45 protein-coding genes and 2 rRNA genes (1 of these 47 only partly in view) are annotated in these 56,766 nt (G+C 47.8%); 10 read left to right on the forward strand and 37 right to left on the reverse strand.

Annotation, left to right across the window (positions count from 1 at the left end; genetic code table 11):
• The 3 genes from CFF01_RS18840 to ccoG all read right to left on the reverse strand — a co-directional run.
• Positions 1-1,118 (reverse strand): 23S ribosomal RNA (locus CFF01_RS18840) (it extends 1,775 nt beyond the left edge of the window).
• Positions 1,119-1,407: 289 nt separating this feature from the next.
• Positions 1,408-2,952, reverse strand: a 16S ribosomal RNA gene (locus CFF01_RS18845).
• Together the 16S and 23S rRNA genes form the textbook arrangement of a ribosomal RNA operon.
• 628 nt (positions 2,953-3,580) lie before the next feature.
• Positions 3,581-5,008 carry a cytochrome c oxidase accessory protein CcoG gene (gene ccoG, locus CFF01_RS18850; protein WP_033538974.1) on the reverse strand — a complete coding sequence of 476 codons (1,428 nt, stop codon included), beginning with the start codon at positions 5,006-5,008 and terminating at the stop codon, positions 3,581-3,583.
• An 88-nt stretch (positions 5,009-5,096) separates the two neighbouring features.
• Between ccoG and CFF01_RS18855 the strand changes: the two genes are divergently transcribed.
• Both CFF01_RS18855 and CFF01_RS18860 read left to right on the forward strand, forming a co-directional pair.
• The gene (locus CFF01_RS18855) at positions 5,097-5,450 is read left to right on the forward strand and encodes a hypothetical protein (RefSeq protein ID WP_033538973.1); all 354 of its coding nucleotides are present in this window, start codon (positions 5,097-5,099) and stop codon (positions 5,448-5,450) included.
• Positions 5,451-5,572: 122 nt separating this feature from the next.
• On the forward strand, positions 5,573-6,475 hold the full coding sequence (locus CFF01_RS18860) for a 1,4-dihydroxy-2-naphthoyl-CoA synthase (protein ID WP_088905808.1): 903 nt from the start codon (positions 5,573-5,575) through the stop codon (positions 6,473-6,475).
• 58 nt (positions 6,476-6,533) lie between these two features.
• On the opposite strand, the gene CFF01_RS18865 is transcribed toward CFF01_RS18860, so the two are convergent.
• From CFF01_RS18865 to cobA, 5 genes are all read right to left on the reverse strand, one after another.
• Positions 6,534-8,300, reverse strand: coding sequence for a bifunctional protein-serine/threonine kinase/phosphatase (locus CFF01_RS18865; RefSeq protein WP_088905809.1), 1,767 nt, complete (start codon positions 8,298-8,300; stop codon positions 6,534-6,536).
• A gap of 16 nt (positions 8,301-8,316) precedes the next feature.
• A complete protein-coding gene (locus CFF01_RS18870) occupies positions 8,317-9,792 on the reverse strand; it encodes a NarK family nitrate/nitrite MFS transporter (RefSeq protein ID WP_088905810.1) in 1,476 nt (491 codons plus the stop codon).
• A 97-nt stretch (positions 9,793-9,889) separates the two neighbouring features.
• Complete coding sequence (gene nirD, locus CFF01_RS18875; protein ID WP_232479481.1) at positions 9,890-10,246, reverse strand: nitrite reductase small subunit NirD; 357 nt, start codon at positions 10,244-10,246, stop codon at positions 9,890-9,892.
• 11 nt (positions 10,247-10,257) lie between these two features.
• Entirely contained in the window at positions 10,258-12,786 is a 2,529-nt protein-coding gene (gene nirB / locus CFF01_RS18880; RefSeq protein WP_088905811.1) for a nitrite reductase large subunit NirB, read from the reverse strand.
• A gap of 19 nt (positions 12,787-12,805) precedes the next feature.
• The gene (gene cobA / locus CFF01_RS18885; RefSeq protein ID WP_088905812.1) at positions 12,806-13,660 is read right to left on the reverse strand and encodes a uroporphyrinogen-III C-methyltransferase; all 855 of its coding nucleotides are present in this window, start codon (positions 13,658-13,660) and stop codon (positions 12,806-12,808) included.
• A 403-nt stretch (positions 13,661-14,063) separates the two neighbouring features.
• On the opposite strand from cobA, the gene CFF01_RS18890 reads away from it, so the two are divergent.
• The 5 genes from CFF01_RS18890 (at position 14,064) to CFF01_RS18910 (ending at position 23,021) form a co-directional block, all read left to right on the forward strand.
• A complete protein-coding gene (locus tag CFF01_RS18890) occupies positions 14,064-16,733 on the forward strand; it encodes a nitrate reductase (RefSeq protein WP_088905813.1) in 2,670 nt (889 codons plus the stop codon).
• Between the two features lie 131 nt (positions 16,734-16,864).
• Positions 16,865-17,056: a DUF2061 domain-containing protein gene (locus CFF01_RS18895; protein WP_088905814.1), complete on the forward strand. Its 192-nt coding sequence runs from the start codon at positions 16,865-16,867 to the stop codon at positions 17,054-17,056.
• A gap of 198 nt (positions 17,057-17,254) precedes the next feature.
• Positions 17,255-17,785 carry a porin family protein gene (locus tag CFF01_RS18900; protein WP_088905815.1) on the forward strand — a complete coding sequence of 177 codons (531 nt, stop codon included), beginning with the start codon at positions 17,255-17,257 and terminating at the stop codon, positions 17,783-17,785.
• 530 nt (positions 17,786-18,315) lie between these two features.
• Positions 18,316-18,894: an isochorismatase family cysteine hydrolase gene (locus CFF01_RS18905; protein ID WP_088905816.1), complete on the forward strand. Its 579-nt coding sequence runs from the start codon at positions 18,316-18,318 to the stop codon at positions 18,892-18,894.
• A 359-nt stretch (positions 18,895-19,253) separates the two neighbouring features.
• A complete protein-coding gene (locus tag CFF01_RS18910) occupies positions 19,254-23,021 on the forward strand; it encodes a S8 family serine peptidase (RefSeq protein ID WP_157705026.1) in 3,768 nt (1,255 codons plus the stop codon).
• A gap of 162 nt (positions 23,022-23,183) precedes the next feature.
• On the opposite strand, the gene CFF01_RS18915 is transcribed toward CFF01_RS18910, so the two are convergent.
• The 23 genes from CFF01_RS18915 to ubiG form a co-directional block, all read right to left on the reverse strand.
• On the reverse strand, positions 23,184-23,534 hold the full coding sequence (locus tag CFF01_RS18915) for a cupredoxin domain-containing protein (protein WP_088905818.1): 351 nt from the start codon (positions 23,532-23,534) through the stop codon (positions 23,184-23,186).
• A gap of 9 nt (positions 23,535-23,543) precedes the next feature.
• The gene (locus tag CFF01_RS18920) at positions 23,544-25,787 is read right to left on the reverse strand and encodes a heavy metal translocating P-type ATPase (protein WP_088905819.1); all 2,244 of its coding nucleotides are present in this window, start codon (positions 25,785-25,787) and stop codon (positions 23,544-23,546) included.
• Between the two features lie 11 nt (positions 25,788-25,798).
• Positions 25,799-26,260 carry a MerR family transcriptional regulator gene (locus CFF01_RS18925; protein ID WP_232479482.1) on the reverse strand — a complete coding sequence of 154 codons (462 nt, stop codon included), beginning with the start codon at positions 26,258-26,260 and terminating at the stop codon, positions 25,799-25,801.
• Positions 26,261-26,441: 181 nt separating this feature from the next.
• Positions 26,442-28,271: a glutamine--fructose-6-phosphate transaminase (isomerizing) gene (gene glmS, locus CFF01_RS18930; RefSeq protein ID WP_033538966.1), complete on the reverse strand. Its 1,830-nt coding sequence runs from the start codon at positions 28,269-28,271 to the stop codon at positions 26,442-26,444.
• 38 nt (positions 28,272-28,309) lie between these two features.
• Positions 28,310-29,080 carry a DeoR/GlpR family DNA-binding transcription regulator gene (locus tag CFF01_RS18935; RefSeq protein WP_033538995.1) on the reverse strand — a complete coding sequence of 257 codons (771 nt, stop codon included), beginning with the start codon at positions 29,078-29,080 and terminating at the stop codon, positions 28,310-28,312.
• A gap of 149 nt (positions 29,081-29,229) precedes the next feature.
• Complete coding sequence (locus CFF01_RS18940) at positions 29,230-31,371, reverse strand: TonB-dependent receptor (RefSeq protein WP_088906011.1); 2,142 nt, start codon at positions 31,369-31,371, stop codon at positions 29,230-29,232.
• 210 nt (positions 31,372-31,581) lie between these two features.
• Positions 31,582-32,946: a bifunctional UDP-N-acetylglucosamine diphosphorylase/glucosamine-1-phosphate N-acetyltransferase GlmU gene (gene glmU / locus CFF01_RS18945; RefSeq protein ID WP_088906012.1), complete on the reverse strand. Its 1,365-nt coding sequence runs from the start codon at positions 32,944-32,946 to the stop codon at positions 31,582-31,584.
• Positions 32,947-33,057: 111 nt separating this feature from the next.
• Entirely contained in the window at positions 33,058-33,411 is a 354-nt protein-coding gene (locus CFF01_RS18950) for a DsrE/DsrF/TusD sulfur relay family protein (RefSeq protein ID WP_088905820.1), read from the reverse strand.
• Positions 33,412-33,578: 167 nt separating this feature from the next.
• On the reverse strand, positions 33,579-34,007 hold the full coding sequence (locus tag CFF01_RS18955; protein ID WP_011867635.1) for a F0F1 ATP synthase subunit epsilon: 429 nt from the start codon (positions 34,005-34,007) through the stop codon (positions 33,579-33,581).
• Between the two features lie 34 nt (positions 34,008-34,041).
• Positions 34,042-35,418 (reverse strand): F0F1 ATP synthase subunit beta, encoded by a 1,377-nt coding sequence (gene atpD / locus CFF01_RS18960; protein ID WP_033538964.1) that lies wholly within the window; start codon positions 35,416-35,418, stop codon positions 34,042-34,044.
• 35 nt (positions 35,419-35,453) lie between these two features.
• A complete protein-coding gene (atpG, locus tag CFF01_RS18965) occupies positions 35,454-36,314 on the reverse strand; it encodes a F0F1 ATP synthase subunit gamma (protein WP_033538963.1) in 861 nt (286 codons plus the stop codon).
• Positions 36,315-36,363: 49 nt separating this feature from the next.
• The gene (atpA, locus tag CFF01_RS18970; protein ID WP_088905821.1) at positions 36,364-37,905 is read right to left on the reverse strand and encodes a F0F1 ATP synthase subunit alpha; all 1,542 of its coding nucleotides are present in this window, start codon (positions 37,903-37,905) and stop codon (positions 36,364-36,366) included.
• Positions 37,906-37,919: 14 nt separating this feature from the next.
• On the reverse strand, positions 37,920-38,453 hold the full coding sequence (gene atpH / locus CFF01_RS18975) for a F0F1 ATP synthase subunit delta (RefSeq protein ID WP_033538961.1): 534 nt from the start codon (positions 38,451-38,453) through the stop codon (positions 37,920-37,922).
• A 14-nt stretch (positions 38,454-38,467) separates the two neighbouring features.
• Positions 38,468-38,938, reverse strand: coding sequence for a F0F1 ATP synthase subunit B (atpF, locus tag CFF01_RS18980; RefSeq protein ID WP_033538960.1), 471 nt, complete (start codon positions 38,936-38,938; stop codon positions 38,468-38,470).
• Positions 38,939-38,975: 37 nt separating this feature from the next.
• Positions 38,976-39,227: a F0F1 ATP synthase subunit C gene (gene atpE, locus CFF01_RS18985; protein ID WP_011639455.1), complete on the reverse strand. Its 252-nt coding sequence runs from the start codon at positions 39,225-39,227 to the stop codon at positions 38,976-38,978.
• 70 nt (positions 39,228-39,297) lie between these two features.
• Entirely contained in the window at positions 39,298-40,092 is a 795-nt protein-coding gene (atpB, locus tag CFF01_RS18990; RefSeq protein ID WP_033538959.1) for a F0F1 ATP synthase subunit A, read from the reverse strand.
• Between the two features lie 12 nt (positions 40,093-40,104).
• On the reverse strand, positions 40,105-40,488 hold the full coding sequence (locus tag CFF01_RS18995; RefSeq protein ID WP_033538958.1) for an ATP synthase subunit I: 384 nt from the start codon (positions 40,486-40,488) through the stop codon (positions 40,105-40,107).
• Between the two features lie 224 nt (positions 40,489-40,712).
• The gene (locus CFF01_RS19000) at positions 40,713-41,591 is read right to left on the reverse strand and encodes a ParB/RepB/Spo0J family partition protein (RefSeq protein ID WP_033538957.1); all 879 of its coding nucleotides are present in this window, start codon (positions 41,589-41,591) and stop codon (positions 40,713-40,715) included.
• Positions 41,592-41,601: 10 nt separating this feature from the next.
• Positions 41,602-42,390, reverse strand: coding sequence for a ParA family protein (locus tag CFF01_RS19005; protein WP_033538992.1), 789 nt, complete (start codon positions 42,388-42,390; stop codon positions 41,602-41,604).
• 97 nt (positions 42,391-42,487) lie between these two features.
• Positions 42,488-43,111: a 16S rRNA (guanine(527)-N(7))-methyltransferase RsmG gene (gene rsmG, locus CFF01_RS19010; protein WP_033538956.1), complete on the reverse strand. Its 624-nt coding sequence runs from the start codon at positions 43,109-43,111 to the stop codon at positions 42,488-42,490.
• Positions 43,112-43,214: 103 nt separating this feature from the next.
• On the reverse strand, positions 43,215-45,104 hold the full coding sequence (gene mnmG / locus CFF01_RS19015; protein ID WP_088905822.1) for a tRNA uridine-5-carboxymethylaminomethyl(34) synthesis enzyme MnmG: 1,890 nt from the start codon (positions 45,102-45,104) through the stop codon (positions 43,215-43,217).
• 478 nt (positions 45,105-45,582) lie between these two features.
• Positions 45,583-46,023, reverse strand: coding sequence for an FMN-binding protein MioC (gene mioC, locus CFF01_RS19020; RefSeq protein ID WP_088905823.1), 441 nt, complete (start codon positions 46,021-46,023; stop codon positions 45,583-45,585).
• A 161-nt stretch (positions 46,024-46,184) separates the two neighbouring features.
• A complete protein-coding gene (gene ubiG / locus CFF01_RS19025) occupies positions 46,185-46,943 on the reverse strand; it encodes a bifunctional 2-polyprenyl-6-hydroxyphenol methylase/3-demethylubiquinol 3-O-methyltransferase UbiG (RefSeq protein WP_088905824.1) in 759 nt (252 codons plus the stop codon).
• Positions 46,944-47,130: 187 nt separating this feature from the next.
• Here ubiG and CFF01_RS19030 point away from each other — a divergent pair, with 187 nt between their 5' ends.
• Positions 47,131-48,102, forward strand: a complete 972-nt coding sequence (locus CFF01_RS19030; RefSeq protein WP_088905825.1) for a nucleoside hydrolase — start codon at positions 47,131-47,133, stop codon at positions 48,100-48,102.
• Between the two features lie 23 nt (positions 48,103-48,125).
• Here the strand turns inward: CFF01_RS19030 and CFF01_RS19035 are convergent, their stop codons facing one another.
• Positions 48,126-48,767: a LysE family translocator gene (locus CFF01_RS19035; protein WP_198387098.1), complete on the reverse strand. Its 642-nt coding sequence runs from the start codon at positions 48,765-48,767 to the stop codon at positions 48,126-48,128.
• A gap of 212 nt (positions 48,768-48,979) precedes the next feature.
• On the opposite strand from CFF01_RS19035, the gene CFF01_RS19040 reads away from it, so the two are divergent.
• The gene (locus CFF01_RS19040; protein WP_088905826.1) at positions 48,980-49,678 is read left to right on the forward strand and encodes a sulfotransferase family protein; all 699 of its coding nucleotides are present in this window, start codon (positions 48,980-48,982) and stop codon (positions 49,676-49,678) included.
• 93 nt (positions 49,679-49,771) lie between these two features.
• Complete coding sequence (locus CFF01_RS19045) at positions 49,772-52,216, forward strand: helicase-related protein (protein ID WP_088905827.1); 2,445 nt, start codon at positions 49,772-49,774, stop codon at positions 52,214-52,216.
• A gap of 389 nt (positions 52,217-52,605) precedes the next feature.
• On the opposite strand, the gene mnmE is transcribed toward CFF01_RS19045, so the two are convergent.
• From mnmE to rpmH, 5 genes are all read right to left on the reverse strand, one after another.
• Positions 52,606-53,967, reverse strand: a complete 1,362-nt coding sequence (gene mnmE / locus CFF01_RS19050) for a tRNA uridine-5-carboxymethylaminomethyl(34) synthesis GTPase MnmE (protein WP_088905828.1) — start codon at positions 53,965-53,967, stop codon at positions 52,606-52,608.
• Positions 53,968-54,071: 104 nt separating this feature from the next.
• Entirely contained in the window at positions 54,072-55,700 is a 1,629-nt protein-coding gene (gene yidC / locus CFF01_RS19055) for a membrane protein insertase YidC (protein ID WP_088905829.1), read from the reverse strand.
• 3 nt (positions 55,701-55,703) lie between these two features.
• The gene (yidD, locus tag CFF01_RS19060; RefSeq protein ID WP_081953798.1) at positions 55,704-55,958 is read right to left on the reverse strand and encodes a membrane protein insertion efficiency factor YidD; all 255 of its coding nucleotides are present in this window, start codon (positions 55,956-55,958) and stop codon (positions 55,704-55,706) included.
• Complete coding sequence (gene rnpA, locus CFF01_RS19065) at positions 55,925-56,281, reverse strand: ribonuclease P protein component (RefSeq protein WP_088906014.1); 357 nt, start codon at positions 56,279-56,281, stop codon at positions 55,925-55,927. Before rnpA ends, yidD begins: the two co-directional genes overlap by 34 nt.
• A gap of 16 nt (positions 56,282-56,297) precedes the next feature.
• Positions 56,298-56,435, reverse strand: coding sequence for a 50S ribosomal protein L34 (rpmH, locus tag CFF01_RS19070; protein ID WP_011867659.1), 138 nt, complete (start codon positions 56,433-56,435; stop codon positions 56,298-56,300).
• Positions 56,436-56,766: the final 331 nt, after the last annotated feature.

Raw genomic sequence — 56,766 nt, forward strand, 5'->3', positions numbered from 1 at the left:
TCTTCCGCGCAGGCCGACTCGACTAGTGAGCTATTACGCTTTCTTTAAATGATGGCTGCTTCTAAGCCAACATCCTAGCTGTCTAAGCCTTCCCACATCGTTTCCCACTTAGCAATAACTTTGGGACCTTAGCTGATGGTCTGGGTTGTTTCCCTTTTCACGACGGACGTTAGCACCCGCCGTGTGTCTCCCGAGTAGTACTCATTGGTATTCGGAGTTTGCAAAGGGTTGGTAAGTCGGGATGACCCCCTAGCCTTAACAGTGCTCTACCCCCAATGGTATTCGCTCGAGGCGCTACCTAAATAGCTTTCGAGGAGAACCAGATATCTCCCGGTTTGATTGGCCTTTCACCCCCAGCCACAAGTCATCACCGCATTTTTCAACATACGTGTGTTCGGTCCTCCAGTTGATGTTACTCAACCTTCAACCTGCCCATGGCTAGATCACCGGGTTTCGGGTCTACACCTTGCAACTAAACGCGCAGTTAACACTCGGTTTCCCTACGGCTCCGCTATTCGCTTAACCTCGCTACAAAATGTAAGTCGCTGACCCATTATACAAAAGGTACGCAGTCACGGTCTCAAGAACCGCTCCCACTGCTTGTACGTATACGGTTTCAGGTTCTATTTCACTCCCCTCACAGGGGTTCTTTTCGCCTTTCCCTCACGGTACTGGTTCACTATCGGTCAGTCAGGAGTATTTAGCCTTGGAGGATGGTCCCCCCATATTCGAACAAGATATCACGTGTCCCGTCCTACTCGTTTTCACCTAAAGTTAGTTTTCATGTACGGGGCTATCACCCTGTATCGCTGTGCTTTCCAACACATTCCACTAACACCCTCTAGGCTTAAGGGCTAATCCCCGTTCGCTCGCCGCTACTAGGGGAATCTCGGTTGATTTCTTTTCCTAAGGGTACTTAGATGTTTCAGTTCCCCTCGTTCGCCTCATTAAGCTATGTATTCACTTAATGATGACAGCTTATGCTGCCGGGTTTCCCCATTCGGACATCGTTAGCTCAAATGCTTGTTACTAGCTCGCCAACGCTTTTCGCAAGTTACTACGTCCTTCATCGCCTCTGACTGCCAAGGCATCCACCGTATACGCTTAGTCACTTAACCATACAACCCAAATGAGTTTCATCTGAGTCGCATCGCAACTAATGGTTTCAACTTTCGCCAAAAGAATACTCAATGCACTTGATTAAAGTGTGTTTTGAGAACTCAATTATTTTTTCGCGCTAATGCTACAAATAATCACGTACAAGTACGTCACTATCCCTTTCACATTAACACTATCAGCTTTCCAAATTTTTAAAGAACAAGCATCGTCGCTCGGACGTGCCACTCGCTCTAACAAGAACAAGTTATCTGTGTGAACACTCAACAAGCACTAAATCAATCGTATAGGTAAGGAGGTGATCCAGCCCCAGGTTCCCCTAGGGCTACCTTGTTACGACTTCACCCCAGTCATGAACCACACCGTGGTAAACGCCCTCCCGAAGGTTAAGCTATCTACTTCTGGTGCAGCCCACTCCCATGGTGTGACGGGCGGTGTGTACAAGGCCCGGGAACGTATTCACCGTGGCATTCTGATCCACGATTACTAGCGATTCCGACTTCATGGAGTCGAGTTGCAGACTCCAATCCGGACTACGACGAGCTTTCTGAGATTAGCTCCACCTCGCGGCTTCGCAACCCTCTGTACTCGCCATTGTAGCACGTGTGTAGCCCTACTCGTAAGGGCCATGATGACTTGACGTCGTCCCCACCTTCCTCCGGTTTATCACCGGCAGTCTCCCTAAAGTTCCCGGCATGACCCGCTGGCAAGTAAGGATAAGGGTTGCGCTCGTTGCGGGACTTAACCCAACATTTCACAACACGAGCTGACGACAGCCATGCAGCACCTGTCTCAGAGTTCCCGAAGGCACTAAGCTATCTCTAGCGAATTCTCTGGATGTCAAGAGTAGGTAAGGTTCTTCGCGTTGCATCGAATTAAACCACATGCTCCACCGCTTGTGCGGGCCCCCGTCAATTCATTTGAGTTTTAACCTTGCGGCCGTACTCCCCAGGCGGTCTACTTAATGCGTTAGCTTGAGAACCCAGTGTTCAAGACACCAAATTCCGAGTAGACATCGTTTACGGCGTGGACTACCAGGGTATCTAATCCTGTTTGCTCCCCACGCTTTCGTACCTGAGCGTCAGTCTTTGTCCAGGGGGCCGCCTTCGCCACCGGTATTCCTTCAGATCTCTACGCATTTCACCGCTACACCTGAAATTCTACCCCCCTCTACAAGACTCTAGTTTGCCAGTTCGAAATGCAGTTCCCAGGTTGAGCCCGGGGCTTTCACATCTCGCTTAACAAACCGCCTGCGTACGCTTTACGCCCAGTAATTCCGATTAACGCTTGCACCCCTCGTATTACCGCGGCTGCTGGCACGAAGTTAGCCGGTGCTTCTTCTGCGAGTAACGTCACAGCTAAGTGCTATTAACACTTAACCTTTCCTCCTCGCTGAAAGTGCTTTACAACCCGAAGGCCTTCTTCACACACGCGGCATGGCTGCATCAGGCTTGCGCCCATTGTGCAATATTCCCCACTGCTGCCTCCCGTAGGAGTCTGGGCCGTGTCTCAGTCCCAGTGTGGCTGATCATCCTCTCAGAACAGCTAGGGATCGTCGCCTAGGTGAGCCATTACCTCACCTACTAGCTAATCCCACCTAGGTACATCCAATCGCAGAAGGCCCGAAGGTCCCCTCTTTTCCCCCGTAGGGCGTATGCGGTATTAGCAGTCGTTTCCAACTGTTATCCCCCTCGACTGGGCAGTTCCCTAGGCATTACTCACCCGTCCGCCGCTCGTCAGCAAAGAAAGCAAGCTTTCTTCCTGTTACCGCTCGACTTGCATGTGTTAGGCCTGCCGCCAGCGTTCAATCTGAGCCATGATCAAACTCTTCAATTAAAGTTTTGTTGAAGCTGAAAGCTTCGGCTCAATGAATTCTGATTCATTTAAACGACTCGGAAGAATCATCTAAATGTTTGTACATATTGCTATGAACATTCATCGTTGCATTGAGATATAAATCGTTTTCGATTAACTCAACACCTGTGAATGTCCACACAGATTTCTTGTTTCATCTTGTTAAAGAGCATTGCATCTTATTATTCGATGCCGCCTTTGGCGCTGGGCCGTCGGCTTAGGGATGCGTATTCTACACATCCAAATGTTGGCGTCAAGGGCTAATTTTGAGAAGTTTTTCAAGCGTCGATTCTTTAACCAGAAGACGACATTTGAAAGCCTTAAACCACTTTCTGCCAGACTCAATCCAGTGCGTTAAACCGCGTCTAAATCTGAGTCGCTGACTAAGCTGAACTCCGCTATTTATCTGGCTTTCACCAGTTGAAGAAGTTGCTGTGCCGTGTCAGTGGATGCGCATTATAGGGAGACTAAACTTTTACGCAAGGGCTTTTTGAAAGAAAAAGACACTTAGATGATCAAGCGAATATTTATCACGCAATACGTATAAAAAAGGGGCTAAAAAGCCCCTTTTCTGACCATTCACCGTTAGTAGCGAAGTTATTGATTAAGGTTACTGGCTAAAGAAGCGAGATTCTTGCACCGCTTCGACCGTTTCACCATCTAATGCAGTGGTGACCTTAAAGTTAACTTTAGTCATGGCTCGAGACAGGTTTACGGGATCGACGGCCACACTAACTGGCAGAGTCAGTACCTCACCGCCGTCGATAGTGACAGTTTGTGGACCATACCATTGGTAATCGGTTAAGCCTTCGACGCTGAGCTGATATTCATGCTTAGCTTCTGTCTTATTGAGTATCTTCAGGGTAAAGGTATTTTCTATCAGACCCTGATTGTTCACTCTAAAGAGCTGATTACGATCGCGAATAATGTCGACCCGCACAGGTGCGATAGTCACAGTGGCATAAATAAAGACAAAGATCATTAATGCCAATACGGCACCATAACCTAACAGCTTAGGTCGTATCACCTTCTCTTTAACACCTTCAAGCTTATTCTCTGTGGTGTAGGCGATAAGACCTCTATCGTAGCCCATACGATCCATGGTGGTATCACAGGCATCGATACAAGAGCCACAGTTGATACATTCATATTGCAAACCATTACGAATATCGATCCCGGTAGGGCAAACCTGTACGCAAAGGTCACAGTCAATACAATCACCAAGGCCTAACGCCTTAGGATCGGCCTTACGAGAACGGGGACCGCGATTTTCACCACGTTTAGTGTCATAACCCACAATATAAGTGTTCTTGTCGAACATAGCAGACTGGAAACGGGCATAGGGACACATATGGATGCACATGATTTCACGCATCCAGCCGGCATTGCCATAAGTCGCTACGGTAAACAAACTCACCCAAAAGTAGATAGCGCCCGAGGCGTTACCACTAAAGACATCGATATAGACTTCGTTAGTCGGTACAAAATACGAAACGAAGGTCATGGCGGTTAATAAGGAGACCAATATCCAAGAGGCATGCTTTGCCGTCTTTCGCCAAGCCTTATTAAAACTCCATGGCATCTGATCCAATTTAATGCGCTTGTTACGCGCACCTTCAAATTTCTCTTCGAACCAGATGAAGATAAAAGTCCAAACCGTTTGAGGACAGGTATAACCGCACCAGACACGCCCAAGATAGGTTGTCACAAAAAATAGACCAAATGCGGCTATCATTAAGAGTGCAGCGAGTAAGGTAAGATCTTGGGGCCAAATGGTTAAACCGAAGATATGAAATTTTTGTTCACCTAGGTTAAACCAGACGGCTTGTCTGTCACCCCAGGGGATCCAAGGCAAAATCAGGAAAAAGAGCATTGCGACCCAGCCGAGACGGCGACGTAGCTGTGTCCAAAATCCTTCTATTGCTCTAACGTAAATACGATTGCGGGGATTAAAACGATCGGATTTGTTCTCATCGGGCTGATGTATTTTGATCCGCTCAGCCTTGGAATAATCCTTTTTATTTGATTCTGCGTTCATATTTAACAGCCTTACAGCTTTAATATTCCATGAAAACTGGCTTATTATACATTTCTAATACTAATTGTTCACCATGGTTGGATAAATAATGAGAGGCTGGATTATTTTAGGTGCAGGGATAGGATTACTCTATTATCTAGCGACCGAAACAGACAAACTCGATGAACCCATAGCGCAGACTGATGCGCTAATGAAGCGCATCGAGCGTAAACTCGACTCGATGACAGGGACAAAGATCATCCGAGTAGACAAGAACATTGCAATGTTCAAGACGCAAATTGCCGAGCGACTGACTCGAAAGGAGTTGGCTGCACTGGACAATATTCTCGAATCGCCTGAGTCGGTACTTGAGTTTAAAGAGAAGTATTGCGACAACAGCGGTAATCGTTTTGACGAGCTAAGCAAAGACAACCAACAATTTATCTGCGATAAGATCAGATAAACCCCTTTAGGAAGCAGAAACCTTAGCCAAGAGCACGGTTTTCTGCTTCCCAATTGATCTCTTTCCATATTGAGCCTAGCCTTGGCTCATCTTCTCGATGCGACAAATATAGGGTTACGAACATGACAGACAAGGTTTCCGATATCTTCGATCCATCAGCCTGGGATCTGGTGCCTGGATTTACATTTGAAGACATTACCTACCACAGAGCAAAAGATCAGGGCACGGTACGAATCGCCATTAACCGCCCAGATTGTCTCAACTCATTTCGCCCTAAGACAGTCGATGAACTCTACACCGCCCTGGATCATGCCCGCCAATGGTCAGATGTCGGTTGTGTCCTACTGACAGGCAATGGCCCATCAGCCAAGGGGCAGTGGTCTTTCAGTGCCGGCGGCGATCAACGTATTCGCGGTAAAGATGGCTACAAGTATGAGGGCGAGGAAACCGATACACCCGATCTGGCACGCATGGGCCGCCTGCATATCTTAGAGGTACAGCGCCTGATCCGTTTCATGCCTAAGGTGGTGATTGCCGTGGTGCCCGGTTGGGCCGTTGGTGGTGGCCACAGCCTGCATGTGGTCTGCGATCTAACGCTGGCCTCGAAAGAACACGCCGTCTTTAAACAAACCGATCCAGACGTGGGTAGCTTCGACTCAGGATACGGCAGTGCTTATCTTGCCAAAATGATAGGTCAGAAACGTGCCCGGGAAATTTTCTTCCTCGGTTTTAACTACAGCGCCGATGAGGCCTTCGACATGGGTATGGTCAATCGCTCCATTCCCCATGCCGAGTTGGAAACTGAAGCCCTAAAGTGGGCCAAAGAGATCAACTCTAAGTCTCCTACTGCCATGCGTATGTTGAAATATGGTTTCAACCTGCCTGACGATGGCCTTGTGGGTCAGCAACTGTTTGCCGGGGAAGCGACCCGCCTAGCCTATGGCACCGACGAGGCCGTTGAAGGACGTGATGCCTTCCTGGAAAAACGGGATCAGGATTTCTCAAAATTCCCTTGGCACTATTAAGCAGCTATTGAACAATGAATAAGAACAGGCCATAGCCTTGGCCTGTTCACCCCTTTTATCACAATAGCAAAGCTTGCAGCACCACAATCATTAAGAGTAATACGCTTAATCCCTTCCAAAACATAATCGGCTCACGTTCGATGAAAGGCAAAGACTGATGTTTTTGCACCATCTGTTGATTAGGGCTATTCATGTCCAAAAGCATTTCTGACATCGACTGATATCTTACGCGGGTATCTGGATGACACGCCTTCTCAAGTGCTAGGTCAAGCCACAAGGGAACGGACTCTCGATATTGACGACAAGAGATGTAACACCAATCCCTGCGACTATGGTTATTAATCGATAGGGAGCGACCTGTGGTATAGGGTAATTTTCCGGTTAACATCTCATACACCACAACCCCAATTGAGAAAATATCCGCTTGATGAGACGCCACTCCCGTTTGCAAATATTCAGGGGCAATGTATCCCACAGCGCCGAGAGGTAACGCCTCCTGGGTCGCTGGAGTCAACTCTGCCAGGCCATCGGCCTGGGCCGCGCCATAATCGATCAACACCACTTTATCATCAGGGGTAAGCATCAGATTTTCCGGTTTTATATCCCTATGTACCACCCCCATACGTTGCAGTGCTCTGACCGCAATCACAATCCCCTCGAGAATAGCTCTAACCTTACAAAAATCGGCCGCTGGATTGTCATACATCCACTGCCTTAAGGTTTGTCCCGAAATATACTCACATAAATGATATAAGAAAGGTGATTCACTAGGGTAAACCTTCATCAGCGATGGGTGCTGAGTTCTCTGTCCCACCCACTGCTCTCGCACGAAACTAGCCAGGTAATCCCCATCTTCGCTGAAATTAAGTGAGGGAGCCTTGAGTACATATACATCATCTGTTCCCTGCGGTTTAACCAAATAGATGTGACTGCGTGTACCACTGTACAAGACTTTAAGCACTTCAAAGTCATCAATGGTATTGCCGACACTCATCACTGGTGGGATCACTTTCTGTGAAGACAACAATGTTAACTCTGGGGCATCGACATAGGGCAATGAATGCACCTGCAACAATAGACAGCTATTGTTGTCCTGGCTCCCTTCGGCTAGAGCCATCGAAGTCAACTGCCTAGCCAACACTTCTAAATTATCCTTTTGAGCCACGACATCGGTTAACTGGCCCAAGGCAAGATTTTCATGGACGCCATCTGTGGTTAACAGATATCGATCGCCCAGCTGTACTTCATGACATTGATAGTCCACCTCTAAATGGCTGTCCATCCCCAAGGCTCGAGTCAGAAAGCCTTTTTCACCAAATCCCTGATGGCTATGATCCTTAGAAAGAAGGATTAACTCGCCCGCTCTCAGTCGGTAAACCCGGCTATCACCCACATGAAAAAGGTGCAGCCGGTTAGACTTAAAAACTAAAGCGCTGAACGTTGTCACGTAGCCATTGTGCCTTAGCGCCGTCTGCTGACTGTGATGGTTAAGCCAGATGTTCAAGGCGTTCAGCACTTTAGTTGCCGCATGTTTAACCCCCCAACTCTCAGGGGCACTCAAATAGTCTTCGATAAATTGCGTCACGCAAAGCTGACTGGCCAACTGACCATTTTGACTACAGCTAACACCATCGGCAATGCAAGCGACCACCCCTTTATGCAGCAATTGATGGCTATCGACACTATGGTGTACGGCAAATGCATCCTGATTCTGCGGCCTAACGCCAGCGCATGAACTGCCACCGAAATTCAACGCTAATCTCTTGGTCTGCCCAGGAGTCTGCGCTGAATTTACCGCTTCGATAAGCTTAGGATGAGCATTCATCAAGTTAGCCTCTCACTCAACGACTCGACACATCGATCAAGGTGACGCTACCATCTTGGTTTACTTCAGCCATTTGTCCCTTCGGCTCTTCCATCCATGTCAGTACAACAAAACCCAATACCGCCGTGGCCGCAATCACATAAAAGAAAGTGCTGTAATCCACAAAGGATAATACTGTCAGATAGCACACTGCACCCACGTTGCCATAGGCCCCGGTCATACCCGCAATTTGCCCTGTCATTCGACGCTTAATCAGTGGCACTGTGGCAAATACCGCCCCCTCTCCCGACTGCACAAAGAAAGAGCAAGCCATTGCCGCCGCCACAGCAATCCAAACCGGCCATTCACTGTTCACCTGTCCCATCAGGAAATAACCCGCCGCTAATCCTGCCGTTAATATCAACAGGGTTGGCTTGCGACCGAATTTATCAGAAATCCAACCACCACCTGGACGAGACATCAAATTCATAAAGGCATAAGCCGAGGCGACCATGCCGGCCATCACAGGAGTGAGCTCGAAGGTCTCGGCAAAAAACAGTGGCAACATAGACACCACGGCCAGTTCTGAGCCAAATGTCGCGAAATAGAGAATATTTAATACCGCAACCTGCTTAAACTTATATCTATGGATCTCAGGTACCGGCCCTTCAAAAACACTCTTGTTCACTTTCCATACTTGGGAGATTTCATAAAGGTAGAGCAGAAGCAAGCCAAGATAGATGCCATAAACACTCAGATCGCTCAACATAGCCACACCAGCCGGAGACAACTTCCAAGCCAATAGTGCCAGCGCGCCATACATAGGCAGCTTCATAATCAGAAGCAGTAAGAAATCACCTTTAGAGGTCACTTCCATGGCAGTGAGGCTCTTAGGCTTAAAATAAGTCGAGCCTTTAGGTGTATCGGCTACATTAAGGTAAAACACCCAGGAAAAAACCAGACTGATCACCCCGGTCAACCCCATGGCATAACGCCAACCATCTTCACCGCCAAAGAGCACGGCAAGAGTGGGCAAAGTAAATGCTGCAGCAGCGGAACCAAAATTACCCCAACCGCCGTAAATGCCTTCAGCAGTGCCTAGCTCATTATGGGGAAACCATTCTGACACCAGACGTATTCCAACCACAAAACCCGCGCCAATAAACCCTAACAGGAAACGCGCTATCGCGGCTTGTACAAAGCTGTCGGCTAAAGCAAAGGCAAAACAGGGCAGCGCACAAATTGCCAGCAACCCCGAATAGATGATGCGGGGCCCAAAGCGATCGGTAAGCATACCTATGACCACCCGCGCCGGGATGGTAAAGGCGACATTAAGAATTAGCAACGTCTTAATTTCGGCCGTAGTGAGCCCTAAGGAAGCCTTAACCGACTGCAATAACGGTGCAAAGTTAAACCACACCACAAAGGTGATAAAAAACGCCATCCAACTCAGGTGTAACACCTTCATTTTTCCTGTAAAACTCAGTAAATTAAAGCGATTATCTGTACTCATGGGACTCTCCTTAACCGGGGAGTTGGGCTATTTTTAGTTGCACAATCCCCTGCCACACTGGTGTAGCATGCTTTCGCGTTAATAAAATTAATGAAACTTAGTGGTTAATACCTATTTGAACCTCAGCGCCAAAGATGCGCACTGGATAGGTTTTCAATTGATGCTCTGGAGTCTGAATACAACGACCGGTATTTAGATTGAAATAATGTTTATACAGAGGAGAGGCTACTACAGGTTCACCTGCAATTGAGCCCATGATCCCCCGAGATAATACATTGGCCCTGCCGATAGGGTCGAAATTATCGATAGCGTAAAAGGCCTGTGTCTGACGACAGCAAAACAGCGCCACCTGCCGTCCTCCAACCAAGGCACACACCCCAGTGCCGGGAGTAATATCTTGTGGTGAACACACAGATATCCAGAGTTCTTGCATCTTATCGATTGCTACGTTCATCACTTATCTCCCTATTCAACGGTTAATACATCGATGACTTGACTGGACTTGGCCGGCATGCGTTGTGAACGCTTTACCTCATAGGCCAAGTTGCTATCCTCTTTGTCAGCATTAATGAAATGCTTAAAGCGTTTGAGTTTTTCCGGATTCTCCAGCGTGGTTTTCCATTCGCATTGATACTTAGCTATGTTGTCGGCCATCTCGGCTTCAAGCTCGGTAGCCAGCCCCAGCTTGTCGTCAATCACCACAGCTTTTAGATACTCCAGGCCACCTTCGAGGTTCTCTATCCATACAGAAGTGCGCTGAAGCCTTTCGGCACTGCGAATATAAAACATCAGGAATCGGTCGATATAGCGGATCAAGGTCTGGTCATCCAACCCCGTGGCAAACAGCTCGGCGTGTCTGGGACGCATGCCGCCATTGCCGCCAACATAGAGGTTCCAGCCATGTTCGGTGGCAATGATGCCAACATCTTTAGATTGGGCTTCTGCACACTCACGAGTACAACCAGATACTGCAAACTTTAGTTTATGGGGGGAACGCAAGCCCTTGTATCGATTTTCAATATCGATAGCAAAACCTAAGCTGTCGTTAACCCCATATCGGCACCAACTGTCACCAACACAGGACTTCACCGTACGTACCGACTTGCCATAGGCATGGCCGGTCTCAAATCCTGCATCCACCAGCTTGCGCCAGATCAGCGGTAGCTGATGCAGTTGTGCTCCAAAGAGGTCGATTCGCTGGCCACCGGTGATCTTGGTGTAGAGATCAAATTCCTTAGCCACCTCACCTAACACGATCAACTTGTCGGGTGTCACCTCACCACCAGCGATACGAGGCACCACAGAGTAGGTGCCATCTTTTTGCATATTACCCAAATAGATATCATTGGTGTCTTGTAGCCCAATATGAGCATCATCGAGGATATAATCATTCCAAAAGGAAGCCAGAATCGAAGCGATAGCAGGCTTGCAGATGTCACACCCCAACCCGCAGCCGTGACTGGCTAACAGCTCATCGAAACTACGGATCTTTTTAATCCGCACAATATCCACCAGCTCAGGACGGGTATAGGCAAAATGTTCACACAAGCTGTTATCCACTTCATGACCTAAAGCGGCAAGCTCACTGTCCATCACCTGCTTGACCAAGGCACTGCAACCTCCGCAGCCGGTGGAGGCTTTAGTGCAACTTTTAATCGTGGCCATGTCGGTAGCCCCATTAGCCACGGCAGCGGCCACATCCCCTTTGCTGACATCATAGCAAGAGCAAATTTGGGCACTGACAGGCAAGGCTTCGACGCCCATGGCTGCGCTCTCCCCCTCTACTTGAGGTAGGATCAGAGCCGATGGATGATCCGGCAACGGCATATCATTGAGCATCATCTGCAGTAGCTGACCATAGGCGCTGACATCACCCACCAATACCGCACCCAAAACTCTATCTCCCGCCTGATTGACGACCAGACGCTTATACACCTGAGCGACCTCATCATGGAAAGTGTAAGACTGCGCCCCTTCGGTCACCCCATGGGCATCACCGATACTGGCAACATCCAGCCCTAGGAGTTTCAGTTTGGTGCTCATATCGGCCCCCCTGAAGGCGAGGTCGCTGCCACATAAATGCGCCGCAGCGACCGCGGCCATAGTATAGCCAGGCGCCACCAAGCCAAAAATACGGCCCTGCCACAGCGCACACTCGCCCACCGCATAGATGTCGGGATCACTGGTTTGGCAAAAATCGTTAATCACGATACCACCACGCTCACCCACCTCGAGCTGCGCCTGACGGGCCAGCTCATCCTGTGGCCGAATTCCGGCAGAAAACACCACCATATCGGTCTCAAGATGTGTACCATCGGAAAAATTCAAGCGGTAACGACCCTGCTCACCGGCGACGATTTCCGTCGTCGCCTTTTGGGTGTGTACCCGCACACCCAGGGCTTCTATTTGATGACGCAATAAATTCGCACCACCGTCATCAAGCTGAACCGCCATTAGCCTTGGGGCAAACTCCACCACATGGGTTTCCAGACCGAGGTTTTTCAGGGCATTAGCCGCCTCCAGTCCCAGCAGACCACCACCGATCACCACTCCGCTTTTGCTATGGCAACTCGATTCTGTGATCGCCTCAAGATCGGCTATGGTGCGGTAAACTAAGCAGTGAGCTTGGTCATTACCGGGGATAGGTGGTACGAAAGGATAGGACCCCGTTGCCAGCACCAGCTTGTCATAAGTCACTGTATTTCCCTTATCGGTCAATACGGTATGAGCACGAGGATCGATACTGATCACCTTGGTATCCAGCAGAAAATCGACCTTATGCTGGCGATAATAAGCTTCATCGGTTAACGCCAGATCTTGCTCTGTCTTACCACTAAAATAAGCACTCAATTGCACCCTGTCATACGCTAACCTGGGCTCTTCTGAGAAGGTGGTTAGTTGTACATTATCCGCCGCTTCGCTGGCTAAGATATTGTCGATAAACTTGTGGCCAACCATGCCATTGCCCACCACGACTACAGAAATGTTATCCATCTTGGCTCTCCTTAGATCTCTAGGCACTCAAACGGGCCGGTATATACTTATCTTTAATTTGCGCTTGCTGCTCGAACCAACTGAGCTGGGACGCAAGATCCACCACTTTCCCAACCACAATTAAAGTGGGCGATTGCAATTGATGTTCAACCACCAGATTGGGCAGATCCCTTAGCAAGCCGCTGATCACCCTCTGCTCTTTAGAGCAACCACGCTCGATAAGCGCCACCGGCGTGTGGCTAGCCAATCCAGCTTGAATGAGTTCATTGGCAATAAGTGGTGCCTTACTCAGCCCCATGTAAAACACTAAGGTGTGCTGTAACATCGCCAGACTCTGCCAATTAAGTTGCAACTCTGATTCGGCATGAGCGGTAACAAAGGTGGTTCCCTGGGAAACCCCTCTATGGGTTAAAGGAATACCGGCATAAGAGGTACAGCCTGAAGCGGCGGTAATACCTGGCACGACTTCTACAGAAATGTTTTGCGCCTTAAGAGAGATGATCTCCTCTCCTCCACGACCAAAGATGAAACTATCCCCGCCTTTTAGACGGCAGACATGTTTTCCCAGTAAGGCTTGTTCAACTAAGATTTCATTGATGCGATCCTGTTCGACACTGTGCAGATGCTTAGCTTTGCCGACATATAGCGTCGGCGTCTTTACGGGGAATAAGGCGCAAATCTCATCACTAACTAAGCGATCATAAATAATCAGATCAGCCTGCTGAATAATGCGCATGGCCTTCACCGTCAGCAGCTCGGCATCACCCGGCCCTGCGCCCACCAAACTGACACGCCCCTGACATGCAGATTTTCCTGTCTCGCCAAAGCCGATATTAATGACACTGTGGTGAGGGTTTTTCTCATGCTTGTCCATAATTAAGCCTCGATGTTATCGCCAACTGAACAAGCATTGAGCAAACTTAATGCCAACAACTTTAAAAAAACGTTAAATATAAAATTAAAAACTTAAAAATCAGAAACATAAAAAGAAAACGTGAAAATTAAAAAAACAAAACTGACATTTTTAACGGCTTGAAAACAAATTAACTCGCACCGCAATTGTGCAAACAATGACCATTATCGAACATTTAACCTAAACTAATGAATAATATGATTTTAAACACATACCTCTAAATAGGTAGATTGATAAAAATAAAAAACTAATTACTTGTTTTTGTTAAATTTAAAAACAAACAAACAAGATAAAACCATCATGGCCTACCACTTGCTTTAAAAAATAGATTTAAAACCATTCCATCAGGCTGAGAGAGGTTTTTATGAGTCAGAATCCGATAACTCCTTGGATTAAAACAACCTGCGCATATTGTGGTGTCGGTTGCGGTGTAGAAGCAAAACCGCTACGTAACGGTGCACTACTCATTCGTGGCGATAAAAGCCACCCCGCCAACTTAGGAAAACTTTGCTCTAAAGGACTGGCATTAGGCGAGACGCTATCGGAAACCCATCGGCTTAAGTTTCCAATGATCAAACATCAAGGGGTGAGTTGGGATGAAGCGATATCGACAGTAGCAGAACAATTTCAGCAAACCATAGCCAAACATGGCCCTGATTCAGTCGCTTTCTATCTATCTGGCCAACTATTAACAGAAGACTATTATGTGGCCAACAAACTGATGAAAGGCTTCATTGGCAGCGCAAACGTCGACACCAATTCGAGACTGTGCATGTCCTCAAGCGTTGCTGGTCACAAACGCGCCTTTGGCAGCGATTCAATACCCGGCTGTTATCAGGATATCGAAGCCGCCGATCTCATCATTCTTGTGGGCTCAAACCTAGCCTGGTGTCATCCGATCCTATATCAGCGCATTAAAGCGGCAAAAGCCCAAAACCCCAAGTGTAAGTTGGTGGTGATAGATCCCAGGAAAACCGCCTCATGCAATGACGCCGATCTGCATTTGGCCATTGCTAACGGTAAAGATGTACTGTTATTCAATCGCTTATTAAGCTATCTCGCCGACAATCAACTGCTCGACCAGGATTATATTGAGCAACACACTCAGGGTTTTGAAGCCGCATTACACAGTGCACAGCAAGATAAACTCACACTGGAGCTGACTGCGGAGCAACTGCAGATAAGCACCGCAGAGCTTAAACAGTTTTTTGAGCTATTTGGCCACAGCGATAAAGTATTGACCCTCTACTCTCAAGGGGTTAACCAATCCATTCAGGGCACAGATAAAGTCAATAGCATTATTAATTGTCATCTGGCCACGGGAAAAATAGGTAAACCCGGCAGTAGTCCCTTCTCTATTACTGGGCAACCCAATGCCATGGGCGGCCGCGAAGTGGGCGGTTTAGCCAATATGCTTGCATCGCATTTAGACTTTAATGAGCGCAACTGTGAATTGGTAAGCGACTTCTGGCGCGCACCTCAAATAGCAACTCGGCCGGGTCTCAAAGCCGTGGATATGTTCGATGCAATTGCTGAGGGAAAAATTAAAGCCATCTGGATCATGGCAACCAATCCTGCCGTCAGCCTGCCCGATAGCCATAAAATTAAAGCCGCCTTAGCCCAATGTCCTTTTGTGGTGGTATCGGATTGTGTTGCAGATACAGACACTCTGGCATTAGCCGATGTGAAGCTACCGGCTCAGGGCTGGTCAGAAAAGTCGGGAACAGTCACTAACTCTGAGCGGCGCATATCGCGTCAGCGCAGGGTGACGACGACACCTGGCGAGGCTAAACCCGACTGGTGGATCATCAGTGAAGTGGCCAAACGAATGGGATTTAGTCATGGGTTTAACTATCGCCATGAAGCGGAGATATTCAGAGAATATGCCAGCCTAACCAACAAAGCCCATGCATTAAGTCAAAATGCCCTGGTTCTTGGCGACTTAGCTACTATTTCTGATAACGACTACTACCAGTTGGCTCCTCAGCAGTGGCCAGTCAGCCAATTGCAACCTCAAACGCTCCATCAACGTCTGTTTGCAGATGGCCGATTTAATACCGACAACCTCAAAGCCAGACTGATCCCGGTGCGCTATATAGCTTCAGCACAGGCATGTGATCAGCAGTTTCCTCTGAAACTCAGCAGTGGTCGTAGCCGAGATCAATGGCACACTATGACACGCACCGCCTTGGCAGCTCGGCTATGCCAACATCAGCCAGAACCCCAGTTACAGATCCATCCTCAAGATGCCGCGGTTTATCGCCTCAATCAGCATGATATTGCGGAGATTACCAGTGCGACAGGCAAAGCATTATTACGGGTTAACATCAGCAAAGACGTTAAACCCGGCGAGTTGTTTTCAGCGATTCACTGGAGCAACCGTAACTCCAGTGCAGGTAAAATTAGTACGCTTGGGCAATCATTTGTCGACCCTATTTCCGGTCAACCCGAGATGAAAGCAACACCTGTGAGTGTCCGTCGTTTTAAGCCCCTAAGCCAAGCATTAGTCATCTGTCGCCAATCTTTAGAGCTGCTCGAATTCCCCTATTGGGTAAAGCAGACAATCAACGGTGGGTTTTGCTATTTCATTGCCAGCGAATTGTCACCAAGCGCGCTCAATAGTAGGCTAAAAGCCCTGTCACCCTATCAACAAACCACCCAAGTTATGGCCGAGTCGCCCCAACAGGAGTGTTATCGATTAGCCCAGAGTTGGCAGCAACAGCTCCAATTTTCCTACATAGTAAGCAAGCAATTTGACCCGAATCACTATGCCTGGTTTGCAGCACTATTTAATGAGCAAGATGAGCTTTCTACTCTGCTAAGCAGCCTGCTGTCGGCAGAGCCTAAGGGCACACTGACCAAAGGCAGAATCATTTGCGCCTGCAAGCAAGTCGGCGAAAGAGCACTCTCCCGCGCCATAAAGCAACAAGGGGTTAAAGATACTGCTACCCTAATGACGCTAACTGAAGCGGGCAGTGGCTGCGGAAGCTGCATTGCGGAATTAGAGCAATTAATAGAAGCAATCCATGAATAGGAGTAAAACCAACAAAAGCTAGCGGATATGCAAAATTAATCGTTTTTTAAGATTAAAGCCATCTAGCCAATTTCATTTACACCACAAATGATAACGATTATCATTTATTTTAGTTAAAGAGGAGTTGCATCATGGCTAAAACATTTACTTTTGCGATACTACACTTTGGTGTCGCGTTCACCATTACCTACCTGTTAACCGGTAGCATAGTGATTGGCGGCGCGGTGGCACTGATTGAACCGGCGATTAATACTGTCGTGTTCTACTTCCATGATAAGGTGTGGCAGCGCATAGAAAAGCGCTCCCGGCCACTGCTAGCCTGATTGTCGACGATACACAACAAATGGACAGCAAAAGCCATTAACGCTTAAAGACAGACTGGTTTTAGCTTAATAATTGAAAAATAATCAATTAAACAGAGGATAATATCAAAGAAACAAAAACTACCTGTACCTTTTATTGACAGCATCTGCTATAAGTCGGGTTCGATATTTTGTTGTTATCACCTTACAAGGACTGTTATGAAAGCTATTCTTGCTGCAGCTTGCCTACTCGTCACGCCTCTTTCTTTCGCATCGGATTACCAACACGCCCTGTCGGTCGGTGCAGGTTTTGGAGAAACCAACGTCTCAGAAGATGATACTGTTACCGATGATATTCAGTTTCACTACGATCTCGCCTATCGCTACCAATTTTCCCCCGAATGGGGCTTAGAAGTGGGCTATATGGAACAAGACATATTTGTCACCAATTTCCTTATCATTGGCGATCAAATGGATAATGTAGAAAGCTTTCGAGCTGCCGCCCTGTATACCCTTCCCCTGTCGCAAAGAAACCGTTTGGTGTTTAAATTGGGTGCCAATCAATACAAGCTTAAATATCACGATGGCGATGACAGTGATTACGCTAAAGACGGGACTGGCCTCCTAGCAGGGCTAGGCTGGCGGATGGAATTCTTGTCAGGCATGGATCTCGGCCTCACCTATCACTATCAGGCGATGGATCTACTCGATACTCATACTTTTACTTTCAATCTGGGCTATCGCTTCTAACCCCTCAATTCATACCACATGAGTTTGATCTAAAAATCTAAAAGGCTGAGGAATTATTGTTTAGTCCCCAAAACAGTAACCAACTCAGCTTTTTGATATCACAGCTTACCTTTGCTTTGAGCAAGGAAAACTTCGAAGCCTCGCCTAGAGGCTGACCATAGCCATCTATCGACTCACCTCATGGCTCATATGACTATCGCGATATTGAATACTGCTTTTAGCCTTTCCAGGTGTCTTTCACCATATTTCAGCATTAATAGCAGGCTTAGCCATAAGCACAACTCTAAGCGACTCAGTAGTGGGGGCATCACAGCCAGAGACTTCCACCAATCTATTTGAACATACCAAACACTAAAGCAACAAACTCCGGATCGGTCATCAAAAATAATTTCATTGCTATCATGAAGAAAGACAAATCGTTAGCACAGATAAAAGAAAATTCATTAGCTAGAAAAACACAGACAACTCACTCACGTTATACTCGAATGACAACACACTTAAGCATTCGCTATTTATTGTGGGGACCCACTATGACTATTTCCACACTGGATAAAGGCAGTGCACTTATCATTGTCGATCTACAACAAGGCATAGTATGTATGCCAACGGTTCATCCAATATCTAAAGTCGTAGACAGTTCTATTAAGCTCAAGACCGCTTTTAAACAAAAGCAGCTACCTGTATTTCTGATCAACGTGAATGGCAAAGCCCCAGGCAGAAACCAAATAAGCCAGGCAACGCAAAAGCCTGTGGCTAATTGGGCGGAGTTGATCCCAGAGCTAGATGTAAGCTCAGATGATAAATGCATAAGCAAACAAACATGGGGAGCATTTCACAACACTGATTTACATCAGCAATTGCAAGATGCAAACGTTACTCAGGTGGTCATTACCGGCTTAATGACATCAATGGGTGTAGAATCTACCGCCCGTCAGGCACATGAGCATGGCTACAATGTCACCCTGGTGACCGATGCGATAACTGACACCAATCTTGACGCCCATAACAACAGTTGTGAACATATTTTTCCTAAGTTAGCTGAATGCGGAACAACGGAAGCTTTGCTAAAACTGCTTCAGTTGGACGAACATAACAATTCAGCAAAATAGCGCTATAAATACTATTAGATAACCCATCAATTAAGCCATACAAATAGCGGCGTAACAAAGCGACATTGACTACTCTCAATCGTAACTTCCAGCCCAACTCCCGAGTCATAGCCGTCCCTAAATACACCGCATCATCTCCCTCTCAAGAAAACTGGAATGTTACAAATTTGATCAGCTTCACTCTAGATATCCCCTCTCGGCTAATGCTAAATGGAGGATGTGACGAAATAGCATTAGCCAGGAAAGCTAAAACTCGTCCAAATAAACTATAAAAAATAAGGATACTTATGAAAGGAAGAAGACTGATAAAAAGAGGCAGCAGTTTATTTTGGGCCGCAAACCTTTTAAGCATATCAACAATGACTTTTGCTCAAGGCATTACTGATGATAGCCCTAAAGCGTTGGAGTTTACGCTCATTACAGGTGATAAAGTCAGTGCCATGGCAACACCTAATCGTGGACTGTTTGGTGCCAGATTAGTCAGTGATGAAGGCCAGGAGCAGATCACCAGTTTACAACAGTTAGGTAGTGACATTTACCTCATCCCGCCCAAAGCGGCTGAACTTGTCGATAAGGGATTGCTCGACCGTGAACTTTTCAACCTCACCAAGTTATACAAAGCCGGTTTTGATGACGAGAGCATGGCTAACCTGCCTATCATCATTGAATACCGCGATGGTAACCTTCCAGCAACCAATGCTAACCTGAAAATCCCTGGCGCTAAACTCACCGCTAGGTTTGATATCATCGATAGTTTAGCGATGTCCGTCAGTAAGAGTGAGCTACAAGATTTACTGGCAAATTTAGATTATGCCAGCTCGATTCAAGGCGTATGGCTAGATGCCAGCGTAGAAGCCCACGAAGCTTTTGAAAGCCGCAGAAACAAACATTGGTGGAGCCACTCGATAGCCAAAGATGATAGCTATCCAACGGTGCCATTAACCGGAGCCTATGGAAATTACGCAGCGCCTTACAAAGGCAATGGCGTGAAGGTTGCGGTATTAGATACAGGTTATGATACAGATCATCCTGATCTTGCAGGCCAAGTCGTTGCGAGCCAGTCTTTTGTTTGGCCTTACACAGAAGTCGATGACATTAACGGTCATGGTACTCACACAGCCTCAACAGTAGCTGGTAATGGATTTGCCTCTAACGGCAAATATGCGGGCATGGCACCTAAAGCAGAATTACTCATTGCTAAGGTTCTTGGCGACAATGGCAGCGGCTCAACCTCTGGCATTATGCAAGCAATGGAATGGGCTGTCGATAATGGTGCAGATATCATCAACATGTCATTAGGCAGTAGCGGCACTAGTTGCGATGGCCCTATGGTCGACTTAGTCGAAGCGTTAAGTGATAAAGCCTTATTTGTGATTTCGGCAGGTAATAGCTTTACCCGCGAAACCATTGGTATTCCAGGTTGTGCACCAAGCGCATTAACGGTTGCAGCGGTAGATAGAGGCAATGAAACTGCAAACTTTTCTAGCCGTGGCCCAAGCCCTGACGGCCACAGTTTAAAACCTGATATTGCCTCACAAGGGGTTAATGTTATTGCTGCGGCATCCGGTGGTAAAGGCGATCATGCCTATCGCTCACTATCAGGAACCTCAATGGCCGCTCCTCATGTAGCTGGTGGCGCAGCTATCTTGCTTGAAGCAAGACCCGATCTCAGCCCTCGCCAATTAAAAAGTGTCTTAACCTCTTCGGTCACTGCCACGCAAGCGGATGTACTTGAGCAAGGCGCAGGGGCTATGGATGTCAACGCCGCTATCAAGCAAGTATTGGTTGCCAATCCAGGCCAAGAATTGGGGATGTTCACTTATGGTGAAACTCAAACTGCAGTGCAGAGCTTAGTGGCACTAGAAAACTTAAGTGATGAGGATCTCACCCTAAAACTTAAACTGGAATTTACCGGTGAAGATGGCAAAAGTGCGATTCCTAGCAACGCCATTTGGTTAGATGCGCAACAAGTCACTATCCCTGCGAAAAGCGTGGCGCAAGTGCCGGTTTGGATTAACCCTAGCGTAGAGTTAAACGACAGTGCTTATGGCACTATCGGCGGCCGCTTAATCGGTGAGTCTATGGGTAAAGATAAAGCAGGTTTAACGGTTCCTTTGTCTTACTGGATCACGCCACCATTAGTAGATTTAACCGTTAATCTATTCGACCGCTACGGCAAACCAGCGAGTTACCCTTCTAAGTTTTACATCATGAATGGTGAAGATGCTTGGGTAGGCAATGTCAATTTGCAAAACGGCAGCAGAACCATAAGTGTTCCTAAAGGTGATTACTCTTTAGTCTCCTATATCATGACCTATGACCACCAAGGTAATTACGGTGGATTAGTGCAGTCAGTAACTATGATGGCGGAGTTAAGCACTAAGTTAACCCAGAACACTGTGATTGATTTCAATGCTTCTGAGGCCAGCCTGGTGGAGTTTGCAGCGAATAAACCTTTAATGTCACAAGGTTATAGTGCTGGTTTCACTTACGGTCTCAATGATGATCATCTACTTAAAGCAGGCTCAGTCGAAATCGCGCCGGACTATGTCACCCAAGTATATGCGCTGTCTCGTGGTCGCGATGATAGATTCAACAGCTTTATCACAACCCGAGCATTAGCCCCAAAAACCACACTGACCACAGGTAAAGGCACTGAAGTTGACTATACCATCCAATCTGTATCGAAGAACTTCCATGGCGAAGGTAGTGCAGAGGTGGTGGTGATTCAAGATCAAGGCTATCAAACAAATTGGGACGACTACGAGATTCAAGGCAAGGTTGTATTACTTGAGTTCCCGTACTTCTTCTCATCAAGCAGCATAAAAGAGCTGGCTAATCGCGGTGCAGTAGGGGTTATTGGTGCCAGACCAAACTCACCAGGCCGCTTTAAATACAGCACTTACAGCATAGATAGCATTCCTACGGTTGGCTTAGATGCACACACCAGTGCAGTATTATTAGCAGAAGCCGAACAGGGACCGATGATGATTCATTGGTCAGGGGTTGCGCCAGAACGTTCACCCTATGCTTACAACCTAAGAAACATCAGCCAAGGTAAAATTGAAACCGGCAAGCTGCATTTTGAACCGGCAAGCTTAGATCAGGGTCAATCGGATGGTGTTAATGGCAAGCGCAAGCTCGCCCAGCGCACCGCACATTATCATTCGCAAGGTGATACCCGCCCAGTATGGACGGATATGCATTCCCATGTCAGAGGCTTAAATCCTTTCTATGCTGGTGGTACACCTTTGGCATTGATTGCACCTTTGACTCGAACTGAGTATTACTCAACAGGTATTGATGGTGCTTGGACAGATATCGTCATGCCAAGATTTAATGTGTATACCTCTGGCGCATTATTTGAAGGTGCTCGTTATTACAGTCGCGGCGCTAAAAATGATGTTTCTTGGTTCAAAGCAAGTAAAGGAGCGGCATTATTATCCAGTGGTTCTGCCTTAGGTTATCGTGATACTAACTTGCTTGAAATTAGCTTACCTCATTTTGGTGACAGCTTTGGCCATGACGGTGTGGCAGGACGCGATGCATCTGCATTCGGCTTAACCTTAGTTAACGGCCAACCCACCAATACCAAAGGTGGCTTCATTGAACTTCCAGATGAAGATGCCAGAGTCACCTTGATACGTACTTATCAGATGCGTCAAGTAGAGTCAGGCTCCTCAAGCAATGAAAAGTTAGGCACAGAGTACCTAGGTAGTTTTAGTTGGAATACCAACAGCGAACTTCAAGGCGCACAGCCAGTACTGGTACCTGCGATAGATTTGCCAGTTGATATGGAAAATACCATCGCCGCAAATCAGCCGATTCAGGCCAGAGTGTCTGCTAAGGTCGATCTTCGCAACGAAGTTTCACTGTCGCAAGTCTCTGTCCGTTATGCCATAGGTCAAGAGTGCCGCGTTGAAACCTATGTATACAAGTGCACTTCAATGGCTGAAACCCAAAACAGATGGCAAGATGCCAATGTGATGCAGCAAGATGGACAATGGTTTGTCAATTTGCCTAATAACGGCGAAGCAGGCGATTACGTACATTTGCAAATCACGGTACAAGATAACTTAGGTGGCGAATCTGAAGTGACCACAATGCGAGCTTATCTACTTGATTAAATTAGTTATAAATTAAGATTACTCGCAAAACAAAAACGGCTTTCATCATGAAAGCCGTTTTTGTTTTTATATCAGTATCTTTAAAGCTTAAATTGACCGTTCAATGAGTTCCGTTATTTAAGTTAAAGCGGCAGGGCTCAGAATATTAAGCTTATCATTAATCTATTCAACCACCAGCACGCCTTTATACATCTGCATCTGGCAATGGAAGGCATACTCTCCCGCTTCCGTGGCCGGAATATTGATAAGCGTAGGTTTATCAAGTAGCAGCTCCTCACTGATCTCCAGTTCAGGCAGCTGTAGAGTCGCCGAACAGGCCGACTTATCCTCTCTTAAAAAGGTAAGTGTCGTGGCCTGACCCGCTGCAATCTTGATGCGCGACGGCGTATAAACACCATCTTTAACGACTATCTTTATCCCTTCCTGGCTCACCGGAGTCTCTGGCGAATAAAGCCAGAACCACCAGACAATAAAGCCAATTAAAGCGAGACAAAATAAATTGATAAATAACATACCAGCCTCCTAATGCGCTTTGGCTTTAAATAGACGCAGGCGATTGGCGTTACTCACCACAGTCAGTGATGAGAAGGCCATGGCCGCACCAGCAATAACCGGACTGAGCAAAACCCCAAACATGGGATAGAGAATTCCCGCGGCAATAGGGATACCAGCGGCGTTATAGATAAAGGCGCCAAACAGGTTCTGCTTAATATTCCTTAGTGTCGCCTTGCTGACCGCTATCGCATCGGCTAAGCCATGCAAAGAGCCGCGCATCAAAGTAATATCTGCACTCTCGATGGCCACATCCGTCCCCGTACCAATGGCAAAGCCAACATTAGCCAGCGCCAGCGCGGGGGCATCATTGATACCATCTCCAGTCATGCCCACTATCTCACCCGTTTTTTGCAACTCGGCCACCTTGCAGGCTTTATCCTGAGGCATCACCTCGGCAAAAAAGGTTTCTATGCCGACCTTAGCAGCCACAGCCGCAGCCGTAGCCTGATTATCTCCCGTCAACATCACCACCTTGATGCCATTACGCTTAAGCCTGGCGATTGCCTCGACCGAATCTTGTTTAATAGGATCGGCCACTGCAATGATGGCGATGAGCTTATTGTCTCGTGCCAGATACATAGGTGTCTTAGCCTCTGCAGCCAATTGCTGCGCCTTAGCCTGATGTGCCTGAATGTCTACACCTAAGTCCTGCATCAAGGCCTGGTTACCAAACAAAATAGAGTGTCCGTTAACTTTTGCCTCTACGCCGCGTCCAGAGATGGCATTAAAGTCTTCAACAGACTCAAGTTTGATATCTCGGCTATTAGCCGTCTCGACGATGGCCTCGGCGAGGGGATGCTCAGAATGACGCTCTATGCTGGCGGCTAGGGCTAGCACGCCTTGCTCATCTAATTCAGTCTCCTCAGCCAGCAGGATATCTGTTACCTGAGGCGAACCTTGAGTAATAGTGCCCGTCTTATCTAACACCATGACACTGATCTTGGAGGCGGTTTGCAGCGCTTCGCCGTTACGGATTAGCACACCCGACTCGGCGGCCTTACCCACGCCAACCATAACCGACATAGGTGTCGCCAACCCCAAGGCACAGGGACAGGCGATGATCAACACTGTGGTGGCCGAGACGATAGCAAATACTAAAGATGGCTCAGGGCCAAAGTTAAACCATACCATGGCACTAACGATGGCGATGATCATAATTGCCGGTACAAAGTAACTGGCGATCACATCGGCAAGCCTGCCAATTGGCGGTTTTGAATTTTGCGCCCGCTTCACCATGGCGATGATTCTGGCAAGGGCAGTGTCTTTACCCACTCGGGTAGCGCTAAACACGATAGCACCAGACTTATTTAAGGTGCCAGTGACCACCTCGCTGTCGATGGTTTTCTCTACCGGCATAGGCTCACCAGTCAGCATAGATTCATCGACACTAGTATTACCCTCAATGACCACGCCATCGACAGGGATCTTCTCACCTGGGCGGACCCTCACCTTGTCACCTTGCAGCACCTGGGCGATATCGATATCTAGCTCTTTGCCGTCACGAATTACCCTCGCAGTCTTAGCCTGCAAGCCAATGAGACGCTTGATCGCTTCAGAGGTCTTGCCCCTAGCCTTGACCTCTAACGCTAAGCCAAGGTTAATCAAACCTATGATCATCGCTGTGGCTTCAAAATAGACATGGCGCGCCATCTCGGGTAGCAGCGTTGGGAAAGCAACCACCAGCATGGAATAGAGCCAGGCGGTACCCGTACCCAAGGCAATTAGCGTGTCCATGTTAGCGTTGTGGTGCACGAAAGATTTCCATGCCCCCACATAAAAGTGTTTGCCTGACAAAATCATGATACTTAGGGTAACTAAGCCCACCAGCCCCCAGGCCAGCTGCTCGGTCGTGGTAGTGACCGTCATCTCACCGATAAACAGGCCATAGACCATCAAGGGAATACCCACAGATAAGGCGATAAAAGTATGGCGCAGCAGGCTGCGATAATAGTCGAGATCGGCCTGCTCCTTCTCATCCATGGCATCACTACTCGCCTCGCCCTGTAGCTGAGTCGCGTTGTAGCCAGCCGCCTCGACGGCTGCAATTAACTGTTCAGGCGTTGCCGAGCCCGAGACATCGACGATACGCTCGGCAAAATTCATCTCCGCCGAGGTGACTCCGGGTACGGCCTTTAATGCGGTTTCTATCTTACCAACGCAGCTCGCACAGCCAGCGCCAATGATGTTGAGTTGTACTCTCTTACTATCCATCTTCTGTTCTCCTAGCTCGCCATAACGCTTGGCTCATCGACGCCTTCTTCATAGCTGTCTTCAGTGCCTTCTGCGTAAGTGCCTTCGATTAGATGGCAGATCATATTGCCAGTCGGTGCTTTATCTGGCTTGTGGGACCAATCCTTCACCGCGTTCGACAGCTTGCTCCTCAGCTTCACCATCTCTTCAAACTGCTTCTCTGTCTCATCGAGCTTTTGCTGAATCATCTGCCTGACCAAGCCGCAGGCACTCTCCCCCTGATCGGTTCGGGAGAAGATCACCTTAATCTCATCGACGCTAAACCCTAGGCTTCTGGCGCTTAGGATAAACTGCATGCGCGATTGATCCTTATCGCTATAGTCCTTGTAGCCATTGACCGAAGACTTAGTCGGCGTCAGCAGACCGATGCGGGTATAGAAACGCACGGTATCACCCGTGATATTGAGGTTTTTCGCTAATTGATTAACACGCATAACCACTCCAACTAGAGACTTTAGTATCGCTGTTACATTGACTATAAACCTGTGTGTTAGACACAGGTCAAGGAACAGAAGAAGAAAAAGCCGAAAAAGTGAAGAGAATGGAGAAAACATAAAAAAGCAGCCTACTTAGAGGCTGCTTTTGAATCTAGAAATCTAACGGATACCCGCTAAATTATTCTACCGTAACTGATTTTGCCAGGTTACGTGGCTGATCTACGTCGGTACCCTTGATCAAGGCGACGTGATAAGAAAGCAGCTGCAACGGAATGGTGTAGATGAGTGGCGCCATGTAATCGTCACAATGTGGCACAGGGATCACCTTCATGGTGTCATCTGACTCAAACTCGGCATCTTTGTCGGCAAACACATACATCAGACCACCACGGGCGCGAACTTCTTCGACGTTCGACTTGAGTTTCTCAAGCAGTTCGTTGTTTGGTGCGACCACAATAACCGGCATATCGGCATCGATCAGTGCCAGCGGGCCATGCTTAAGCTCACCAGAAGCATAAGCTTCGGCGTGGATGTAGGAGATCTCCTTAAGCTTAAGCGCACCTTCCATCGCGATAGGGTATTGATCTCCACGGCCCAGGAAGAGGGCGTGATGCTTATCGGCAAAGTCTTCAGCCAGCTCGGCAATGGCATCGTCCAAGCCCAGCGCCTGCTCAACTTTAGCCGGCATAGATTGCAGGCTCTGAGTGATCTCGGCCAGCATCTCTGGAGACATGCCGTTGTGGCGACCAATGGCAGCAGTCAGCATCAGAAGACCTGCTAGCTGTACGGTAAAGGCCTTGGTTGAAGCCACACCAATTTCGGCGCCCGCTTTCATCATATAAGCCATATCCGACTCACGCACCAAAGAGGAACCCGGCGCGTTACAGATGGTCATGGTCGCCTTATAGCCCATCTCTTTAGCCAGGCGTAGTGCCGCCAAGGTGTCAGCGGTTTCGCCCGACTGAGAGATAGTCACCAACAGGCTGTTAGGGAATAGGTGCGACTTGCGGTAACGGAACTCAGAAGCGATCTCGACGTTACATGAAACACCGGCCCAATCTTCGAGCCAGTAACGTGCGGCCATGCCCGCATGGTAACTGGTACCACAAGCAATGATCTGTACGTGTTTGATATCTTTTAGAAACTCGGCGGCATTCTCACCGAATGCTGAATCCAGCACATGACCACCGGCAATACGTCCCTCTAGGGTGTGAGCGATGGCGCGAGGCTGCTCGTAGATCTCTTTGAGCATATAGTGGCGGTATTCACCCTTATCACCGGCATCATGAGTCACTTCCGACTCTTTGACTTCACGCTCGACCGGATTACCATCCAGATCATAAATGCTGACGGTGCGGCGTGTGACTTCGGCGACATCACCCTCTTCGAGGAAAGCGAACGAGCGAGTCACAGGCAGCAGGGCTAACTGATCAGAAGCGACAAAGTTTTCGCCCAGGCCAAAACCTATCACTAGTGGGCTACCAGAACGGGCCACAATCATGCGCTCGCTATCGCGGCGGTCGATCACAACAGTACCGTAAGCACCTTCAAGCTGTTTCACCGTGGCTTGTACGGCGCTGAGCAGGGTATCGTGAGACTTAAGCTCATGGTGCACCAGGTGACAGATCACTTCGGTATCGGTATCTGAACTAAAGGTGTAACCCAGGCCCTTAAGCATATCGCGCAGCTTGTTATGGTTTTCGATAATGCCGTTATGTACTACGGCAATATCGCCACTTGACTGATGAGGGTGGGCATTGCGCTCACTCGGCTCACCATGGGTCGCCCAGCGAGTATGGGCGATACCCGTACCGCCAATCAGCGGCGCTTCTTCTAGCGCATTGGATAGCTCCTGCACCTTACCTACACGGCGAGTGCTTTCCAGTTCATTGTTATGGATCACCGCCACACCGGCAGAGTCATAACCACGATATTCGAGGCGGCGTAGCCCCTCGAGTAGAATTTCCGCAACATCCCTTTGCGCCACTGCGCCAACGATTCCGCACATAATTTTTTCCTACTGACTCAATACTAATATTAAAAAATTTACTTTGAGTAGGGGGCGAGTATTACTTCTACCCCCTGCTCGGTGATCTGTTTTACCGTTTGCTCATCGACTCTATCATCGGTCACCAGCACACTTATTTGCTGCCACGCCAGTTCCAAGTTGGGAATGCGCCTGCCTATCTTGTCTGAGTCCACCATAACGATCACTTCTCGGGAGACCTCTGCCATCACCTTGCTAAGACCGGTCAGCTCATTAAAGGTGGTTGTGCCGCGGGTCAGATCTATGCCATCGGCACCGATAAATAACTGATCGAAGTTATAAGAGCGCAGCACTAACTCGGCGACCTGCCCCTGAAAAGACTCAGAATGGGGATCCCATGTACCGCCAGTCATCAACAGAGTTGGCTCATTTTCCAACTCATGGATGGCATTGGCCAGTTGCAGCGAGTTGGTCATCACCACCAAACCCCGCTTAGCGTTAAGCTGCTGCACTAATCCTGACGTGGTGCTGCCGCTATCGATAATGATGCGGTTATGATCTTTAATCAGCCTGGCCGCCGTCTCGGCAATCGACAACTTATTAGGCGCGATTTTGGCACTAAACTGTTGTGTCACCTCATCAGGGATAGCCACCGCACCACCATAACGTCTAAGCAATAGCCCGGTTTTCTCTAGCGCAGCCAGATCTTTACGTATGGTGACCTCAGAAGTTTCGAAACGACTCGCCAACTCATCCACACTCACCTCGCCTGTTTCGTTCAAAACGGCAATGATGCTGTGTCGGCGCTGTTGTGTGTTTCGTTTATTCACAAAGAGTTTCACTTAAGTTTCGTTTCGAAAGATAGATTATAGTGATTCGAAACTTTTTTACCAGTCCCTCAGGTTAAAAAGCCCCCTGAAAAACAAAAAAGCCGCTATATGAGATAGCGGCTTTAGGTTTTACTGTATCGAATAATAAATTAGAACTTGGCTTCCAGTGCAAGACCGAAATGACGTCCCTCACCCACTGTCACATCTGTATTGGTTCCACCAGCTAGATAATCCTGATCGAATAGGTTCTTCACATTAAGGCGAACACTCAGATCAGTACCTTTGATATCCATGGTATAAGCGGCGCCAATATCAAAACGAACATAAGCATCTTTGCTAATCGTATTATCTGTATTAGCGAAACGTTCACCCACATAGACTGCACCAAAGTTAAGTGCCAGCGCTTCAGTCACCTCGTAACGTGTCCAGATGTTAGCCGACCATTCAGGCGCATCCACAGGTGTCTTACCATCTAAACGATCTTCTTCTGGACGAACATATTCAGCATCGAGATACATCATCGACCCCGACATAAACCATTTCTCAGTAAGCTGACCCTGGGCGCCCATTTCAAACCCCTTATGACGCTGCTCACCAGATTGAGTGGTAATAGTCTTGTCGCCACTCGTCGGGGTCACCTCAAGATCTTGAGTCACTGTGACATTCGATACCGTAATATCGAACAGCGCACCGGTTAACAGTAGACTGCCATCGAAAAGCTCCCATTTGGTACCTATCTCATACTGCTCACCATATTCGGGATCCAAATTCATTTTGTCATTCACATCATCAGGATCATTGACCATTCCCTGAGGCGTAAAGCTCTTTGAATAGTTCAAATAGATGCTACCGTTCTCCGCGGGTGAATAGATCACCCCAAACTTAGGTGATACGGCATAACTGTTGTTACCCTCACCGTCCTTCTTCTGCTCGTCGTAGCGCACGCCAGCCAATAGCTGCCAGCTATCATTAAGGGTAATGAGATCTTGAATATAGAAACCGTAATGCTTGTAGTCAGACTCAGACTTAGTCGTGTCGCGATGATAGTCCAAGTCCGGGCGAGGCACTGGCTGCCCCGGCATAACCAACTGATTCTTGTCACCCGCCTCTTTTAGCTGGCCATAGTAGTAGTCCAGCATATTGGCGCCGATCAGCAACTTATGTTCGACATCGCCGGTACTAAAGTCACCGGTAAAGTCGATAAAGCCCGTCTTATGTTGCCAGTCGTCATAACGGTCGAACGGGCTGATGGTGTAGCCATCCGTGAAGGGATCTTCCGAACCATTTACCAGGCTAGGGGAAGAATCTAAACGCTGACGATTAAACTGCTGGTCGTTATAACCCGCCTTGATCTGCCAGTTGTCACTGAGATGATAGGTCAGTTCGGCACCCAGATTTGAGATAGTATTGTCGGTAAAGGCCCAGGGTTGATCCCAAATGATATCACGGCCACCAATGAGCTCGCCTTGACTGTTGAGCCAGCCACCGCGGTCTATGCCCGTCCTATCCTGAGTATGATCATACTTAAGCGACAACATGAGATCGTCAGTGATATCAAACTCCAGGTTCAGATATCCAAGCCAGCGATCCCGCTCCTGATTAGTGCCATCCTGATACTCTCTCCAGTATTGGGTGTCTTGCTTAACCAACACGGTACGATAACGAATGGTTTCCGCTTCATTGAGGCTACCACCGGCATCCAGCTGGAAACGGGTAGAGCCGTGCTCATCGGTATCAAAACCAAATTCAAACAAGTTATCGTAGGTGGGTTTCTTGGTGACCATGTTGATCAAGCCGCCTGGGCCAGACTGGCCATAAAGCATGCTTGATGGTCCCTTTAGCACTTCTACCTGTTGCAGAGTTTCGATTGGCTGCACATAGTGAGACCATTGCTGCTGACCATTGATCAGATACCCCGACCCCGATGACAGCTCAAAACCACGAATATTAAATACTTGGCGGTTCCATTTTTCACTGCCACTGGTCACACTGGAGTCATTCACCAGAACCTCAGACAGATTGGTGGCCAGCTGCTCATCGGTCACAAAGTCTGGAATAACCGCAACAGATTGTGGTGTGTCCATCAGATCGATATCACCTCTCATGGCACCGGATGCAACTCCCACTTTATAGTCGTTAAAGGTGCGGCCTGAAACCGTAATGCGCTCGATATTGGCTTCAACCACACTGCTCTTCTCACCATCTTCAGCCAATACAGGGGTACTGACTAATGCCGCTAACACAGCAAAACCGACAGGAGAATAATTAAACGAATACAGCTTAAATGCCATGGAAACCTCACCACTCAACAACATAGGAAACGAAAGTTGCCGCCAATATAAATGAGAATCGTTTTTATTTAAGCTAATTTACATCCCTTTACATTAGAGAGAGATCTCGCTCACTCTCAGGCGCAATAGCAAAAGCCTGGTTAACTAGATAATTAAGTTAGGGGCATAAAAAAAGCGACCACCTGGGTCGCTTCTTCTACAACAGTAAGCTTATTTCTTCTTTTTCACCGGACGTGTCCAGCCTGTTAGATGGCGCTGTTTCACTCGGGTGATCACCAGCTCATCGGCCGCCACATCACGAGTAATGGTCGAGCCAGCCCCCAAAGTAGCACCTTTACCAATAGTCACTGGCGCCACTAACTGAGTATCGCTACCCACAAACACGTCGTCTTCGATAATGGTCAGATGCTTGTTAGCACCATCATAGTTACAGGTGATGGTGCCGGCTCCGATATTCACACCAGCCCCTACCTGAGCGTCGCCAATATAGGCTAAATGGCCCGCCTTAGAGCCTTCACCCAGCACCGCCTTCTTCATCTCGACGAAGTTACCGATATGGGCATCGCGCTTGAGCTCGGCGCCGGGGCGTAAACGAGCGAATGGCCCTGCACTGGCGGCTTCACCGACAATGGCATTTTCAATAATAGAGTATGGTTTGATCTCGGCATTATCGCCGATCTCACAATCGATCAGGATAGCGCCAGCACCAATAGTGACATTGTTGCCAATAGTAACCTTACCCTGGAATATCACATTCACATCTATCATCACGTCCATACCGACAGTGACCTCGCCACGCACGTCGATACGAGCTGGATCACGCAGGTTAGCCCCATCAAGCATCAGCTTTTCCGCTGCGCGCGCCTGATAGGCACGCTCTAGCTGAGCCAGTTGCACACGATTGTTAGCGCCTTCCACCTCAATAGCAGATTCAGGTTGCGCCGTGGTGATGCTCACACCGTCTCGATGAGCCATGGCTACGATATCGGTGAGATAGTATTCCCCTTGGGCATTGTCCGATGACAACTGACCCAACCAGGCTTTAAGCTGTTTACCTGGCGCAGCCATAATGCCGGTATTGATCTCGTTGATCTTAAGCTGTTCAGCATTAGCATCTTTCTGCTCGACAATACCCACCACCTGTCCCGCTTCACGTACGATGCGACCATAGCCAGTAGGATCAGGTAGATTAACGGTAAGAATAGCCAGGCCATTGTCATCGCGCGCCGCCAACAGGGCTTCCAAGGTTGATGCCTGGATCAGTGGTACATCACCGTAAAGGATCAACACGGTATCATCATCGCCAATATTGTCATTGGCCTGCGCCACGGCGTGACCCGTACCCAACTGCTCAGCTTGCAGCACCCAGTTTAATGCCTGCTCACCCAGGCTGGCCTTAAGCTTGTCGGCGCCATAACCATAAACCAGCTGAACCGTGTCACTTCCTACCTGATGCGCGGTATCTATCACATGCTGAACCATGCTCTTATGGGCGATAGGGTGGAGAACTTTAGGAAGATCTGAACGCATGCGGGTTCCTTTGCCTGCGGCCAAAATAACGACATTCAGTGCCATGAAGATATCCTTGGGTAATTGCTGGTGGTATTGGGTTAAGCTCAAATTGAGTCGGCTGATTTTAATAGATCGCGCCGCCAAAAGCGACACACAGGGACCTCTTTAACCCAGTTAGAAGGTGATCACCTTGTCAGATTCGAGCAGCCACTGTGCCAGTTCGTCCATGGTAGCCTTAACACATCCCTCGATCACATCAAGTTCAATAAGGCCGCGAGCCTGCACACAAGAAGTGCAATACTTAATCTCAGCCCCCTGCGCCAGAATAATCTCCAGCATCTGTTGTAGGTTGTAACCTTCGCCCGGTTGCTGCCTAGGTAACACAGCTGTCACAGCATCGGACAATAGAAACAATTTTACCTTGGGGACTGTAGCCTGCTCATTTAACTGTATTGCCAGACGTAAGGCATTAAAGAGTTTCTCTGACCCGTAAGGCGCGTCATTGACGACGATTAAGACTTGTTGCATGGAATCATCCCTCATTAAAAACAGGAGCATAAGCCTATCATTGCCATTAGGGCGAAACGTCTGACTCGATCACGTAAAAGGAGTCAACAGGGAATTCAGAGATGGGAAAAAGATACAAAAAAGGCGGTCACCTCTCGGTTTCCGCCTTTTATCATCAAACAATAACCTTATCTGGCAATGTTCTTCTTGATGGTCTCTACAACGCGCAATTGAGCGATAGCCTGAGCTAATTCAATCGCTGCAGCGGCATAGTTAAAGTCTGCGCCAGCGTTAGCCATATGGGCTTCTGCACGACGCTTGGCTTCTACGGCTGCCTGCTCATCAATCTCTTCGGCACGCAATACTACGTCAGCCAATACTGATACTGAGAAAGGTTGCACTTCCAGGATACCACCCGAAAGGTAAAACACTTCCTCTTTACCATCTTGTTTGACGATGCGCGCCATGCCAGGTTTGATATGGGTAAGCAAAGGAGCATGACCAGGCATAACACCTAAGTCACCCTCAGCACCTGAGACTTGTAGGTGTGCTACCAGACCCGAAAAGATGCTACTTTCTGCGCTTACAATATCAAGTTGTACTGTCATGGCTGCCATCCGTTCTCCTTAAAATACCAAGCCTAGGGCTCGATTATTTTTTGTTAGCTCGCTCGATAACTTCGTCGATTGAACCTGCCATGTAGAACGCTTGCTCTGGGATGTGGTCGAACTCACCATCCAAAAGTCCCTTAAAGCCACGGATAGTGTCTTTTAGAGATACGTACTTACCTGGAGAACCGGTGAATACTTCTGCTACGAAGAATGGCTGAGAAAGATATTTTTCAATCTTACGCGCACGGGCAACAGTCGTCTTATCTTCATCAGATAGTTCGTCCATACCCAGAATCGCGATGATATCTTTCAGCTCTTTATAGCGCTGTAGTACGTTCTGTACACCACTAGCTACGTCATAGTGCTCTTGGCCAACAACCTGTGGATCTAGCTGACGTGAAGTCGAATCCAGTGGGTCAACCGCTGGGTAAATACCCAGAGAAGCAATGTTACGTGACAATACAACAGTCGCATCCAAGTGAGCGAAGGTTGTTGCTGGTGACGGATCCGTCAAGTCATCCGCAGGTACGTATACCGCTTGAACAGAGGTAATAGACCCTGTCTTAGTCGAAGTAATACGCTCCTGAAGAACACCCATCTCTTCAGCCAGTGTTGGCTGGTAACCTACCGCTGATGGCATACGGCCTAGCAGTGCAGATACTTCGGTACCCGCCAAGGTGTAACGATAGATGTTATCGACGAACAATAGTACGTCTTTACCTTCATCACGGAACTTCTCAGCCATAGTCAGACCGGTCAGTGCTACGCGAAGACGGTTTCCTGGAGGCTCGTTCATCTGACCATAAACCATGGCCACTTTGTCGAGTACGCCAGATTCTTCCATCTCGTAGTAGAAGTCGTTACCCTCACGAGTACGCTCACCTACACCGGCGAATACTGACAAACCAGAGTGTGCTTTAGCGATGTTGTTGATCAGTTCCATCATGTTAACTGTCTTACCAACACCCGCACCACCAAACAGACCTACTTTACCACCCTTAGCGAATGGACATACAAGGTCGATAACCTTGATACCAGTCTCTAACAGTTCAGTCGTGTTTGATTGATCTTCATATGAAGGAGCTTCACGGTGAATCACATAACGCTCATCTTCACCGATAGGACCCGCTTCATCAACTGGCTGACCTAGTACGTTCATGATACGGCCAAGAGTTGCACTCCCAACCGGAACAGTAATAGGTGAACCTGTGTTTACTACCTCGATACCACGACGCAGACCATCTGAAGAACCCATAGCGATGGTACGAACTACACCACCACCAAGCTGCTGCTGAACTTCCAGCACCAAGCCTTCACTTTTGATCTCTAGAGCGTCATAGACCTGAGGTACGGCATCATGTGGAAACTCAACGTCCACAACCGCGCCAATTACTTGGACAACAGTACCTGTGCTCATGATTAATCCTCTAAAACTTGTATTCGTTACCCAGCCTAAACCGCAGCGGCACCAGAAACAATTTCCGACAGTTCCTGCGTAATCGCAGCCTGACGGGCCTTGTTGTAGACCAACTGCAAGTCATCGATAAGTTCACCAGCGTTGTCTGTCGCAGCTTTCATCGCAACCATACGGGCTGCTTGTTCAGATGCGATGTTTTCAACAACACCTTGATACACTTGAGACTCCACATAACGAACCAATAAGGTGTCCAAAAGTTCTTTTGGATCTGGCTCGTATAGGTAGTCCCAGTGATGAGCAATCTCATCATCTTTTGACTTAGGCAAAGGTAGCAGCTGTTCGATCACAGGCGTCTGGCTCATGGTATTTACAAACTTGTTGAATACCACATACAGACGGTCTAGCGTGCCTTCGTTGTAAGCTTGTAGCATTACGCGTACTGTTCCGATCAGGTCGGCGAGTTTTGGTGTATCGCCTAATCCTGAAGCATGAGCAGACACTTTTCCGCCAAAGCTGTTGAAGAATTGTACGCTGCGTGCGCCAATTGGGCAGAATTCAACTTCCGCGCCAGCTTCACGCTGCTTCTTCACGTCCGCGACAACCTTTTTGAATAGGTTGACGTTAAGACCACCACAAAGACCACGGTCGGTTGACACAACAATGTAACCAACTCGCTTGGCTTCTCTCACTTCCAAATATGGATGCTTATATTCGAGAGAACCCTGCGCCACGTGACCGATCACCTTACGCATATTTTCCGCGTATGGACGGCTCGCTGCCATGCGATCCTGCGCCTTGCGCATTTTGCTGGCTGCAACCATTTCCATTGCGGATGTGATCTTCTGAGTGTTCTGAACACTCGCGATCTTGGTTTTAATCTCTTTAGCGCCGGCCATCTTTACTCTCCAATCTGGACCTGAGGTGCCTTAAGACACCTCTGTGTCTTTACCAGGTTTGGGTTTCTACGAACTTGTCGAGGCCAGCCTTCAAACCACCTTCGATGTCGGCATTGTAGTCGCCTGTCTCGTTGATAGTCTTCATTAGGTCAGCATGCTCGCTGTTCATGTAAGAGAGCAAAGAAGCTTCGAAATCACCGATCTTGTTCAGCTCAACGCCTTTTAGGTAACCTTTTTCAGCTGCGAAAATAGACACAGACTGGTCGGCTACGCTCATTGGCGCGTATTGCTTTTGCTTCATGAGTTCGGTAACACGCTCACCATGCTCAAGCTGAGCACGTGTTGCATCGTCAAGATCTGATGCAAACTGAGAGAACGCTGCAAGCTCTCGATACTGTGCAAGTGCAGTACGGATACCGCCAGACAGTTTCTTGATGATCTTAGTCTGAGCCGCACCACCAACACGAGAAACCGAAATACCTGGGTTAACCGCAGGACGTAGGCCTGAGTTAAATAGGTCAGTTTCAAGGAAGATCTGACCATCGGTAATCGAAATTACGTTGGTCGGTACGAATGCAGAAACGTCACCCGCTTGAGTTTCAATAATAGGCAGTGCAGTTAGAGAGCCAGTTGTGCCCTTAACTTCGCCATTAGTGAACTTCTCAACGTACTCAGCGTTAACGCGTGAAGCACGTTCAAGTAGACGAGAGTGAAGATAGAAAACATCACCAGGGTATGCTTCACGTCCAGGAGGACGCTTAAGTAGCAATGAGATCTGACGGTAAGCAACAGCTTGCTTAGACAGGTCATCATAGACGATCAGTGCGTCTTCACCGCGGTCACGGAAGTATTCACCCATAGAGCAACCAGAGTATGGTGCCAGGTATTGCAGTGCAGCAGCTTCAGAAGCGGTTGCAACAACAACGACTGTGTTCGCGAGTGCGCCGTGTTCTTCAAGTTTGCGTACCACGTTAGCGATGGTAGAAGCCTTCTGGCCTACCGCTACGTATACACACTTAATGCCAGAATCTTTTTGGTTGATGATGGCATCAATCGCCAGGGCTGTTTTACCAGTCTGACGGTCACCGATCACCAATTCACGTTGTCCACGACCGATTGGGATCATAGAGTCAACGGCTTTATAACCAGTTTGCACTGGCTGATCAACTGACTTACGTTCAATAACGCCTGGTGCAATCACTTCAACAGGAGAGAAACCATCGTTTTCGATAGGTCCTTTACCGTCGATTGGTTGGCCCAGAGTGTTAACAACGCGGCCTAATAGACCACGGCCAACAGGCACTTCCAAGATACGACCAGTTGTCTTTACTTTTTGACCCTCTGCCAAATCGGCATAAGGACCCATAACTACGGCACCTACAGAATCACGTTCTAAGTTCAACGCGATTGCATAACGGTTACCAGGCAGTTCGATCATCTCACCTTGCATTACATCGGCAAGGCCGTGAACGCGAATAATGCCGTCGCTCACTGCAACGATTGTACCTTCGTTGCGAGCTTCACTAACGACTTCGAACTGCTCGATCCGCTGTTTAATCAGATCGCTGATTTCAGTGGAATTCAGTTGCATGCTCAAACTCCCAATTACGACTGCAGCTTATCAGACAGACGGTTTAGTTTACCGCTGACCGAGCCATCAATGACTAGGTCGCCTGCCGTGATGATTAAACCAGCCACCAGGCTGGCATCTACGCTGCAATTCAGCTTAACTTTGCGTGTGAGACGTTTCTCTAGAGAAGCACTAATTTGCTGCTGTTGCTCTTCGCTAAGCTCAGTGGCAGAAACAACATTTGCTTCAACCTCTTTCGCCCACTCGTTGCTGAACTCATGAAAGAGTTCATATACAGCAGGAAGTACTTCCAAACGACCGTTTTCAGCCATTACCTTTATCAGATTTTGACCTTGCTCATTGACTTGCTCACCACACACCTTAATAAAAAGGTCGGCGAGCTGATTGCTGGCAAGTGCACCAGACAGCAGCGGCTTCATCGTCTCGTTTTCACTGACTTGAGCGGCAAAGCTAAGCATTTCGGCCCAGCTTTCTACTGCGTTTTTTTCAATAGCAAAGTCAAATGCTGCCTTTGCGTAAGGGCGAGCGATGGTGCTTATTTCAGCCATAACTCACTCCCTTATCAAAGTTCAGCAACTAGTTTATTAACTATGTCACTGTGGGCGGCTTCATCAATCGAACGCTCAAGGATCTTCTCTGCACCAGCGATGGCCAGAGCAGCAACTTGCTTACGCAAGTCCTCTTTCACGCGATTACGTTCAGCTTCAATTTCTGCTTTACCCTGAGCGATGATTTTCGCACGCTCAGCGTCTGCTTCGGCTTTGGCCTCATCGACAATCTGAGCTTTACGCTTGTTAGCTTGCTCAATGATTTCGTTAGCAGTTGCCTTAGCTTCTTTTAGTTGGTCGGTAGCTTTCGCTTGAGCCAACTCAAGGTCTTTTACAGCACGATCAGCATCAGCTAGACCGTCGGCGATCCTTTTTTGGCGCTCTTCGATGGCATTCATCAAAGGGGGCCAAACAAACTTCATGCAGAACCACACGAAGATAATAAAGGCAACCGTCTGACCGATTAGGGTAGCGTTGATATTCACAACAGCCTCCTATTTAGATTAAAGACAGAAGCGTTGATTACAGCATTGCACCCAGTGGGTTAGTAAACAGCATAAATAGTGCAATACCTACACCGATCATGGTTACCGCATCCAATAGACCAGCAACAATGAACATCTTAACTTGTAGCATAGGAGCCATTTCTGGTTGACGCGCAGCGCCTTCCAAGAACTTGCCACCTAGTAGGCCGAAACCGATAGCGGTACCTAGAGCACCCATACCAATCAGTAGAGCAACAGCGATAGCTGTCATGCCTAATACAGTTTCCATCTCTATCTCCAATATTCTAAATCTTTAGTTAGTTTGTGATTTAGCTTAAAAAAAATTTCTTCAGCAACCCTTAATGATCTTCATGTGCCATGCTGAGATACACGATCGTCAACATCATGAAGATAAACGCCTGTAGAGTGATAACCAAAATATGGAAGATTAACCAACCTAGTTGTAGAGTCACACCTAGGGCAGATAACGCCATGTTAGCACCATACATCAGCGCAATAAGGATGAAGATCAACTCACCTGCGTACAAGTTACCGAACAGACGCAATGCCAATGAAATAGGCTTAGCAATCAGAGTAACCGACTCTAATAGGAGGTTGACGGGTATCATTGCCTTATGGTTAAAAGGCTGTAATGTCAGTTCTTTAACAAAACCTGAAACGCCCTTGACTTTGATGCTGTAGTAAATAATCAGCACAAACACACCAATAGCTAAGCTGAAGGTGATGTTTAGGTCAGTCGTTGGAACCACTTTCATGTATGGGATACCAGCAGCCATCGCTAGTTCAGGAATCCAGTCAACTGGAACCATATCCATGAAGTTCATCATGAATACCCAAACAAAAATAGTTAATGCCAACGGAGCAATAACAGGATTGCGGCCATGGAAGGTTTCTTTCACGCTAGAATCAACAAATTCAACAATCATCTCGATAAAGCACTGAAGCTTACCGGGAACTCCTGTCGTTGCTTTCTTGCCAACGCTGCGGAATAGCCACAAGAATAGAACACCAAGCCCAACCGAAAAGAACAACGAATCAATGTGCCATGTCCAGAAGCCTTCACCAACACTTAAGTTGGTAAGGTGGTGCTGGATATAGCCCTGCGGTGTTAACGCTTCACCAGTTGCAGCCATGATTCATCCCACTTAACTTTGCTTGAAGTATAAAGGAGCTGTCCAATGCACTATTAGCGCCGAGATATAGCAAACAAAAAGCGGCATAAAGACCACTTGAAGATTGATAAATACCAGCGAAAACATTGCTATGGTTAACAGCAACTTTACCGCTTCCCCCCAGTAAAAGGTTTTCATAACCTTTCCTGCTGAACTTGCTCCCGTGTGGGAAAAAGCGAGGGTCGCGAATACAAAATTAGGGAGTACAGCAATTGCACCACCTGCTAAAGCAGATAATCCATACTGAGCTCCCCACACGGCGAAAAAGACAATTGAAACACCCCCAGCCACCGCCGCCTGTGCCAACACCAATTTATAGGCAGACCACCGGCCACGACGTGCTAAAACCTTGCTCAATTCATCTTCTCCGCATTCATACTTTTTGTTTCTGTGACCAGATTAGAATTTATTAGGCCATCTAGAGGTACAAAAAGCTTGCGAAAGTATACCTTTTCGCACATTCAAAGCAAGTTCAAGGTAAGTAAAAAAGGGGACTTTTAACGTGATCTACGCCAAAAGTCTAAAAGTAGAAGATTAACAGATGTCACAAAGTTACATAATATTGCGTTAACTTAGGAAAATTATCGGATTTTCTCAATAATTCCATCTAATTCTGCCAAATTTTGATAGTTAATTACCATTTTGCCCTTGCCTTTTTTGTTGTGGCTAATGGAAACTTTAGCCCCCAATTTTTCAATTAATTGGCTCTCTAAACGGGCGACATCCTGATCTTTTGCGGGTTTATCGACAATTTCAGGTGGATTTAAGGTTTTATTAACTAATCGTTCAGTTTCACGAACAGTTAGTTCTTTAGCACTGACCGTTCTGGCCAGATTAGTTTGTTCATCCCCGGATAGGGCAAGCAAGGCTCGAGCATGACCCATATCGATATCGCCATACTCCAACATACGTTTTACAGGCTCTTCTAATCCGTTCAAACGTAAAAGATTTGATACAGTTGTACGCGACTTACCTACAGCATCAGCCGTTTGTTGATGGGTCAGATCAAACTCTTCTATCAGACGGTTCAAGGCGATAGCTTCTTCCATCGCGTTAAGATCTTCGCGCTGAATGTTCTCAATCAAGGCAATAACACCGGCCGCCTCGTCTGGCACCTGTTTGACGATACATGGCACCTTGTCGAGTTTAGCCAATTGAGATGCTCTCCAGCGACGCTCACCGGCGATGATCTCATAACCTTTATCTGACACCTTACGTACCACGATAGGCTGAATGATCCCCTGGGCTTTTACCGACTCAGCCAGCTCTTCTAACGCTTCAGGTGACATATCCTTACGCGGTTGGTACTTACCCGGCTGCAGCAGATCCAGCGCAATCATCTTGAGTTCTTCATTGGTGCTCAGGCTCGACTCTTCATTGTGCCCTTGCTTAGCTGCCGCATGGCTAGTGCTTAACAGTGCGTCTAATCCTTTGCCTAGACCACGTTTTTTGGGTGTCATCTGTTTTTCCTTAAGCTTGCTCTAACTGAGAATGTTGCTCTGCACGTCTAATGATCTCACCAGCTAAAGCAAGATAAGCCTTGGCGCCGGCGCTGGACTTATCATAATACATGGCTGGTGCACCAAAACTTGGCGCTTCAGCTAGTCTCACATTGCGAGGGATAACGGTGCGATATACTTTATCGCCAAAATGCTGTTTAAGTTGATCTGATACATCATTGGCCAATCGATTGCGGGGATCGTACATAGTACGCAAGATCCCTTCGATCGCTAATCCAGGATTGACCATGGCGGCCAGCTTGCTGATGGTATCCATCAGGGCAGTGAGTCCCTCTAGGGCGTAATACTCACATTGCATTGGCACCAAGACAGAATCGGCCGCCGACATGGCATTGACCGTCAGCATGTTTAATGAAGGCGGGCAGTCGATAAAGATAAAATCATAATAATCTTTGACGGGCGCCAGGGCATTACGCAGACGGATCTCTCGGGCAAAAAACTCCATCAATTTGATCTCGGCGGCGGTAACGTCACCATTACCGGCAATCAGATCGTATTTGCCTGCCGTGTTGCGATAAACCACTTCCTCGACCGTTTTTTCCTCGACCAAGAGTTCATAGGCGGTATTTTCGACACTGTACTTATCGACGCCACTCCCCATAGTCGCATTACCTTGAGGATCGAGATCGATAAGCAACACTTTACGCTTAGTGGCCGCTAATGAAGCCGCTAAGTTCACACAAGTCGTTGTTTTTCCGACGCCACCTTTCTGGTTAGCCACGGCTATCACTTTACCCACAATATCATCCTGTCTATCACGTTCGCCGATTCGATAGTAAAACTCTTTATCAAATTGCTTGAACTGGTTAAATAATGCAACTTTATAACCCTGGGAACTAAGCCGCTTTGACCACCCGCAAGAGGTGGCGCTGTTCATCGAGACGAGGGACGCGTAATTCAATGGTATCGGTCAGGGTAAAACCATCAGGAATACTGGCCATCTCTTCATCGCTCAGCTGTCCCTTTAAGGCATAGAAACACCCTGTCGATTTAGGCAGATGGTGACACCAGTGCAGCATATCCTGGATAGACGCAAAAGCACGACTGAGTACGCCATCAAACTTCTCTTCGGGTTGATAGGCTTCAACACGACTCTCGACCGAACTTATATTACCTATCGCCAGCTCAAATTGAACCTGTTTTTGAAAACGAATACGTTTACCCAAACTATCGAGCAATACAAACTCTTTGTCTGGGTTCATGATCGCCAGCGGGATCCCAGGTAAACCAGGGCCTGTCCCCACATCGATAAAACGTTCACCCACCAGATAAGGGCTCGCCGCAAGGCTATCCATGATATGGCGAATCAACATCTGCTCAGGATCTCTCACAGATGTCAGGTTATAGGCCTTATTCCATTTGGATAACATGCCAACAAAATCAAGCAATTGCTGTTTCTGTTTCGGCGTTGCCGTCATCTGCATCTCGGCAAGATAGGTTTCTAGTTGGGCTGATAACACTGAAGTATCCTCGATAAACAATGGGATATTATGAAGCCGAGTGACCGGTATGGGAAGGGCTTAGCCTCCCATACCGGTCATCAAAATGATTAATTACGAGATATTACGCGCTTTTTTTGAGCAAACCGCGTTTTTTAAGGTGAACCAACAAAATAGAGATTGCCGCCGGAGTCACCCCAGAGATGCGTGATGCCTGACCGACCGTATCGGGTTTGTGGTCATTAAGCTTAGCAATCACCTCATTAGACAGACCTGGAACCTCTTGATAATCGAGATTCTGAGGAAGCCCCGTCTTTTCATGGCGGATCGCTTTGTCGATCTCATCTTGCTGACGTTGGATATAACCCGAATATTTCACCTGGATCTGCACCTGTTCCGCAGCACGCGGATCTTCAATGGCCGGACCAAACCCTTCGACATTCATTAACTTAGGGTAATCCAGCTCAGGTCTACGCAACAGCTCCTCGAAGGTCGCTTCACGGGTAATAGGCGTCTTTAGATGCGGATTAAGGGCATCGACCAGAGGCGAGTTTGGATGTATCCATTGGCTACGCAGACGCTGCAGCTCAAGTTCAATCGCTTCGCGTTTGGCATTAAACTTCGCCCAGCGATCATCGTCCACCAAACCTAATTCACGTCCCTTCTCGGTGAGACGCAGATCGGCATTATCTTCACGCAGCAACAGGCGGTATTCCGCACGGCTAGTAAACATGCGGTAAGGTTCTTTGGTACCCAGGGTGGATAGATCGTCAACCAATACGCCCAAATATGCCTCGTCACGACGTGGACACCAGGCTTCTTTGCCTTGTACCTGAAGCGAAGCGTTCATACCAGCCAGTAATCCTTGGGCGCCAGCCTCTTCATAACCTGTGGTGCCGTTGATCTGTCCAGCAAAGAACAGGCCTGAAATGGCTTTGGTTTCTAGGGAGTTTTTCAGATCTCTCGGATCGAAGTAATCATATTCGATCGCATAACCAGGACGAATGATCTCGGCGTTTTCCATCCCTTGAATCGATCTCACCAGATTTAGCTGCACATCGAAAGGCAAGCTGGTTGAGATACCATTTGGATAGATTTCATTGGTATTTAAACCTTCGGGTTCGATAAAGATCTGATGAGAATTCTTGTCGGCAAAACGATTGATCTTATCTTCGATAGAAGGGCAGTAACGCGGACCTATACCCTCGATAACACCAGAGTACATAGGGCTTCTGTCTAATCCACCGCGAATAATCTCATGGGTACGCTCATTGGTATGAGTAATGAAACAGGAGATCTGCTTTGGATGATCTTTCACATCACCGATAAATGACATCACAGGCAGAGGATCATCGCCTTTTTGTTCTGTCATCAGGTCAAAATTGATCGTATTAGCATCGATACGCGGTGGAGTACCTGTTTTTAAACGACCAACGCGAATAGGTAGTTCACGCAAACGATCTGCTAATGAGATCGATGGCGGATCGCCTGCTCTGCCACCGCTGTAATTTTCTAAGCCGATATGAATCTTACCGCTTAAGAAAGTGCCTGCGGTTAACACAATAGCTGGGGCTTCGAAGGCTAATCCCATCTGAGTAACCACACCAATCACACGATCGTTTTCAACAATCAAATCATCAACCGACTGTTGGAAAAGACGTAAATTAGGCTGGTTTTGCAAGATCTGTTGAATCTTAGCCCGATAAAGTGCGCGATCCGCCTGTGCTCGAGTAGCACGAACCGCAGGGCCTTTGCTTGAATTTAAGGTACGAAATTGAATGCCAGCATGGTCAGTTGCAATGGCCATTGCACCACCCAGCGCATCGATCTCTTTGACAAGGTGACCCTTACCAATACCACCAATCGCAGGGTTACAGGACATTTGTCCTAAGGTATCAATATTATGAGTCAATAATAATGTTTTTGATCCCATCCTAGCAGATGCCAATGCTGCTTCGGTTCCGGCATGTCCACCGCCAACAACAATAACATCAAACCGCTCATGAAAATGCATCAGAATACCTTAAAACCTATATCGAAAATAAAATGACATTGCCCAGTGAAAGGACAGAGTTACTCAAGGAGTAGCCGCATATTTTAGCACCTGGAAAGCCTTTGGTGAAAGATCAATTTAGGCCTTTCGATCGCCAAAGGATCTGCTTAATAGATCTTAAGATCTTTATATAGATCTCTTATTATGTTTACTATTAGGATCGCGATCTTCTGTGGGTAAGTCTATTTATCTATATAAATCAAAAGATAACGGCATCTCGATCCTGTGATCTGATCGCGATCTAACTCGAATAAGCTTGTGGGTAGATCGCCTACTTATCCACAGGCGCGATCTTTGCTGGTTTGGGGTGGTGAATAATACAGAGTTAGATCAGATATAAATAATACCTTATCCACATATTTATCATTTGAGATCGTAATATGTGGATAAAGTAGATCTAATCTGTGGGTGAGATCTTAGTTATCGAGAGGGGAAGGATCTAAAGTTTGTCTTGCCAGCTGCTTAACCAAGCCTGGGCGGGTTCTTCAGGAATGGGATCGTATTGCACATCGATCTGGATCTTATCCACATAGACTTGTGCACCGCAGTTTTCCATTGCTTCGATTAATTTTTCCGGCCCTTGGCAGAAGGTGTCGTAACTTGAGTCACCGATAGCGCATAAGGCGTATTTGGTTCGGCTCAGATCTGGCTTTTCACGTTCAATTTCCTCGAAGAAAGGCTGAATATTTTCCGGTAGATCGCCTGCGCCGTGAGTCGATGAAACGATCAACCATAGACATTTGGGATCTAATACGCTTAATTCTGCGGTGAGATGCACCTGAGTTTCATGGCCAAGATCTTCTAACTGAGCGGCTAATTCATCGGCCACATACTCGGCGCTGCCTAATGTAGTACCGACGATAAGTTCTATTTTTGCCATCTTGCTTCCTAAATTCACGCTGTAAGAGGGAGAGACCAACACCTGTGTAGGCCTCTGAATTCCAATATCATGCAGGCAATCATATGCGAAATATCTGTGTTGGTCTTGTGTGAGGTGCCAATTTAGCGAATGAAGATCGATTTCCGTTTGGCTAGTGGCTGTTAGGTTTTACTGGCGTAAAGCAAATAGTTGACCGAGTGACTCTCGGTGATCCGCCAACGGCGGGTCAATGGATTAAAGCGCATGCCTTCAACACTGATGTTAGATAAACCATGAGGTGTGATCATCTCTACCAGTTCTTGGGGTTTTACGAAGTGATGCCAATCATGTGTACCAATGGGCAGGTAACGCATGACATATTCGGCGCCGATAATGGCTATTATAAAGGCACTTAGGGTGCGGTTCAGCGTTGCCATAATCAGTAATCCACCCGGTGCAAGGAGTCGGCAACAGGTGTCGACCAGTGCCGCCTGATCCTCGACATGCTCGATCACTTCGGTGTTTAAGATCACATCATATAATGCATGCTGCTGCAGATCTTCGGCTAAACAATGACGATAGTCGATGGGAAGTGACCAGCTCTCGGCATGTCGGCGGGCTAGGGTGATATTGTGTTCGCTGGCATCTATGCCGACGACTTGTGCGCCTTGGCTTGCTAAAGGTTCACACAAGAGTCCTACCCCACAGCCTATATCTAGTATCTTGAGATCTTCGAAGGGAACATCCTGATTTAGGTCCCGGTTAAAATGGCTGGCGATCGCTTTTTCTATGGCGAGTAGACGGGTTTGGTTGAAACTGAGCACGTGTTTAAACTTGCCGTTGGGATCGCGCCACTCCTTTGCAAGGGTATCGAACTTACCTATCTCGGCCTGGAGATCTATCGCAGTTTTGAAACGGCTCAATCGACTTTTGTCTAGCATTATGGCGTATCTTATAGTTTAAGGTTAAACATCTATACGTTGAGCAATAAGGTTTGGCTCACCTCATATCTTAGCAACTTATTATAGATAAGTAGGGCCTTGCCAGACCTCAAAGCAAGATCACGTTAGTTTGCTGGCGATCGGGTTATGGTTAGCCCACGCTTTTTGTCTGTTCAAGGAAGGGGAATTGATGCAGAAAATTATTTTAGATACGGATCCTGGTATAGATGATGCCATGGCGATCTTATTTGCCGAGGCGCATCCTGACATATCGCTTGAGGCAATCACCTGTGTTTATGGTAACGCCACCATAGAAAATGCTACGGCAAATGCACTGTTTTTAAAGAAAAAGTATTCGCTTAAGGCCGATGTGGTAAAAGGAGCCGAAAAGCCCTTGGTACGTCCACCGGTTGGGCCTACAGTGATCGTTCATGGGGAAACCGGCTTTGGGGACTTTAATGCGCCTCAATCTAATGATTTACAAGCCGATCCCAGACCCGCCTATCAATATATTATCGACAGTGTGAGGGCGCAGCCCGGTGAGATAACTCTAGTGGCAGTTGGGCCGCTAACCAATCTGGCGTTGGCGCTTCAGGCTGCGCCGGATATCGTCGATCTGGTTAAGGAGGTCGTGGTGATGGGCGGGGCCTTTGGCGTTAATGGTCATCGCGGTAATGTCACGCCTTACGCTGAAGCCAACATTCATGATGATCCCCATGCGGCCGATCTGGTGTTTACCGCCAGGTGGCCTGTGACCATCATAGGTTTGGATGTAACCCAAGAAAGCTTTTTTACTCGTCAGTATCTCGACGAACTGCGTGATGAAGCGGGTGAGGTGGGGCAATTTATCTGGCGAATTAGCCGCTTTTATCTCGATTTTTACTCACAAAAGCTGGGACTTGAGGGTTGTCATGTGCATGATCCATCTGCCATTGCCTATGTGATCGACAAGAGCCTGTTTAGTCTGAGGGAGGGACCGGTTCGCGTGGTGACAGATGGACCGGCCGAAGGTCATACCTTACAGAAGTTTGATGGGCGTCAGTATCCCCATGATGATTGGCGTGACAAAGCTTCACAGCGTATCGGCGTCGGGGTTGATGATAAGCGTCTATTACGCCTGTATCGTGAGACTTTGGTGGCCTACGGTAATCCGTCTTAAGCTAAGGTGAAGCCTGGACGGAGTTAGCCGATCGTTTGCAGTTGTGAGGCGAGTAACCAGAAGGCCAGGCTTATGAAGATAACGCCCATGAATTTATTCTGATTGACCCTGAATTTTTCATTATTGAGCAGGGATTGACCTAAGCTGCCAACCAAGGCCACCAGCATCAAGTTAAACACTAGGCCCATCAGATTAAGTACTAGCCCTAAGGCGAGCATCTGCTGGGCCGAACTGACGGCCAATTGACTGGAGACAAACTGGGGTAGAAACAGCACGAAAAAGAGTAATGCCTTTGGATTTAATAGGTTACTTACTACTGCGCGGCGATAGAGTTGCTTAGCAATTTTGTCTTCTTGAACCAGTTCGGGCGTTTGGGCCGGCGTGGCGCGCAGACAATCCCAGCCCATCTTTAGCAGGTAGAGGCCGCCTATTATTCGTAACAGCTCCAGAGCTAGGGGGGTTACTGCTATCAATGCCGATACCCCGAGCGCCGCCAGCAGGGTTAAGATCAATCCCGAGGTGGCATTGCCAAAGCTGGCGTAGATGCCGACCTTCTTGCCATAACTTAGGCTGGAGCTGGCGATCAATAACATATCGGGGCCAGGAATAAGGAGCAGAGCGATCACTGTGGTGAGGTAAAGCGGAAGAAGCGCCAGATCTATCATGATATTTGCAAAAATTTGGTCGTTTAGGGTCAAACAAGGCGCGGATTGTACAGGGTTAGTAGTAGATTAACAGTAATCTCATAGTTAAAGCCGATATGGTGTTGGCAGCTAAGCTTTACGCTTGATAGTAAACAGGTAAAGGTTGCTAGAGCCTGTTTTCCTGCCTAGGTATTTTCACTATACTGCGCTTCCATTTGTGCCGAGTCATATCTATGAAGTCTCATCAGCCCGCATCGACTACTTATCAAGGAAGACCTGCCACTAAAATATTCATCGTAGGATTGCCTCGAACCGGTACCACCAGCGTAAGTGTTGCCTTGCTGGAGATGGGCCTTAGAGTGGCGCATCAGGCCTTTACCAAACAGGCGGTTATTCTCGCCGATGCCGTTTCCGACGCGCCTTGTTTTAGCGATTATCGACAGCTACATAGCCTGTATCCTGACGCTAAATTTGTTTATCTGGATAGGCCATTAGATGCCTGGGTGCCCTCGATGCAGATGCTGCTGAGCCGAATGCTGGTGCACCTAGATCAAGGGCGAGGGCGGTTTCATCCTCTGCTTAAGCGCAGTTTTGGCCATACCTTTGGTATCTATCGAGTAGCTAATCCTATGGATGCAGAGCACCTAAAGACTTGCTATCAGATGCATAAGCAGCAGGTGTTTGAGTATTTTCATCAAAGCCAGGCGTTTACACAGCAGTTTCTGAGTTTGCAGCTGGATCAGCCCCAGAGTTTATCTCGCTTAGCTAGCTTCATTGGTGTGGATATTCCGGTAGCTAGCTCTGAGTCTGAATTTCCGCATCTCAATCGAGGACGAAATGTAGCCAGCTGGGATGAATATAAGCATAAGCTAAAGATCAACAGTAACCTGGCCGGGCCTGAAAATCGTAAGTATTTCAATTACAAAATCTAGTTTATATCAGAGATAGCTTAATTAATGTCGTTTTCGTTTTGGGCCCGTTGCGGGTTATGATCCCCGGGTGTAAATTTACCGACAACAGTTGCCATGACGAGTTTATCTCTACCAATTGATACCCTCTACACAGAGTTTAAAGCTTCCTATCCTAGCCATCATCTGGTGATCGAATCTGATACGGGATCGGGTAAATCGACCCGTCTGCCATTGTGGTGCGCCGAACCGGACGTGCAGGGTAAACGCCCCAGAGTATTAGTGGTGGAACCTCGGCGGGTAGCCTGTTTGGCACTGGCTGAATATGTACAAGGCTTGACTGATTTAAAAGTAGGGTACGCCATTCGTTTCGATTGCACAGTGACACTAGATACTCAGATAGCCTTCGTGACACCAGGGATTGCTTTGCGCTGGTTGTCTGGGGATATGGCCGGACTCGGTGAATTCGATACCCTGATGATTGATGAATTTCATGAGCGGCGTTGGGACACAGATCTGCTGCTGGCATTGCTAAAACATCGCGATCGCCACCGGCTATTATTGACCTCTGCAACCCTGTCAGGCGAGGTGTTGTGTAATTATCTATCTGATAATAAACACGTTAATGCTGTTTGTCTGCAGGCGCAAGGCAAGAGGTTTCACGTGGAACTTAGGTATCTGGCGAGCGAGAGTCACCATCTGCCGGATATTCGGGGTCTAGAGGAGCGCCTTGTTGTTGCCCTGACGCAGGCCTTGCAAGATACCCAAGGGGATATACTGGTTTTCTTGCCAGGTAAACGCGAGATCACGGCGGCAATACACAAGTGCCGTGGGCCATTGGCCGAACTGGACGAGCGGATAAGTTTGTTAGCTCTTCATGGCAGCATAGGGGCCGAAGAGCAGGTCCAAGTATTGCGGGCGAGCAGCAATAGGCGGGTGATCTTTGCGACCAATATAGCCGAAACTTCATTAACGATTCCCGGTATTACAGGGGTGATAGACTCGGGGCTGGAGCGCCGTACTCATCAACGTAATGGCCGAACGGTTTTGTCTTTATCTCACATTTCAAAGGCCAGTAGCAAACAACGTATGGGACGCGCTGGGCGAACCCAGCCGGGTCTGTGCATTCGGCTATGGGGCAAAGCGGCTCCTTTACTGGCTGCTACGCCACCCGAGTTACAACGGGAGGAGTTAGTTGAACCTATGTTGGCCGCTGCCTGCGCCGGTGCCGAATTGGCACAGCTGGATTTTGTTGACCCTCTGCCGGCTAAGTCACTGGAAAAGGCGAGTGCCAAGTTAATGCTTATTGGTGCGTTAGATCAGTTGGGACGGGTGACTTCCCATGGTCAGCGCCTGTTTCCACTGCCTATCGATACCCAGTTTGCTCACCTTATCAGTGTGATGCCTGATGGGGATTGCCTGGATTTGATGATAGATCTTGCCGCCGCGCTGACGACGCCTGGACAGTTTTATCGTCTGCCGAAAGATGAGGCTGAGAGATTAACCTTGTTGCAGTGGGAGCCTTTTGGCTGCGATGCCTATACCTTGATTAAGCTTCTGCGTTGCCATGATGACGAAATTCCTCTGGTGGAGATCAATCTGCAAGCCATTGAAGAGGCCAGGCGACTCGCTAAACAGATCCGCGCGGCACTGGAATGTCCGTCACTTCCTAAGGCTGACTTGAGCGATCCTCTGCTTAGACGTACCTGGGCGATTGCCGTGATGCAGGCTCTGCCCGAATTGGCCTTTATTTGCCGACTCAAGCGAGACAATGCCTTAGGCAATGGGATAAGTGAGGTATTGATTGGTCGGGAATCCCGCTTTCACCTGCCGCAAGATGGTGTGACTCTCCCCGTTGCTGCCCTGGTATTTGATCAACATGCGACGCCGGGTCGAGGAGTAAAACAAACTCTTAATTTGGCACTCTGTATGGTTCCCGTTGATAAATCATGGCTCTTGGCTGCGGGGCTAGGGCAAGATCGCGTAACCGAGCAATTGAGCTTGGATGAGGTATGTGTCGAACGTGTTTATGCCGGTCGGGTGCTTGAAGTTCGTAGCGAGAGAGTCGAGCCAAAGAATGTTATTCAGGCTATGATCACCAGCATAGCCGAGGGCTTGGTTTTTCCTGGGATAGCCGAAGTCGTGCGCCAAGATATCGATGCCTGGAATATCTGGGTTAAGCTTGGTGGCTACGAGGAGGCTAAAGCAGCAGGGATTTGCCTGACAAGTCCAGATCTTGTTGTCTTTGAAGAATTCTTAGCTCATCGGCTCTCGACTCTTGGCGTCGAGTCTATTGCGGATTTTGAGCTGATAGAAGCAGAGGATCTTCAGTTTGAAGGGATCCCTGATTGGCTCAGGCAAGAGTTTGATCAGGCTTATCCTCGTGAAGTTATACTGTCGGATCTTAGAATGAGTGTGAGCTATCAGGTGAAGGGCAGATGGGTAGAATTAACTTACCTTAGTGGTCAGCGAAAATCTGGGCCAAAACGCTGGGAGCTGCCACGCTGGCAGGGATGGCGGGTAAGGTATAAGAAGGCCAGTCGTGTCATAGATATTGTGTAAGGATGAGATCCCAGTCGATCGCGCTAAAAAATAACGAGATGGTTTTGAGTATAACTTTTTTGATTCGATCGCTTTACGGGATCCAAATTTAGCAGACGTTAAGATATACCTAACTTAAAACAAATAAAAAACAATAACTTGTAGCGTTTAATGAGTTATGCACCAATTTTGATCGCAAAGTGGATTACTTGTTGATATCTCTGTTGATTAATTCGATCGCCATCTTGGATGTTTATGCACCAATATGAGGAAAGATCCCGCAGCGATCTTAGGTTTGGTGTTTAAAAAATATATAGGTAAGGCGCAAAATAGCGCTGGTGCTGATACTGAGTTAAGGGCGCTTCTAATGACTGTTTGAAAAGCGCCCTTTAATAGTGCAATAGATATGCTTATTTGCCGATACAGAAGGAGCCAAAAATCTTGCCTAGTAGATCATCTGAAGTGAACTTACCCGTGATTTCTGATAAGGCGAGTTGACACATACGCAACTCCTCTGCCAGGAGCTCACCCGCTTGATACACCTCTAACTGTTCCTGTCCCAAGGTGAGATGACTCGCAGCGAGTTCCAGTGCCTCGAGATGGCGACGACGGGCAATAAAGCCGCCTTCTAAATTACTCTGATATCCCATTAGCGACTTAAGGTGTGCCTTGAGTTCATCGACACCCGAGCCTGTCTTGGCTGACAAACGAAACACCTTGTGGCCCTGTTCATCTGTGGCATCTAAGGCTTCTCCAGTAAGATCTGCCTTGTTGCGCACCACGGTAACCCCCAGATTTTTTGGGAGACGATCGATAAAATCTGGCCAGATATCATGGGGATCGACAGCATCTGTGGTGGTGCCATCAACCATGAAGAGTACCTGATCGGCGGTTTCTATCTCTGCCCAGGCCCGTTCGATACCTATCTGCTCAACTGTGTCAGTGGTGTCGCGTAGGCCAGCCGTATCTATGATGTGCAGCGGCATGCCATCGAGGTGAATATGCTCACGTAACACGTCGCGAGTGGTACCGGCTATCTCGGTGACAATGGCTGATTCTTTACCGGCCAGGGCATTGAGCAGGCTGGATTTTCCTGCGTTAGGGCGACCGGCAATCACCACCTTCATTCCTTCGCGAATAATGGCGCCCTGCTTGGCACTGGACTGTACCGAATCTAATTTATGGATGATCTTGCTAAGTGAAGCGGCAATTTTACCGTCGGAGAGAAAATCGACCTCCTCGTCAGGAAAGTCTATCGCGGCTTCCACGTAGAGACGCAAATTGGTGACCTGATCCACCAGCTCATGTACCTGGGTGGAAAACTCGCCCTGAAGTGAATTGAGGGCGCTCTTGGCGGCTTGTTCGCTGGTAGCGTCAATCAGATCGGCAATGGCCTCTGCCTGGGTGAGATCCAGCTTGTCATTCATAAAGGCCTGCTCACTAAACTCCCCTGGCTTGGCAATGCGTACACCGTCGACATCCATGACGCGGTTGATCAGCATGTCGAGGACGATTTGGCCTCCGTGTCCCTGAAGCTCGAGAACATCTTCACCGGTAAAGGAGTTGGGTCCTTTGAAAAACAGGGCTATGCCTTGGTCTATCACTTCGCCATTTGCGCCTTTAAAGTCACAGTAGTCGGCATAGCGTACCTTGGGAAGGTGCCCTAGTACCGCCATAGCAACCTCGCTGGCCTTATCGCCTGAGACCCTAATGATACCTACGCCGCCACGTCCGGGTGCGGTTGCTTGTGCCACGATAGTATCTGTCGTCATTACTCTGTTTCCTGCGCTGATGGAGTGAAAGCTGTCTTTATTAAAAAGCAAAAAGCGGTCAATACTGAGTATCCGACCGCTTTTTCATTAGTTGGAGTTAGAGGTTATTTTAACCCTTTTTTCTCCAAACCGGCATAGATGATCTTCTGCTGGGTAATGGCCACTAAGTTACCGACCAACCAGTAAAGTACCAGACCTGCTGGGAACCATAGGAAGAAGACAGTAAAGATAACTGGCATCCACTGCATCATTTTCACCTGCATTGGGTCCATAGTCGGTGCCATTGGCTGCATCTTCTGCATCAGGAACATAGAGACACCCATCAGCAGCGGCAGTACATAGTAAGGATCTTGTACCGACAAGTCGGTGATCCATAGCATGAATGGCGCGTGACGTAGCTCATAGCTTTCTAGCAGTACCCAGTAGAGTGCAATGAAGATAGGCATCTGTAGCAAGATAGGTAGACAGCCACCCATAGGGTTCACTTTCTCTTTCTTGTACAGTTCCATCATGGCTTGACCCATCTTCTGACGGTCATCACCGAAGCGCTCTTTCATATCCTGCAGCTTAGGCTGTAGGTTGCGCATCTTGGCCATAGAGGTGTACTGCGCCTTGGTGAGCGGGTACAAAAAGCCACGCACGGTCAGAGTGATCAGGATAATTGCCACACCCCAGTTACCCACGAAAGATTGATAGAACATCAATAGCCAGTGAATAGGGATAGCCAGCCACCATAGGAAACCGTAATCCACTACTAAGTTCAGTGACTCAGAGATGGCCGATAGGGCTTCTTGATCCTTAGGACCTACGTAGAACTGAGCGCCAATGGTTTGTTGTGTGCCAGGAGCAATATCATACACGGCGCCGCGGAAACCGATATTGGCTAGGCCACCGGCACTTACGCTAGAGAAGATAGTGTTTTGATCGTTTTCTGGTGGCACCCAAGCCGACACGAAGTAGTGTTGTAGCATTGCAGCCCAACCGCCTAAGGTCTTCTTGTCCAGGTTCTTATCAGCCATATCTTCGAAGCTGTACTTCTCATAGCGGGTATCGGCTGTTGAGAAGGCGGCACCGCGATAAGTCGGCATCATCATGCTGCTTTCGCTTTTCTTGATGCTGTGCTTGATCTGACCATACATCTGTACCTGCAACTGCTCGGCTGAGGTATTGTTGATGCGGTAATCGACGCCAATATCAAATTTGCCACGGTGTAGCGTAAAGACTTTAGTGTAGGTCACACCATTGTCGGCAACATAGGTCAGCGGCACTTCTAGGGTATCTTGGCCATCGGCAAGGATATAGGTCTGAGCCTGGCTTGCAAAATGGGCACGTCCCTTACTGCTGCTGTCAATACCGTTACGGCCGATAAGACCACTCTGAGAGATATAGAAGATATCATTGGTTTGCTGTAGCAAAACAAATGGGTCTTCTTTATCTTCTTCTAACCTGTGACGAACCAAGGCCGAATAAACGATATCACCGCCCACTGGGTTAATTTTCAACACCAGTTGGTCAGTCGTTACGGTAATGAGTTCTTTAGAGGCTGTAACTGCTTCTGGAAGGGCAGCATCGGCATCAGGAACATCAGCACTGTGTGAATCTGTGACGGTTGAAGCTACAACTGAAGATTCAGTGGCAACGGGTTGCGGATTTTTGTCTGTTTGCCATTGCTGCCACAGCAAAAAGCTGACAAAAAGCAGACCGATGAGCAATATATTGCGTTGAGATTCCATAGCCTATTTATTACACCTGTTATTTTTTGGGGGGACGGGATCTTCTCCGCCCGGATGTAAAGGGTGACATTTTAATACGCGTTTCCCTGCAAACCAACTCCCTTTCACAAATCCATGCAATCGAATCGCTTCGAGTGCGTAATTGGAACATGTGGGATGAAAACGGCACTTGGGCCCTAGTATAGGGCTGATAAAGATTTGATAGCCACGAATCAGCTTGGTGGCTAGCCATTGTAACGGCGACTGAGTTTGCGCCATAACTTCTCTACCAGTTTGTGCAATGCTGCATTGTCCATATCCAATACGCCGTTTCTGACGAGCACAACAATATCAAGCGGCGGTAATTCGTGTTGGTGCAAACGAAAATTGTCGCGAATGATACGTTTAATTCTGTTGCGCTGATTGGCTCGCTTAACATAACGCTTAGCAACAGTTAATCCAATACGAGGATGCTGTAGCTCATTGGGGATGGCAAGTAAGGTTATTTCAGCAGAAGAAGCTTTGATGGGATTGGAGAATACAGATTTGAATTGCGCGGGAGTTAACAGACGTAACTCCCGCGTAAAGGTATAGCTGGTCACTTGCATTTCTACTTAATTAAGCAGAAAGACGAGCGCGACCTTTTGCACGACGACGTGCGATGACCTTACGGCCACCAACAGTAGCCATACGAGCGCGGAAGCCGTGAGAACGCTTGCGCTTCAGGTTGCTAGGTTGAAAAGTACGTTTACTCATTATGGCAATCCGTCTTTGTTAGGTGAATAAACCTTATCTCTATAAAAGAGGTAAGGGCAAAAAAGAGGCCGAATTGTAATCACTTTAGTTAAGCCCGTCAACATGCAAAACCGTTAAGTGAGTAAAATCTGCCTGTAAATCTTCTTATCAAGTTGTCCATATACACTATCTAGTGTGGATAACTCTGTGAATGGCCACTACATCTTGTGGATCTAGTGATCATTAGCCTGATCGAAGGTCGCTAATTATAGATCGATCTGGATCGCTTAATAAAGCTGAGTTTGCAGCTTTATCAGATTATTTTGATCGATGAGGATCGTTAGGGATCTGT

Origin of the sequence: Shewanella marisflavi (assembly GCF_002215585.1) — a bacterium.
Lineage (GTDB): Bacteria > Pseudomonadota > Gammaproteobacteria > Enterobacterales > Shewanellaceae > Shewanella > Shewanella marisflavi.

Coding starts and splice junctions, on each gene's coding strand:
- ccoG (WP_033538974.1), bottom strand. CDS start 5,008: ATGAACGCAGAATCAAATAAAAAGGATTATTCCAAGGCTGAGCGGATC.
- CFF01_RS18855 (WP_033538973.1), top strand. CDS start 5,097: ATGAGAGGCTGGATTATTTTAGGTGCAGGGATAGGATTACTCTATTAT.
- CFF01_RS18860 (WP_088905808.1), top strand. CDS start 5,573: ATGACAGACAAGGTTTCCGATATCTTCGATCCATCAGCCTGGGATCTG.
- CFF01_RS18865 (WP_088905809.1), bottom strand. CDS start 8,300: ATGAATGCTCATCCTAAGCTTATCGAAGCGGTAAATTCAGCGCAGACT.
- CFF01_RS18870 (WP_088905810.1), bottom strand. CDS start 9,792: ATGAGTACAGATAATCGCTTTAATTTACTGAGTTTTACAGGAAAAATG.
- nirD (WP_232479481.1), bottom strand. CDS start 10,246: ATGAACGTAGCAATCGATAAGATGCAAGAACTCTGGATATCTGTGTGT.
- nirB (WP_088905811.1), bottom strand. CDS start 12,786: ATGGATAACATTTCTGTAGTCGTGGTGGGCAATGGCATGGTTGGCCAC.
- cobA (WP_088905812.1), bottom strand. CDS start 13,660: ATGGACAAGCATGAGAAAAACCCTCACCACAGTGTCATTAATATCGGC.
- CFF01_RS18890 (WP_088905813.1), top strand. CDS start 14,064: ATGAGTCAGAATCCGATAACTCCTTGGATTAAAACAACCTGCGCATAT.
- CFF01_RS18895 (WP_088905814.1), top strand. CDS start 16,865: ATGGCTAAAACATTTACTTTTGCGATACTACACTTTGGTGTCGCGTTC.
- CFF01_RS18900 (WP_088905815.1), top strand. CDS start 17,255: ATGAAAGCTATTCTTGCTGCAGCTTGCCTACTCGTCACGCCTCTTTCT.
- CFF01_RS18905 (WP_088905816.1), top strand. CDS start 18,316: ATGACTATTTCCACACTGGATAAAGGCAGTGCACTTATCATTGTCGAT.
- CFF01_RS18910 (WP_157705026.1), top strand. CDS start 19,254: ATGACTTTTGCTCAAGGCATTACTGATGATAGCCCTAAAGCGTTGGAG.
- CFF01_RS18915 (WP_088905818.1), bottom strand. CDS start 23,534: ATGTTATTTATCAATTTATTTTGTCTCGCTTTAATTGGCTTTATTGTC.
- CFF01_RS18920 (WP_088905819.1), bottom strand. CDS start 25,787: ATGGATAGTAAGAGAGTACAACTCAACATCATTGGCGCTGGCTGTGCG.
- CFF01_RS18925 (WP_232479482.1), bottom strand. CDS start 26,260: ATGCGTGTTAATCAATTAGCGAAAAACCTCAATATCACGGGTGATACC.
- glmS (WP_033538966.1), bottom strand. CDS start 28,271: ATGTGCGGAATCGTTGGCGCAGTGGCGCAAAGGGATGTTGCGGAAATT.
- CFF01_RS18940 (WP_088906011.1), bottom strand. CDS start 31,371: ATGGCATTTAAGCTGTATTCGTTTAATTATTCTCCTGTCGGTTTTGCT.
- glmU (WP_088906012.1), bottom strand. CDS start 32,946: ATGGCACTGAATGTCGTTATTTTGGCCGCAGGCAAAGGAACCCGCATG.
- CFF01_RS18950 (WP_088905820.1), bottom strand. CDS start 33,411: ATGCAACAAGTCTTAATCGTCGTCAATGACGCGCCTTACGGGTCAGAG.
- CFF01_RS18955 (WP_011867635.1), bottom strand. CDS start 34,007: ATGGCAGCCATGACAGTACAACTTGATATTGTAAGCGCAGAAAGTAGC.
- atpD (WP_033538964.1), bottom strand. CDS start 35,418: ATGAGCACAGGTACTGTTGTCCAAGTAATTGGCGCGGTTGTGGACGTT.
- atpG (WP_033538963.1), bottom strand. CDS start 36,314: ATGGCCGGCGCTAAAGAGATTAAAACCAAGATCGCGAGTGTTCAGAAC.
- atpA (WP_088905821.1), bottom strand. CDS start 37,905: ATGCAACTGAATTCCACTGAAATCAGCGATCTGATTAAACAGCGGATC.
- atpH (WP_033538961.1), bottom strand. CDS start 38,453: ATGGCTGAAATAAGCACCATCGCTCGCCCTTACGCAAAGGCAGCATTT.
- atpE (WP_011639455.1), bottom strand. CDS start 39,227: ATGGAAACTGTATTAGGCATGACAGCTATCGCTGTTGCTCTACTGATT.
- atpB (WP_033538959.1), bottom strand. CDS start 40,092: ATGGCTGCAACTGGTGAAGCGTTAACACCGCAGGGCTATATCCAGCAC.
- CFF01_RS19000 (WP_033538957.1), bottom strand. CDS start 41,591: ATGACACCCAAAAAACGTGGTCTAGGCAAAGGATTAGACGCACTGTTA.
- mnmG (WP_088905822.1), bottom strand. CDS start 45,104: ATGCATTTTCATGAGCGGTTTGATGTTATTGTTGTTGGCGGTGGACAT.
- mioC (WP_088905823.1), bottom strand. CDS start 46,023: ATGGCAAAAATAGAACTTATCGTCGGTACTACATTAGGCAGCGCCGAG.
- ubiG (WP_088905824.1), bottom strand. CDS start 46,943: ATGCTAGACAAAAGTCGATTGAGCCGTTTCAAAACTGCGATAGATCTC.
- CFF01_RS19035 (WP_198387098.1), bottom strand. CDS start 48,767: ATGATAGATCTGGCGCTTCTTCCGCTTTACCTCACCACAGTGATCGCT.
- CFF01_RS19040 (WP_088905826.1), top strand. CDS start 48,980: ATGAAGTCTCATCAGCCCGCATCGACTACTTATCAAGGAAGACCTGCC.
- CFF01_RS19045 (WP_088905827.1), top strand. CDS start 49,772: ATGACGAGTTTATCTCTACCAATTGATACCCTCTACACAGAGTTTAAA.
- mnmE (WP_088905828.1), bottom strand. CDS start 53,967: ATGACGACAGATACTATCGTGGCACAAGCAACCGCACCCGGACGTGGC.
- yidC (WP_088905829.1), bottom strand. CDS start 55,700: ATGGAATCTCAACGCAATATATTGCTCATCGGTCTGCTTTTTGTCAGC.
- yidD (WP_081953798.1), bottom strand. CDS start 55,958: ATGGCGCAAACTCAGTCGCCGTTACAATGGCTAGCCACCAAGCTGATT.
- rpmH (WP_011867659.1), bottom strand. CDS start 56,435: ATGAGTAAACGTACTTTTCAACCTAGCAACCTGAAGCGCAAGCGTTCT.